Source organism: Flavobacterium sp. TSSA_36, assembly GCF_051547165.1.
Taxonomy (GTDB): Bacteria; Bacteroidota; Bacteroidia; order Flavobacteriales; family Flavobacteriaceae; genus Flavobacterium.
Window position 1 is genome coordinate 115,343 of sequence record NZ_JBPTTP010000003.1, and the last position, 57,671, is coordinate 173,013.

Consider the following 57,671-nt stretch of genomic DNA (forward strand, 5'->3'; position numbering starts at 1 on the left):
GTTCCAAAGTACTACATCGGCATCTTTGCCTACTTTTATACTTCCTACTTTATCGTCAATGTGTAATAATTTTGCAGGATTTAAAGTCACGAATTTCCAAGCTTCTTCTTCAGAAATATTACCATATTTTACTGCTTTTGCAGCTTCTTGGTTCAATCTTCTTGACATTTCGGCATCATCTGAATTGTAGGCTACTACTAATCCGTGGTTGTGCATGATTGGTCCATTTTGTGGAATAGCATCGTTTACTTCGAATTTATAAGCCCACCAGTCAGAGAAAGTGGAGGCTCCTACACCGTGTTCTTTCATTTTATCGGCCACTTTGTATCCTTCAAGAATGTGGGTATAGGTATTTACTTTGAATCCCATTTTGTCTGCGACATTTAGTAACATCAAGATTTCTGATTGTACATAAGAATGACAAGTTATGAATCGTTTGTTGTTCAAAATTTCAGCTAAAGTCTGTAATTCCAAATCGGTTCTTGGCGCTTTTGTTTTATCTTTTTTTCCACTTGTATTGTATGTTTTCCAAGCTAAGTCGTATTCTTTGGCTCTTTGAAAGTAATCCGTAAACACTTGTTCTACTCCCATACGAGTTTGAGGAAAACGTGTTGGATTTACATTGCCCCAATTGGATTGTTTTACGTTTTCACCTAAAGCAAATTTGATGAATTTGGGTTGGTTTTTGTATAACAATTCTTCTGGTTCCATTCCCCATTTCCATTTTACGATAGCCGAGCGACCACCAATAGGGTTGGCAGATCCGTGTAGTAATTGGGAAGTAGTCACTCCACCCGCTAAATCTCTATAAATATTAATGTCTTCGGAGTTCACTACATCTTCGATAGTTACCTCGGCACTAGAGTTGTGTCCGCCCTCGTTTACACCATTAGAAATAGCAATGTGAGAGTGTTCGTCAATGATACCGCTGGTTAAATGTTTTCCTTTGGCATCAATAATAGTAGCTCCACCGTCAGAAAGATTTTTCCCGATGGCAGCAATTTTTCCGTTTTTAACCAACACATCGGTTTGTTCTAAAATCCCTTCTTTTTCGTTGGTCCAAACGGTTGCATTTTTGAATAACAAAGTTTGCGCTTTTGGTACTTCAGTATTTCCGTAAGCGATGTTGGGATAAGTAACAGGCTGAACCGCGAATGGTTTTTCTACAGCGCTTGAGTCTTTTGCAATCTTGAATGGTGCTGTTTTCTTAGCATACCAAGTCACTTCTGATCCATTGTTTAAAATAGCTTTACCCGAGAGGTTTTCGGTAGTATCTACCAAACCATTCAATCTTGTAAAACTCGTTTTTACATCGTCATTAGGTTTGATTAGAAGAGTAACCCATTGATTAGCAAAAGTCAAATTCGATTTTACTTTCTTTTTATCAGCGGTTGTAATATCTGATTTTGGTTTGGCAACTTCTCCTTCAATTTTTAGTTTATAGGTTTCATTACTAACGGTCAAATCATAGTCTCCACGAATGTCTTTTACAGTCCAATCGTTAATCACATATTTATTCCCTTGTACCCAGTTTTCGAAAACGATGGTTTTTTCGTCAAAAATAGCTCCTGAAGTAATGATGAAATTGGCATAGCTACCTGTTTTTAAGGTTCCAATTTCATTACTTTTTCCGAGTAAAGCAGCGGGAGTAGTAGTCAAAGCTTCTAGCGCTTTGATCGGATCAAAACCAAATTGAATGGCTTTTAATAAATTTCCTCTAAAGTCTTCTACCTTTTTTAATTTATCGGTAGTTAAGGCGAAAGTAACGCCGTTTTCAGATAGTACTTTTAAGTTGCTTGGCGCTTGATTCCAAAAACGCAAATCAGCCAATTCCATTTGGTTAGCATTGAATGGATTTGAAACATCGTAAGCTTCCGGGAAGTTAATCGGAATGATAAAACTAGCATTCGTTTTTTTGATTTCTTGAATGCGTTCAAATTCGTTTCCAGCTCCTTTAAGGATATAATTCAATCCAAATTCTTTTGCAATTTTGGAGGCTCTTAAACTATTCAATTTGTCCTCTGCAGTAAAAATTTGAACTAGTTTTTCGTTGGTCATCAGAGCTTCTAACGATAAGTCTTTGTTTGTGGCGTTGCCATTTTTGTACCATTCCTTGTCGTGATACATTTGACGAATCAAAGCCATCATTCCCATCAGCGAAGAAGGGTAGGATTGATTGGTGGTCACGCTACGAGTAAAGCCAAAGTGTTGAGTGGCTTTGTTGCTCAAAATTCGATTCGTTTTGTCGCTATTGTTCAATGCTACGATAGCCCCAGTTCCTCGGGCAATTCCGTCTTGAATGTGAGTACCTACTACACCAAATCCAGCTTTTAGTAATTCTTCGGCCTTGGTTTCGTCGTAAGCGAAAGTTTCGTAAGCATTGATTTCTGAGCGAATATTTTCGTTCCAATAATAACCTACGCGTTTGGTGTCATAAGAAGAACCTCTTTCGCCAGATGCCGTTCTTTTTGGTTTTTCGGCACCAAAACTAGTATACATATCGATGAATGAAGGATAAATTGATTTCCCTTCGGCGTCAATGATCATTGCATTTTTTGGGATTGCTACTGTGGTTCCTGATGCTACAACTTTACCATTTTGAATGAGTAATGTTCCTTTTTCAATGATTTGAGTAGGGGTAACATAGATTTTTGCGTTGGTAAAAGCAGTATAATAATTGTTTTTGTTTGGAATACTTTCGTTATTTGGAAAGTACTCTTGTGCTTGTGTTTTTGCTATAAAAACACCAAAAAAGAGTAGGATTATAAGTTTTTTCATAATGGGTTAGTTAATTTTTTTAAAAATACTAAAATAAGTTGTACGAATTAGAATCATGACAGCTTTAACTATTTTTTTATGAATGACTTTATTTTTATCCTAAATATTTATTTTTTTACCTCTTTTTTTTAATAAGATGTAAATATTTTTTTTAATTTAACAAGTTGATTACTGTTATTGTTTCAAAATTTATTTTACTTTTAATCAAAAGAATATTGCTATGCTTGTTAAAGTTTTTGGAAGTGCAGTCTTTGGGGTAGAAGCTACCACAATTATCGTAGAGGTTAATATTGATAAAGGAGTTGGATATCATTTGGTAGGTTTACCAGATAATGCTATAAAAGAAAGTAGTTATCGTATTGCGGCCGCTCTCAAAAATAATGGTTATACTTTACCAGTAAAAAAAATCACAATCAACATGGCGCCTGCCGATTTACGAAAAGAAGGCTCTGCATACGATTTGACATTAGCCATTGGAATTTTGGTAGCTTCTTCACAGATTACTACTACTGTTTTAGAGGAATATATTATTATGGGAGAATTATCATTGGATGGCAGCTTACAGCCAATTAGAGGCGCATTACCCATAGCAATAAAAGCCAAAGAAGAGGGGTTTAAAGGATTTTTTCTCCCGAAACAAAACGTAAAAGAAGCCGCCATAGTTGCTGGATTAGATGTTTACGGCGTTGAAAATGTGCAAGAAGTCATTGATTTCTTAGAAGGAAAAAAAACTCTTGAACCCACACGAATTGATACAAGAGCGGAATTTTACAAAACGTTAGATTTTCCTGAATTTGATTTTTCTGATGTAAAAGGTCAAGAAAGCATAAAGCGTTGTATGGAAATTGCTGCGGCTGGCGGTCATAATATTATTTTGATTGGACCTCCCGGTGCAGGAAAAACGATGCTAGCCAAACGCCTGCCTAGTATCTTACCTCCAATGACCTTACGTGAAGCACTTGAAACCACCAAAATTCATAGTGTTGCCGGGAAATTAAAAGAAGTAGGACTGATGAATCAGCGCCCTTTTCGGAGTCCACATCATACTATTTCGAATGTAGCCTTAGTTGGCGGGGGGAGTTACCCTCAGCCGGGTGAAATTTCAATGGCGCATAATGGGGTGCTGTTTTTGGATGAGTTGCCCGAGTTTAAACGCGATGTTTTGGAAGTAATGCGTCAGCCTTTAGAAGATAGAGAGGTAACGATTTCTAGAGCCAAATTTACGGTGACTTATCCTTCCTCGTTTATGTTGGTGGCAAGTATGAACCCGAGTCCGAGTGGTTTTTTTAATGATCCTAGCGCTCCTCAAACGTCTTCTCCTCATGAAATGCAACGGTATTTGAGTAAAATTTCTGGACCGCTTTTGGATAGAATTGATATTCATATTGAAGTAACTCCGGTTCCTTTTGAAAAATTATCAGATGATAGAAAAGCAGAAAGCAGTGCCGCTATTCGAGAGCGCGTCACAGCTGCACGCGAATTACAAAGCAAACGATTCGATCTATTGGAAGCGATTCATTATAATGCTCAAATGAGTACGAAACATATTCGTGAATTTTGCGCATTGGATGCTACTTCAAAAGAGCTACTCAAAACCGCTATGGAGCGCTTAAATCTTTCAGCAAGAGCTTATGATCGAATTTTGAAAGTCGCCCGAACCATTGCTGATCTTGAAGCGTCTTCCGATGTAATGGCTTCGCATATAGCCGAAGCAATACAATACCGAAGCTTGGATAGAGAAGGCTGGCTGGGTTAAAATTAGAGAAAGAAAAAAACACCCGTAGGTGCTTTTTATATGATAGAGCTATTACACGATTATCGCTTTTCCTTTAGCGATATTCTGTTGATTTGAATCAAAATAAAAATCAATTCTACCTAAGTGCAAACCGTAACATCCCACTTGATTTACCAAAACGTCCTTTCCGACAAGATTTTTCATTATCGTGGGCTTATCCAAAAATGTATGGGTATGACCGCCAATTATTAAATCAATATCTTGTGTTTTTTGAGCCAATTTTAAATCTGAAATTTTAGTAGAATCGCTTCCTTTTGTATAGTCATAACCAAGATGAGATAAGCAGATTACCAAGTCACATTTTTCATTGGTTTTCAAGGCACGTGCCATCTCTTGGGCAATTTCAACGGGGTCAAGATACACGGTTTCTTTGTAGTTTTTTTTATCAACTAAACCTTGGAGTTCTATTCCTAAACCAAAAACACCAATTTTAATTCCGTCCTTGATAAAAATTTTATAGGGTTTAATATGAGTGTCTAAAATTGTATTTTTAAAATCATAATTGGCAGAAATAAAATCAAATTTAGCATGATGCATTTGAGCATAAAAACCTTCAAGTCCATTATCAAAATCATGATTTCCTAAGGTAGCCAAATCATATTGCATCATACTCATTAACTTCAATTCTAATTCACCACCATAATAATTAAAATAAGGAGTACCCTGAAATACATCCCCAGCATCTAACAATAAGACATTGGCATTTTCTTTCCGAATGGTATCGATTAAGGCTGCTCTTCTAGAAACACCTCCCATATTGGCATTTCTGGGATCATCAGCTGGAAAGGGATCAATATGACTATGCACATCATTAGTATGGAGTATCGTGATTTTTTTTATATCAGTCTTTGAAAAACTCATTAGAGGCAAGCTAGGCAAAGCTAATAAAGCAGAACTCGCAGCTGTTTTTTGAATAAAATCTCTTCTTTTCATAAGTTTGTTTTTTTTGAATACAACAGTTGTTATTCTTCCGTAATTCTAGCTTCTTTTAAAACAGGTATTGTTTTTATTTCTTTGAAATAATCAATCAAGACATTGCGTAGTTTATAATCTAAATCATAGGTTTTAATTCCTTTTTTAAAAAAACTCATATCATCACCTCCGCTAGCAAGATAATCGTTTGTGGCTACCTGATATTCTTTAGAAATATCAAATGCTACACCTTTTATCTTAATATCTTTAGGCTGATCGTTTTTATCAATGGTAAAAGTTAAACCTGAAAGAGGTTGTGGTTTTTTAGTTTTGATAAAATAAGTAATCAATTCCATCACCGTTTCTCCTTTTAAAGTAATCACTACTAAACTATTTTCAAATGGCATAATTTGAAAAGCAGTTCTCGTGGTAACCTCTCCTTTTGGTAAGATAGAGCGAATACCTCCATGATTCAATAAGCAGATATCAATTTGCTTGTTCTCACGGGCTTTTAAAATCACATTTCCGCGCTCTAAACAAGCATCGGCCATCAAATTACCAATGGTAGTTTGCCATTTACCACTACTTTTGTCTAAGGTTTCAGGAGAATAGGCTAAAACTGTATTCAAATCCTTGTCTATGTTATCTCGATACGGCTTAAGATAGACATCGATTTTTTCTGTGGAAGTTAGTGTATTATTAACAGAAACCCTTTTCCCTTCAATTTTGGTAAGCTGATACGCTTTAGGTGCGCAAGAAAAAATGGAAGAAAATGTTAAGAATATAACAAAAAGTTTAAAAATTTGAATATACTTTTTTAGTTTTACCATGTATAATAAGACTTTAATTAATTAGTTTTGTACCTCAGTAAAAGTAGTATGTTTTTCAATTATTTTAAAGATTTTTTCCTAAAAAAGAAGTTAAAAAACATCTTGTTAAATACGAGAAAAATATCGCTATCTAATGAGGTGCAAAGTATTGGTTTACTTGTAGATGAAGTTACTTTTAACCAAACAAACGCACTAACAAAAGCGCTAATAGCAAACGGTTTTCATGAACAAAACATCACAGTTTTAGCATTTAAAGAAGCAAAACACCTAAATCAACCATGTGAATATTCCGTTTTTAGCTGGAAAAGCTTGAGTTTAGACCTGCAAATTCAAGATCCAAAGGTTTTGGATTTTATACGATTTCCGTTTGATGTTTTATTGAGCTATTATGACACTCAAAATAGTTTTTTAGAATGGATTACACATCAGTCATTGGCAAAATTTAAAGTAGGTTTTTTCACGATAGATCATCGTTTGAATGATTTATTGATCAATACACAAACAATAAATTACAATCAATTCGCACAAGAATTTATGCGAGTTTTACAATCAATTAAAAAAAATTAATTCTATTTATTTCCATTATGCAAGCATTATTAGGTACAGGTGTTGCTTTAGTGACCCCATTCAAGTCAAATTTTTCAGTAGATACAGAAGCGTTAACAAACATCGTAAATTACGCTATTGAGAATGGAATAGAATATTTAGTGGTTATGGGAACCACTGCTGAAAATGCAACGCTCAGCCCTCAAGAAAAAGAACTAGTAATCAATACAGTTATCGAGACAAACAAAGGCAGACTGCCTTTAGTTTTAGGCGTAGGAGGCAATAACACCTCCCAAATTGTAGAAGAACTAAAAACAAGAGATTTTACTGATTTTCAGGCTATATTATCAGTATCACCCTATTACAACAAACCTACACAAGAGGGAATTTATCAACATTTTAAAGCAATCGCAGAAGCATCTCCATTGCCTGTATTACTCTATAATGTTCCGGGTAGAACTTCAAGTAATATGTTACCATCCACAGTTCTTAGATTAGCAAATGACTTTCCCAATATTATAGGTATAAAAGAAGCTGCTGGTGATTTGGCTCAAGCGATGAAAATCATTCAATATAAACCTAAGGATTTTATGGTAATTTCTGGAGATGACATGATTGCTTTACCTGTAGTTTTGGCTGGTGGTGCAGGTGTAATCTCCGTCATTGGTCAAGGATTTCCAAAAGAATTTTCAGAAATGATTCGTTTAGGACTCAATAAAAAAGTGGAAGCCGCTTTTGAAATTCAATACAAACTTGCCGAAAGCATCGACATGATTTTTGAACAAGGAAACCCAGCAGGGATAAAAGAAGTTTTCAAAGCATTGGGGATGGCTGAAAATGTAGTACGACTTCCTTTGGTTTCAGTGGATAAATCCCTTTCCATAAGGATCCATGAGTTTGTGAAAAATTTTAAATAATTATTTAAAAAAAAGTAAGCTTTTTTTTAAATAAAAATATATTTTGTAATCGCTAAATTAATACCTAAATTTGCCAGCCAAAGTTGTGTTTGATTTTTAACTATTTGGTGTTAAATTGTAATAAAAAAAATTAAATGAAGAAAATAGTTGCATTGTTAATTCTTGCTCTCGTTTTGGGTTCTTGTGGAGAATATCAAAAAGCTTTAAAAACTGAAGATGTTGGAGTAAAATATGAATTGGCTGAAAAGCTATATGATGCAGGTAAATATTCAAAAGCCATACGCCTTTTTGAACAAATAGCGCCGGCATACAGAGGAAAACCTCAGGCAGAGAAAATGTTTTATATGTACTCTCAAGCTTATTACAAAACCAAACAGTATGTGCTAGCAGGATATCAGTTTGAAAGCTTTGCTTCTAATTATCCAAGAAGTGAAAAAGTGCAAGAAGCCGCCTATTTAGGAGCTAAATGTTACTCAATGCTTTCCCCGGTATATAGTCTGGATCAAGTAGACACTTTTAAAGCCATTGAAAAACTTCAAAATTTTATTGATAACTATCCTAATTCTGAATATCTAAAGGAAGCCAATGAAACAATGCGCACTTTGAATCAAAAAATTGAGAAAAAAGTGTATGAAAATGCTATTGGTTACAATAAAATCATGGATTATAAATCAGCATTAATCTCGTTAGATAATTTTATTGCAGATTATCCGGGTACTTCTTTAAAAGAAAATGCCTTGTATTTTAAACTAGATTCGGCTTATAATCTAGCCATCAATAGTATTCCTCAAAAAATGGAAGAAAGATTACAAATAGCAAAAGTAGCACACACTACCTTACTACGCTATAAATCTGACACTAAGTATAAAGAAAAAGCTGACGACATGTTAGCAAGAATTGAAAACGAGTTACAAAAATTTACTAAATAAATAAAGTCATGGATTTAAAGAAGACGAATGCTCCAGTAAATACAATTACCTATAACAAAACTGTAATTGAAGAACCTACTGGTAATGTATATGAAGCAATAACCATTATGGCTAAAAGAGCAAATCAAATCAATTCTGAAATTAAAAAAGAATTGACCGAAAAACTAGAAGAGTTTGCTACCTATAATGATAGTCTTGAAGAAGTTTTTGAAAATAAAGAACAAATTGAGGTTTCTAAATTTTACGAAAAATTACCAAAACCACATGCATTAGCCGTTCAAGAATGGTTAGATGGTAAAATTTATCATAGAGATACAAACAAATAATAGTACTTATGTCTGTTTTAAAAGGCAAAAAAGTTTTACTAGGAATTTCTGGTGGAATTGCGGCCTATAAAACCGCTTCATTAGTGCGACTTTTCATAAAAGCAGGTGCTCAAGTCCAAGTAGTCATGACACCTGCTTCTAAGGATTTTGTAACGCCATTAACCTTATCGGCTTTATCCAAAAATCCAGTATATTCTACATTTTACGACAAAGAAATTGCCGATACAATCGTCCCAAACCCTGATGCAAAAGAGCTTTGGAACAATCATGTTGAGTTAGGACTTTGGGCTGATCTCATGATCATAGCCCCTGCTACTGCGAACACGTTATCAAAAATGGCTAACGGTAGCTGCGACAATCTATTAATGGCCGTCTACTTATCATCCAAATGCCCTGTATATTTCGCTCCTGCTATGGATTTAGATATGTACAAACATCCTTCAACACTAGAAAGTTTTCAGAAATTACAATCGTTTGGTAATATAATGATTCCTGCGGAAAGCGGAGAATTAGCTAGCGGACTTTCAGGCGAAGGAAGAATGGCTGAGCCTGAAAATATAATCACTTTTATAACGCTTGATCTTGAAGCAAAATTACCTTTAAAAGGAAAAACAATCTTAGTTACAGCTGGACCAACATACGAAGCAATAGACCCCGTGCGTTTTATCGGGAATCATTCGTCAGGTCAAATGGGCTTTGATATTGCAAATCGAGCAGCAGCATTAGGAGCTCAGGTTTTTTTGGTGACAGGCCCTACTTTCTGCAAACCACTTTATCCTACAATTACTGTTTATCCAGTAATTTCTGCAGAACAAATGTATAATCAATGTCATGAATGCTTTCCAAAAGTGGATGTTGCCATTGCAGCGGCGGCTGTAGCTGATTATCGACCTAAACATATAGCCTCGCAAAAAATTAAAAAAGCAGCCGAAAATTTCAGCATTGAATTAGAGAAAACCAAAGATATCTTAGCCTCGTTGGGCGCATCAAAAAAACATCAATATTTAATTGGCTTTGCTTTAGAAACAGAAAATGAAATTGAAAATGCCAAATTGAAACTTCAAAAAAAGAATTTAGACTTAATTGTTTTGAATTCTTTACAAGATGAGGGCGCCGGTTTTGGTAAATCAACCAATAAGATTACCTTTATCGACAAGAATTTTAGAATTGAGGCGATGGATTTAAAAGCGAAAACCGCTGTTGCCATAGATATTATGGATAAAGTTTGTGCACATTTTATGACCATTTAATCCTTTTGTTTTACAATACTTTTTTTATTCAATAGCCGTTTTCAATCAATAAATGTTTTGATTATGTACAGATTTATAGCTGTCTTTTTCTTAGTGATTGCTTGCTTTTCAAGAACTAGCGCCCAACAACTCAATTGTTCGGTTATTGTCAATGCTCAAAAAGTAACGAATACCAACCAACAATTAATTAAAAATTTAGAATTAGCCTTAAATGAATTCGTAAATAAAACCGATTGGACAGGGCAAGCACTTAAGCAAAATGAGAAGATAAAATGCTCCATGTTTATCACCTTATCTTCTATTTCCTCAGATCAATTTTCTGGAACAATTCAAGTACAATCGTCAAGATTGATTTATAATTCTACTTATAGCACACCTGTTTTGAATTATAATGACAAAGATTTTAATTTTAGATATGTCGAATTCGAAAATCTAATTTTTAATCCCTCTGTTTTTGAATCCAATTTGGTCTCCGTTTTAGCCTATTATAGTTATTTGATTTTGGGATTAAATATGGATACTTTTCAGCCTTTTGGAGGAAACTCCTATTTAGAAACCGCTCAGAATATCTTAAATGTTGCCCAACAAGGCGGCTACAAAGGATGGAGCCAAGCGGATGGCGTACAAAATCGCTTCTTTCTAACCAATGATTTATTATCGCCTACTTTTTCAGCCTATCGACAAACTTTAACAGAGTATCATCAAGGCTTGGATATAATGAGTTCAGATTTAAAAATGGCTAAAGAAAAAATCAAAAACTCGATTATAAACCTTTCAAAACTGCATCAAACACGTCCTAATGCTTTTTTAACACGCGTTTTTTTTGATGCAAAATCAGATGAAATTACCGCTATTTTTTCTGGTGGACCAAGTATCACAATCACTGATCTACAAGAGGTCTTAACTAAAATTTCACCCATGAATTCTAGTAAATGGAATCAAATTAAGTATTAATATCTCCTTTCACTTCTCGGGTGTTAGAACATGTATTCAAAATAAAATAAATGATAACCTCACTTTCCATAAAAAACTTTGCTTTAATTGATCAATTGACTATTGATTTTACTTCTGGTTTATCTATCATCACCGGTGAAACGGGCGCAGGTAAGTCTATCATTCTAGGGGCCTTAGGATTAGTTTTAGGAAAAAGAGCTGACTTGTCCTCTTTAAAAAATGCAGAAGAAAAATGTGTAATCGAAGCCCATTTTGAAATTTCAAAATATAATTTGAAAGGATTTTTTGAAGCGCATGATTTAGATTACGAAGAAGAAACAATTATTCGAAGAGAGATTTTGCCTTCAGGAAAGTCACGTGCTTTTATCAATGATAGTCCCGCAAATCTTCAAGAATTACAAGAATTGAGTTTGTATTTGATTGATATCCATTCGCAGCAACAAACACAAGAATTATCAGAAGAAGAAGTGCAATTTAAAATCATTGATGCTATTGCTGCTAACTCATTTGAACTTGGCAAATATCAAGAAGTTTTAAAGCACTTTAAGTCCGAAAAAACAACATTGAATGCTTTATTAAAGAAGCAAGGAGAAGCTATAAAAGAACAAGAATACAATTCTTTTTTATTAGAAGAATTGCTAGCTGCAAAACTTTCTGATGGAGAACAAGAACAATTAGAAGAAGATTTTGAACGTCTTAATAATGTAGAAACGATCAAGGAAGCAATTGAAAAATCTATCTTAATTGCCAATGAAGATGAAATAGGTGCTTTACATCATTTAAAAGAAATCAAAACAACTTTACAGCGAATTGCGCCTTTCGGAACCAAATATCAAGAGCTCTTAGAAAGAATCAATAGCGTGCTAATTGAATTTGACGATATCAGTTTGGAATTGAATCAACAGGCGGAAATGTTACTCAATGACCCTGAAAAGCTCGAGTATACCAATCAAAAATTGCAATTAATTTATACTTTACAGAAAAAACATCAAGTCAAAACGGTGGCTGAATTATTAAGTATTCAAGAGCAATTAGATCAATCTTTAGTCTCGATAGGGAACTTAGAAACAGAGATTGAAAACCTACAAGAAAGTATTTCAAATCATGAAAGTGAATTAAACGCTTTGGCAGCAATTATTCATAATAAACGAGAAGCTGCACTCCCTGCATTGACCGAAAAACTTACGGTTATCTTGGAAAAACTAGGCATGCCTAATGTTCGTTTTCAGATTACATTGACCCTAGGAACTACTTATTTTAATAACGGAAAAGACGCATTGCAATTTTTATTTTCAGCTAATAAAGGAGGAGATTTTGGATTACTCAAAAAAGTAGCTTCAGGAGGCGAAATGTCTAGAATAATGCTAGCTGTAAAGGCAATATTAGCACAGTATTCTAAATTACCTACCTTGATTTTTGATGAAATTGATACAGGAGTTTCTGGTGAAATTGCAATTCGTATGGGAGAAATTATGAAGCAAATGAGCGCAACTATGCAAGTATTTGCCATTACACACTTACCACAAATTGCAGCCAAAGGTGACTCCCATTTTAAAGTAGCCAAAACGACTTTGGGAGAAACGACTTCTTCTGAATTACGCTTATTGAGCGTTGATGAAAGAGTGTTAGAAATTGCACAAATGTTGTCAGGTACAGCCGTTTCAGAATCTGCCTTAAATCACGCTAAAGCCTTGCTCAACTAAAAAAATGGGCTATATTTGCTCCATTAATTAACCAACCATTTTACTTTTCATGAAGCATTTTTTTTTTATATTTTTTGGAGGTCTACTCCCCTCTTTATTGACGGCTCAGAATAATATAGAGTCTCAAAACTTTAAATTTTTAAATTCCGAATACCCCGAAGGTATTTATTTGAGTTATGAAGATTTTGTAGAAAAAAAAAGCATTGATTATGGACCCTTTTTAATTAGAAAGCCTATGGCTGGATTTAAGGAGATGGAAAGAAATTTCGAAGCAGACCAAGTTTTCTTTTTTAATAAAAAAAATAATTCCAAAATAACCAATGCTTTTGCTATTTCATATAACGGAAGTGTATACATTCAACAACGGCAAATTCATAATTTAGCCTCAAAAGATGATAGAAATCAAGAAGGAGATAATCCAAATTCTTATCATAGAGTTACCAAAGACGGTAATTTTTTATATTTAGAAGTCTCTTTTGCAAATGCTTGGTCAAAAGGATTCGCCTATGGTGTTGGTGGTGCAGCAGCTGGTGCTTATGCAGCAACTTTAAATAAGTTAAAAGGGGTTGTATTTGATTTTAATACAAAGGAATTTAACTTAATTAGGGATTGTCAGGATTTAAATACTTTGCTATCGAAGTATAATAAGGAGACACTTTCTTGTGAAGAAAAGAAGATAGATATACTTAAAACAAGAGAAATAATTGATAAAATTATAAGATAAAGTATTTTACGTAATAATGAAAACCCAATATTATGATTATTGAACCAAGAATGAGAGGATTTATTTGTTTGACATCTCACCCTGACGGATGCGAGCAAAATGTAAAAAATCAAATTGAATATATTAAATCTAAAGGACCAATCGCAGGAGCCAAAAAAGTATTGGTGGTCGGTGCTTCAACCGGATTTGGATTAGCCTCAAGAATTACAAGTGCTTTTGGATCTGATGCAGCGACGATTGGCGTTTTTTTTGAAAAACCTGCAGCGACAGGAAAAGCAGCTTCGCCAGGATGGTACAATTCTGCTGCTTTTGAAAAAGAAGCTCATAAAGCGGGTTTGTACGCCAAAAGTATTAATGGAGATGCGTTTTCTAATGAAGTAAAACGACAAACACTGGATTTAATCAAACAAGATTTAGGTCAAGTTGATTTAGTGATTTACAGCTTAGCTTCACCAGTACGTCAACATCCTGTAACGGGAGTGTTACATCGATCCACTTTGAAACCAATTGGAGGTGTTTATGAAAATAAAACTGTCGATTTTCATTCGGGAAAAGTCTCTGAAATAGCAATTCAACCTTGTGAAGGCGATGATATTGAAAACACTATTGCCGTTATGGGCGGTGAAGATTGGGCGATGTGGATGGAAGCCTTACAAGCAGAAAACCTATTAGCCGAAGGAGCTATGACAGTTGCTTATTCTTACATTGGACCTTCCCTAACCGAAGCCGTATATAGAAAAGGGACTATTGGGCGTGCCAAAGATCACTTAGAAGCAACAGCCTTTACCATTTCAGATAGTTTGAAAGCCATTAATGGAAAAGCTTATGTTTCGGTAAATAAAGCCTTGGTAACTCAAGCTAGTTCAGCAATACCCGTTATTCCATTGTATATTTCTTTATTGTATAAAATCATGAAAGAAAAAGGAATTCATGAAGGTTGTATCGAACAAATGCAACGTTTGTATAGTGAACGCTTGTACAGTAAAGAAGGAATTACAACAGACGAGCAAGGCCGTATTCGTGTGGATGACTGGGAAATGAGAGCGGATGTGCAAGAATTAGTAGCGCAATTATGGCCTCAGGCAACTACTGAAAATCTAGCTGAAATAGGTGATTTATCAGGATATCGTCATGATTTTTATAATCTTTTTGGTTTTGAATTTGATGGAGTAGATTATAAAAGTGAAACCAACGAGCTAGTAAATGTACCAAGTATAGTATAAAACAATAGCAGCCATAAACACCTTATTTTTGTTTTATTTGTAATAAAATTTAAGATAAGGTGTTTTTTTATGGCTATAAAAGAAACCAATATGTATAATTTATTAAAAGGAAAAAGAGGAATTATTTTTGGAGCGCTAGACGAAAATTCTATTGCTTGGAAAACTGCTGAGCGTGTTCATGAAGAGGGAGGTGTTTTCGTTTTGACCAACACCCCTGCTTCCATGAGATTAGGAAATATCGAGGATTTAGCCACGAAAACGGGATCAATAGTCATTCCTGCTGATGCGACTTCAATCCCTGACTTAGAAAATCTTGTAGAGCAAGCAATACATATCTTGGGAGGAAAAATTGATTTTGTTTTACATGCCATCGGAATGTCTGTAAATGTGCGTAAAGGCAATCATTATACGAATCAAAACTATGATTTTACAGCAAAAGGCTGGAATGTTTCAGCCCTTTCATTTCATAAAGTACTTCAGGTTTTGTATCAAAAAGACGCAATGAATGAATGGGGAAGCATTGTTGCTCTCTCGTATATGGCCGCACAGCGTGTATTTCCGGATTACAATGATATGGCAGATAATAAAGCTTTTCTAGAATCGATAGCTAGAAGTTTTGGGTGTTTTTTTGGAAAAAAATCAAAAGTTAGGGTAAATACCATTTCTCAATCACCAACAGCAACGAAGGCCGGTCATGGTGTCAAAGGTTTTAATGGTTTTATCAATTATTCTGAAAAGATGGCGCCACTTGGCAATGCCTCGGCTTTAGATTGTGCTAATTATACCCTTACGCTATTTTCTGATTTAACTAAGAAGGTCACGCTTCAAAATTTAATGCACGATGGTGGTTTTTCATCGATGGGTGTGAGTCAAGAAATAATGGAAATGTTTGAATAAATAGTATCTTTGCAAACTTTTAAACAGTTGCAATAAATTTAATACCACCTAGACTTTATGTTTTTTTCGTTAATAATCCCCGTTTATAACCGTCCAGATGAAATAGATGAACTATTAATGAGTTTGACTCAAATGAGCTATTCGGATGTTTATGAAATTGTAATTGTGGAGGACGGTTCTACCATTCGATGTCAGGAAGTACTGGAGAAATATGCTACATCATTAAATATTTCTTATTATTTCAAACCCAATTCAGGACCAGGTGATTCGAGAAATTTTGGAATGCAAAAGGCACGAGGCAATTATTTTATCATATTTGATTCGGATTGTATTATTCCACCAAATTATTTAAAAGAAGTAGAAACGTCTTTGAATTCTCATTATGTAGATTGTTTTGGTGGCCCAGATAAGGCTTTAGATAGCTTTTCAGATATTCAAAAAGCGATTAATTTTGCGATGACTTCCTTTTTAACAACAGGTGGCATTCGTGGAGGTTCTGAAAAAATAGGTAAATTTCAACCCCGTAGCTTTAACATGGGTTTATCTAGAAAAGCTTTTGAAGTATCAAAAGGTTTTGGGAATATTCATCCGGGTGAAGATCCTGATTTGTCAATTAGATTATGGGAATTAGGATTTGAAACTAAGTTAATACAGGAAGCTTTTGTATACCACAAACGCAGAATTGATTGGGAAAAATTCACCATTCAAGTCCATAAATTTGGCAAAGCTCGACCAATTCTAAATAGTTGGTATCCTAAATATAACAAACTCACCTTCTTTTTCCCTAGTGTCTTTATATTGGGTTTTGGATTATCTATTATCCTGTATTTATTCAGTCAGCATTTTGATTTTATGCTTCAATTGTACTTTTTTTACTTTGGGTTATTGTTTGTTGCTTCTTCTATTCAAAATAAAAATCTCAAAATAGGGTACTTATCTTTAATTGCGGTTTGGAAGCAATTTTGGGGATATGGTACAGGATTTATCGTGTCATATTTAAAAGTAATTGTTTTAAAACAACAACCACAGGAGGCATTTCCTGAATTATTTTTCAAAGTGTAAATGACAAAAATAATTGGGTTAACAGGTGGTATTGGAAGTGGGAAAACGACAGTGGCGACCATTTTTAAATCGCATGGCATTCCCGTTTACATTGCAGACGATGCAGGTAAAGAAGTGATGCAATCGCCACAGATTATATCCAAAATACAAGACATATTTGGCACTACCCTATTTGAAAACGGGGTTTTAGACCGCAAAAAACTTGCTGCCATTGTTTTTAACGACCCCGAAAAACTCAATCAATTAAATGCCATTGTGCATCCAGCTGTAGCCGAACACTTCAAATTATGGGTAGCTGCCCATCAACAATCTGAATTCATCATTTATGAATCAGCCATTTTATTTGAAAGCGGAGGTGATAAAAAATGTTACAAAATTATTAGCGTATACACTCCGGAAAACACTAGAATTCAACGAGTTATAAAAAGAGATTCCACTTCTAAGGAACAAATTCTACAACGCATACAAGCCCAATGGACTGACGAACAACGGCTTGAAAAAAGCGATTTTGTGATTAATAATGACTCCCTTGTTAATACTCAAGACCAAGTTGTTAAAATTCTTAAATTATTATTGAAATAACAATTTGAGGATTAATTGTTAATATTTGGTTAATGCATTATTTATTATATTGTTAAAATGTTAATTTTGTGGCATGAATAGAATGTTTTTTAGATTATTAGTATTGTTAATGAGTTTATCCCTCATTGGTATCATTCTTGTACAAGTGTATTGGTTCAATTCTTCCTTTAACAATAATGATGAGCAATTTAGGTTTCATGTCAAACAAGTCATTGGAAATGTTGCTGAAAAACTTGAAAAACAAGAAGCATATAATTTTTACAACAATATCAATAAATTAAAAGATAGTACTGGTAGAATTCCTCAACGTGAAGACATTATGGAATTTACACTGGTTCAAAAAAATAAAAAAACAAATAAAACAATTGTTTATTCCAATAGTATCATATCTGAGGATTACAATATTAATCCAACTTTTGCTACTAGAAGTAAAGATGATTTAAAATATAAAAGTTTTAACGCTAAGAGAAAAACAGAAATATATAATAACAATAGTATTGATAATTCCGATTTTCAAAACAGTCTAATACCAGATGTTAAAATTGAAAAATCAGGAAGTTTAGAAATTTTAGATCAAGCTCAGTTAGAAATATCATATAAAGATTTTGCTGCAGCATTACCCATACATGAAAGGGTTTCCAATGACGTTCTTACCAAGTTGATTAAAAAAGAATTAGAAGAAAACGGGGTTGATACCCATTTTGAATTTGGAGTGTATAGCAATGGTTTAGCTACTAAAATTCGATCTGAAAATTTCAGTTTCGAAAAAAACGCGACCTATACTACTCCAATTTTTACGGATAATGAAGGTACAGAGAAATACAAGTTACTTGTAACTTTTCCCAACAAAAAGAAATTTTTATTATCCGAGTTAGTAAGTATCACAGTCTTGTCAATTATCTTTACGTTGATTATTCTCATAGCCTATACCTCTGCTTTGAATCAATTAATTCGTCAGCGTCAGATTTCAGAAATCAAGACTGATTTTATCAATAACATGACCCATGAATTCAAAACGCCTATTGCAACCATAAATTTGGCTTTAGATGCCATTCGTAATCCTAAAATCATTGAAGATAAAGAAAAAGTTTTCAAGTATTTAACCATGATTCGAGAGGAAAACAAACGTATGCATGCACAGGTTGAAAATGTATTGAGAATTTCGAAGTTAGAAAAAAAGGAATTAGATATCATCAAAGAGTCCCAAAATGCAGAGGAAGTAATAGAAGACGCAATAGAACACGTGAATTTAATACTTGAAGACAGAGAAGGCAGCGTAACATTACATTTCGAAGCTTCAAGAACAACCGTTTTATTAAACGACTTTCATTTTACGAATGTCATTGTAAATATTTTAGAGAATGCCATAAAATACACTCCCGGAGTTCCTAAAATTGACGTGTATACCGAGAACATTAAAGACATGCTTTTGATAAAAATAAAAGATAATGGATTAGGAATGAGTAAGGTAGCCCAAAAGAGAGTGTTTGAAAAATTTTATAGAGAACATACCGGAGATTTACACAATGTGAAAGGTCACGGTCTAGGTTTGGCTTATGTAAAACAAATAGTTGAAGACCATAATGGTCAAGTTTATGTAGAAAGCGAAAAAGGTAAAGGAAGTACCTTTATTATTAAAATACCACTAATAAATTAGCAAATGGAAAATGTAAATAAAAAAATTCTACTTGTAGAAGACGATTTGAATTTTGGAGCTGTTTTAAAAGATTATTTAATGCTAAATGACTTTGAAGTTGTTTTAGCTAAAAATGGAATGGAAGGGTTTGAAAAATTCAAAAAAGACAATTACGATCTTTGTATATTAGATGTAATGATGCCTTACAAAGATGGCTATACTCTTGCCAAGGAAATTCGTGAAAAAAACAGTGAAGTGCCAATTATATTCTTAACCGCGAAGACGATGAAAGAAGATGTCATGAAAGGCTACAAAGCAGGCGCTGATGATTATTTGAACAAACCTTTTGATTCTGAGGTATTATTGATGAAAATTAAAGCCATTATTCAAAGAAAATCTTCAGAAGTAAAAACGGATCAGGTACAGTTTGAGTTCAATATTGGTAAATTTCACTTGAATTCAAAATTGAGATTTTTGACTTTCCAAGAAGAAGAGCCAATCAAATTATCTCCGAAAGAAAATGAATTATTAAAAATGCTAATTCTGCACGAAAATGATTTGATGCCAAGAGAATTAGCCCTGACAAAAATTTGGAGAGATGACAACTACTTTACTTCAAGAAGTATGGATGTTTACATCGCAAAATTAAGAAAATACCTAAAACCAGATGAAGATGTTGAAATCTTAAATATTCATGGTGAAGGATTTAGACTAGTTGTTAAAAGTCAAACAACTACGTAAAACTCAAAAAAAAGCTTCGAAAATTTCGAAGCTTTTTTGTTGTTGCTTTAAAAATTACAATATGTAATCTGTATTGATAAAATTAGACTCTTTGCTATTTAGTAAGTCCTGTAAAATAGCATTATTGTAAGCATTATCTTTTGAGGCTACAAAAGTTCTGATAGAGAAGGATCTCAAGGCATCATGAATACTCAAGGTGGCTACAGCTGAATCTTTTCGCCCTGTAAACGGAAAAACATCAGGACCTCTTTGACAAGAGCTATTCAAATTCACTCTACACACCAAATTCACCAAAGCATCGATTAAAGGTGCAATGGTTTTGATATCTTTCCCAAACAAACTTACTTGTTGTCCGTAATTAGATTCCGCCATATCTTGTAATGGCTCTTGTATATCTTTGAAAGTCAAAATAGGAACAATCGGTCCAAATTGCTCTTCATGATACACTCGCATGTCTTTATTTACTGGAAAAACAACCGCTGGAAAAATTGAATTTTCGGTTTTTTGTCCACCTTTCGCATTGATCACTTTTGCACCTTTGACAATAGCATCGTTAATTAATTCTTGAATATAATTTGGTTTTTCAACTTCTGGAAGCGGTGTAAGCATCACGCCTTTTTCCCATGGATTTCCATATTTTAATTCATCAACTTTTGCGGCAAAACGCGTATTAAATTCATTGGCAATCGATTCGTGAACATACAATACTTTCAAGGCAGTACAACGTTGTCCATTGAACGAAAGTGAACCAGTGATACATTCTTGAATTGCCAAATCCAAATCGGCATCAGGTAAAATGATGGCTGGATTTTTGGCTTCTAATCCTAAAATCAAACGCAAACGGTTTTTATTCGGGTGTTGGTCTTGCAAAGCAATGGCCGATTTACTGTTGCCGATCAAGGCCAATAAATCTACTTTTCCAGATTGCATTACTGGAGTTGCCACCTCTCTTCCACGTCCATATAAAATATTGATGGCTCCTTTTGGAAAACTACTTCTAAAAGCTTCTAATAAATGAGAAATCAACAATACACCGTGTTTAGCTGGCTTAAAAATTACTGGATTTCCCATAATCAAAGCGGGAATCAGCAATGAAAAGGTTTCATTTAAAGGATAATTATAAGGTCCTAAACAAAGTACAACCCCTAATGGACCACGACGTACCATGGCATGAATTCCTTGTACTTTTGAAAAATGAGCACTACGACTGTTTAATTCTTTCAAACTTTCAATCGTATCGTAAATATACTCTACCGTTCTATCAAATTCTTTTTCGGAATCGCCTAAAGTTTTTCCGATTTCCCACATCAACAATTTGACCACTTCCGTTCGTGTCACCTTCATTTGAGAAACGAAGTTTTCCATACATTTGATTCGATCCGCTACTTTCATAGTGGGCCACAAACCTTGTCCATTATTATAAGCTGTGTGTGCTGCTTCGACCGCTTCAATTGCTTGGGCTTCTTCCATAAAAGGGATTGACCCCAACAAAGTCGGTTCATAATTTGGAGTAGACGAAATAGTTGAATAGACTGGCGTAGTTTTTCCAATCCATTTTTTTAATTCTCCATCCACTAAATAGGTATCTTGATGCAGTAAATTTTTTATTTGAAATTCTTCAGGAATGATATTCATTGATAGGGTTTTAATTATTTTTGAATTCCAATTAGTTAATCTGGCGCAACAACTTCTCCATTCCATGCTAAAATTCCTCCAAGCAGGTTAAAAGCATTGATAATACCTAATTCATTCATAATTTCGCATGCTTTGGCGCTTCTTGCTCCAGAACGGCAATAAACAAAATAATTCTTGGTTTTATCCAGCGCTTCAATGGCTGAAATAAATGCTGGGCCTTGATGAATATCGATATTTATGGCAGACGCAATAATGCCATCATTGTATTCATCTTCTGTTCTTACATCTAGTATAACTGCGTTGGAATCAGCCTCTAATTGAGCTATCCAATCTTCTTGTGATAAATTCATAGTTGTCTTTTTGGTAAAAATACAATGTTTTAGAGAAACAAAAAGAATTGAAATTGTTAAATGGATAATTATTCATTGAAAACGATATCGCAAATTAATTACATCAATAAAAATGAATTATCACTAGTTATTTAATAAAAAAATAATGTTTTTCTCAAATAAAAACAAAATAAAACACACGTTACATTACATAAACCACATTTATTCAATAAAAAACACCCCCTAACGAAAAGTTTAAATTGTAGTATATTTGTAAATACGACAATGATTAGCCCCTTCCCTATGAGCCCTTCAATACAACAAACCTTTCCTTCTTTCTCAAAACCTTTGATAGCAGCCATTGAACAAAACGCTGTGGAACAATTTGTTACTGCAGGCACAACCATCATGAGAACGGGTCAATACATTAAAAGCACAATGCTAATCATTAGCGGTAAAATCAAAATTTATCGCGAAGATGAAGAGGGAGGGGAATTTTTCATGTATTATTTACAGCCCGGTCAGGCATGTGCCCTTTCAATGGTTTGTGCTACGAAGAGTGAAAAAAGCCAAATTATGGCCAAAGTTGTTGAAGATGCCGAACTCATTTCGATTCCATTATCATTGATGGATACATGGATGATGGAGCATCGCTCTTGGTATGAATTTGTAATCGCTACCTATCGCAATCGTTTTGAAGAAGTGCTTGAAGTACTAGACAGCGTGGCCTTTAGAGCTATGGATGAGCGTTTAGAATTTTACCTTAAGCGACAAGTGGCTTCCTGCAACTGCCAAGATTTAAAATTATCACATCAAGAAATAGGGATGGATTTAAATACTTCAAGAGAAGTTATTTCTAGATTATTAAAAAAAATGGAACAAAGAGGCTTAGTAAAATTGCATCGTAATCATATTGAAATTTTGACTAAGTAACTTTAAAAGATCCTCATCTTACTATTCCAATTAAAAAAAATTGTGATTAAAAATTCGAATGTGACTAAAATTACTAAAGTCTAAAAAGGAAAGTAACATCTTTGCGTCACAAAAAAAGAAACATGGAATACATTGGCTATTTTGCATCTATTATCATTGGGTTGTCACTGGGATTAATTGGCGGAGGAGGCTCCATCTTAACTATTCCTATTTTGGTTTATTTGTTTAAAATAGATCCAGAATTAGCGACTAGCTATTCCTTATTTATCGTTGGATTGTCCGCTTTATTTGGCTGTTATAGCCATTACAAAATGGGAAATCTAAAAATCAAAGCTGCTTTATATTTCGCTATCCCCTCTGTTTTTTCTATCCTAATCATACGAGAAGTTATCTTTCCTCAAATTGCTTCCACTTTATTTTCAATTGCAAGTTTTCAGGTCTCAAAAAACTTTTTGATAATGGTGATATTTTCCGTTTTGATGATAGTGGCCGCTCTTTCTATGATTCGAAAAGAATTACCGGAGATCACTACTACGACTACAAATTATACACAATTAGGCATTATTGGTTTTGTAGTGGGAATAATCACTGGCTTTTTGGGTGCTGGCGGCGGTTTTTTAATCATTCCTGCCCTACTATTTTTTGCGAATTTGCCTATGAAACAAGCCGTTGGCACTTCGCTTTTAATCATTTTCATCAATTCGGCTATTGGTTTTGGAGGTGATTTATACATCGGAACCCCCATCGATTATACTTTTTTACTCACTATAGCCGCTATGGCTTTTATCGGAATTCTAATTGGGATTCAGCTTTCTAAAAAAATAGACGGAGCCAAACTCAAACCTCTTTTTGGTTGGTTTATTTTGGTGATGGGCATTTACATCATTACCAAAGAAGTCTTTTTTTAGTCCATAAATATGTAACATTTATCACTTTTTCTATAAAAAATCAATAGTACCTTTGTGTACTCAATAAAACAAAATACCATGCAAATAGAACAAATATATACAGGTTGTTTGGCTCAAGGTGCCTACTACATCACTTCAAACGGAGAAGCGGCTATCATTGACCCTTTGAGAGAAGTACAGCCGTATTTAGACCGTTTGGAACGAGATAACGTTCGTTTAAAATATATTTTTGAAACGCATTTCCATGCTGATTTCGTTTCGGGTCACTTGGATTTGAGCAAAGCTACTAATGCTCCAATTGTATATGGCCCAACAGCAAAACCTGAATTTGAAGCTATTGTAGCTACAGACAATCAGATTTTTAAAATTGGAAACATCAAAATTAAAGTATTGCACACTCCAGGGCACACTATGGAAAGCACTACCTATTTGTTGATTGACGAAACGGGTAAAGAATACGCTATATTCTCTGGTGACACCTTATTTATTGGAGATGTGGGACGTCCTGATTTAGCACAAAAAGCCGCTGGAATGACACAAGAGCAATTGGCAGGCATTTTATTTCACTCGTTAAGAAATAAGATTATGACTCTAGCTGATGAAGTGATTGTTTATCCTGCGCACGGTGCTGGAAGTGCTTGCGGTAAGAACATGAGTAAAGAAACGGTTTCTACAATTGGACAACAAAAAGCTACCAATTACGCTTTAAGAGCCAATATGACCGAAGCTGAATTTATAAAAGAAGTAACCGATGGTTTACTTCCTCCTCCAGCCTATTTTGGAATGAATGTAGCGATGAATAAAAAAGGCTACGAAAGTTTTGAAAAAGTTTTGCATAACGGTATGCAAGCACTTTCTGCTACAGATTTTGAAAGAATAGCTGATGAAACAGGCGCTTTAGTTTTAGATACGCGCAATAGTGGTGATTTTCACAAAGCATTTATACCACAATCTATTAATATTGGGATTAATGGCGATTTTGCCCCTTGGGTAGGCGCTATGATTGCAGATGTGCAACAACCGCTTCTTTTGGTCACTGAGAAAGGACGTGAAGAAGAAACCGTAACCCGATTGAGTCGCGTAGGATTTGACCATATTTTAGGACATCTTGAAGGTGGTTTTGAGTCATGGACAAAAGCCAATAAAGAAATTGACACCATCCATAGAATTTCATCAGCTGAATTTGAGCAAAAGGTAGATATTACAAAAGACGTTGTTATTGATATCAGAAAAGAAAGTGAATACAGCGCAGAACATGTAGCTGAAGCATATAACAAACCCTTATCCGCCATTAATGACTGGATAACTACTATCGACCCGAAACAACATTTTTTTATGCATTGTGCAGGTGGATATCGTAGTATGATTGCGGCTTCTATTTTGCAAGCGAGGGGGGTTAGAAATTTCACTGAAATTGAAGGCGGTTTTGGCGCTATAGCAAAAACAACCGTTCCTAAAACCGATTTTGTTTGCCAAAGCAAAGTGTTGAAGTAAGTTAGAAGGCAGAAACACTATACCTTACTACAACTGCAGCTTATCAATCCAATCTAGAACTATCAAGCTACTCTGGTAAGTCAATGGGACTTTGCGTTCTTTGCGTAATCCTTTGTGGACCTTGCAGTTAAAAAACAAGATAGAATTAGCTTTTTTTGCCTGAAATATACTCCATTTGAAATTACAACTTGTAAAAAAAATTTAAATGAAAGAATTGAATTGTTGTGTAAAGAGTTGCGAGAAACCATTAGACCAATCCTATTGGGATTTACAATACCAATCTGAAACAACAGGTTGGGATTTGGGAACGATTTCTCCACCAATCAAAGCGTATGTTGACCAGTTGACGGACACTACAATTTCGGTATTGATTCCGGGTTGTGGGAATACTTATGAAGCGGAATACCTTTTAGAAAAAGGGTTTACCAACATTACAGTGATTGATATTGCTCCTACTCTGGTTGAAAAATTAAATGAAAAATTCAAAAATACTAATGCTATTCGTATCATTCAGGGGGATTTTTTTGAACATATGGGTAGTTATGATTTGATTTTGGAACAAACTTTCTTTTGTGCTTTGCCTCCGCAAATGCGTCAAAAATACGTTTGGAAAATGCATCAATTGTTATCCAAAAATGGAAAAATTGCGGGACTACTTTTTAATCGCAGTTTTGAGGTAAGTCCGCCTTTTGGTGGAAATACAACCGAGTACGAACAGTTATTTTCTGAAGCTTTTCAATTTAAAATTCTGGAAACATCCTATAACTCGGTTACGCCAAGAGCGCAATCGGAATTGTTTTTTGTCTTTGAGAAAAAATCGGAAGTGATGGTGCAATGTTTCGCTTTGAGTGGCATCACTTGTTCGAATTGTACGAGAACGGTACTTCAGAAAATAGGAGCAATTACTGGAGTAATTAATGCACAAATCAATAGTACGTTTAGTGATTTGATTGTTATGAGTACCAACGAAATTTCTCTGGAACAATTAAGAGACGTACTTGCTTATGAACCAGAGTACAGCATTGCGCTTGTTGATTAAACTTTCACCGTTGTATATTTAGAAGATGAATTTTTAAAAGTCAAAAGCTTAAAAAACAATACCTACACGCTTTTGAAAATCTTGCAGGAAATTGAACTCGGGTTTACAATATAAAGAATAGCAACAATGAAACCAAAGAAGCAAATTGCTGCTCCTTAACCCCGATAGCAGCGGCATCCTTTGCTTTTTTTCTTTAAAAAAGCAAAGATATAGCGGATAGCGGGACGATGTTTCCTGAAAAGCCCATTTGTTGCTGTTCCTAAAAAATATAAATCAAAAATATAGACACGAAAATGAAAACACTTTTATTTACCAACTGGCATTTGATGCGCTGGATTCGATTGGCTTTTGCCCTATTCTTATTTGGAGAGGCTTATGCTACTCGAGAATGGTTTTTTATTGTTTTTGGTTTGTTTTTCTTGCTTCAAGCTTTGTTTAACTGGGGTTGCGGGGCAAATGGTTGCGCTATTCCTAAAAAATAAATAGACTATGAATGCTTTTCAACAATTGATACAGAAAGACCAACCTGTTTTGGTTGATTTTTTCGCTACTTGGTGTGGTCCTTGCCAAATGCTCGCTCCTATTCTAAAACAAGTAAAGGAAAGTCTTGGTGATCGTATTACAATTATCAAAATTGATGTGGACAAAAATCAAGCGATTGCAGCTCAGTATCAAGTTCGCGGGGTGCCTACAATGCTTTTGTTTCAAAACGGGAAGCAATTGTGGAGACAATCTGGGGTGGTGAGCAAAGATGAATTGATCAAAATCATAGTAGAAAAAAGCAACGCATGAGCTAACATGAGGACGTTTTTCTACTCGATTAAACATCAACTTTAGTAAAAAAAAAAAAAAATCAAAAGACCTGAGCATTTGCATTTAGTAAAAAGTAGCAAGGTATCGCACAAAAAACAGGTATTGTATTTTTTTTTATTCTTAAATCAAAGATAAAATTAGTAGTGATTAATGTAATTCGTAGCTAATACTTAAAAAAATGAACACCTTGTCAGAAAGCCCACTTTTCAATCGTTTTCTTAAATTTTTCATATCAAAAACTAAAAAATAATGTTTTTTTTTGTTTTCTGAATTATATTTGTGTGTATAAAAAACACAAAAAATGGACGTAGAAATTCTTGCTCGAATCCAATTTGCCTTTACTATTGCTTTTCACTATATCTATCCCCCACTAAGTATTGGACTTGGACTACTTATCGTGCTTTTTGAAAGTATTTACATCAAAACAGGGAACAAAGAATATGAAATGCTAACCCGTTTTTGGATTAAAATTTTCGCACTAACATTTGGAATTGGCGTTGCGACTGGTATCATTATGGAATTTGAATTTGGTACTAATTGGGCCGTTTATTCTAGATATGTTGGCGATATTTTTGGTAGTGCATTAGCTGCTGAAGGATTATTTGCTTTTGGGTTAGAAAGTACTTTTTTAGGGATTTTACTTTTTGGTTGGAATCGGGTAAAACCTTGGGTGCATTTGGTTTCTACCATAGGTGTTTTCTTGGGTTCGATGTTTTCTGCGGTTTGGATTGTTGTGGCTAATTCTTGGCAACAAACCCCTGCAGGCTATCATATTGTTGGCGAAGGCTTGCATGCTCGAGCTGAAGTAACTGACTTTTGGGCGATGGTTTTCAATCCCTCAAGTGTAGACCGATTGATCCATACTTGGCAGGGTTCTTTTTTGGCAGGTGCTTTCTTAGTATTGAGTGTTCATGCTTATTATCTGAGAAAAGGTAAGTTTATTTCCATTTCTAAAAAAGCTTTCCCCATCGCCTTGGCAGTTGCTACAATTGTTTCGTTTTCACAGTTACTTTCGGGTCACAGCTCTGCCGATGGCGTAGCGGTGAATCAGCCCGCTAAATTAGCCGCGATGGAAGGTCATTTTGAAAAAAATGCCCCAGCAGATTTGTATCTTATGGGTTGGGTGAATAAAAAAGACCAAACCGTAACAGGCATAGGTATTCCGGGTGGCTTATCGTTCTTGGTTCATCAGGATTTTAAAGCGCCTATCAAAGGATTGAATGATTTTCCTGAAGCAGACCGTCCGAGCCAAGTTAATGCGGTGTTTCAATTTTATCATATTATGGTGGCTATTGGGTTATTCTTGATTGCTTTGACTTTGTATGCTAGTTTTTTGTATTTCAAAGGAAACTTGTACGATACCAAATGGCTCTTGGGCGTTTTTTCCTATGCTGTTTTATTGCCACAAATTGCGAATCAAGTGGGCTGGTTTGCGGCAGAAATGGGTAGGCAACCATGGGTAGTCTATGGTCATTTGAGAACAAGTGAGGCATTTTCTCAAGAAGTTTCCTCGCAACAGATTTTATTTTCGCTTATTTTATTCACTTTGGTTTATACGCTATTATTGATTTTATTTATTTATTCCGTGAATAAAAAAATAAAACATGGTCCCAATGAGCCTGCACTTTAAACTTCTCATTATTATTTTAAACGAAAAAGATGGAGTATTTTTTAGGTATTGATTATCCTACACTTTGGTATTTAGTAATTGGCCTTTTGTTTTCGGGCTATGCCATTTTAGAAGGATTTGATTTTGGTGCTGGTGCTTGGCACTTGTTTTTTCGAAAAGATATAAGCCGACGAATTGCTATTAACGCTATTGGCCCTGTTTGGGATGCCAATCAGGTTTGGTTAGTGATTGGTGGTGGAGCGCTATTTGCTGGATTCCCAGTGATGTATGCTACCATGCTTTCGGCGATGTACGTTCCTTTTATGTTGTTTCTATTTTTTAATATTCTTAGAGCTGCAGCCATTAAATTCAGAAGTGCCGAAGAAATGTTGTGGTGGAGAAAAACATGGGATTATATTTATTGTATTTCAAGCAGCATGATTGCTTTTTTGCTAGGAGTGGTTTTAGGAAACATTTTACAGGGTTTAGCTTTAGGTCCTAATTTCACCTACCAAGGCGGGATTTTTTTATCATTTCTAAATCCCTACGCCATTATGGTAGGACTCACTACTTTATCCTTGTTCATGACACAAGGCGCTATTTATTTGCTTTTAAAAACTGAGGGGACTTTGCACCAACGTTTGACTTTTTTATTGAGAAAAGGAATGATTTTTTTTATTGTAAGTTTTGGTATCACTTCCTTGTACACCCTTGTTTTTATTCCGGGTGTGACCGAAAATTTCAGGGAGAATCCGGTGTATTTTGCAGTTCCTGTCATTTCATTTTTAGCTGTGGCCAATGTACCGCGTTTGGTTTCAAAAAAACAATACATGCGTGCTTTGATTTTTTCATCATTGACCATGTCGTTATTGCTTATTTTAGTAGCCTTACACCTTTACCCTACTTTGTTGTTATCCACTGTTGATTCCAAGTATAGTGTTACCATTTACAATGCCGCTTCTTCACAGAAATCATTGGGAATCATGTTAACTATTGTTGCAATTGGCGCACCGTTATTGGGAGCTTATTTTTTCTTTTTGTACAAAACATTTAACGGAAAAGTAAAATTGGACGATACTAGTTATTAACTTTGATTCATACCTTTTTGTAAAAATAAGAGACAGTTTGCTGCATTGCCGCCAAAAACTTATTTTTTAATCCTGAAGTTTAATGACCCATTTTTGTATCATCATTTTTAGATCACTCGCTAAAATCGGTTTTGGTAAAAAATCATTCATACCAAACTCAAAACATTTCTCACGCTCACCATTTAAAATCCCTGCGGTCAAAGCAATAATGGGCACGTTTTGATATTTTAAATTTTTTCTGATTTCAACAGTAGCTTCGTAACCGTTTACAATGGGCATCTGAATATCCATTAAAATCATGTCAAAAATTTGGTTATTGGCAAACTCGATCGCCTCTTCACCATTTTGTGCTTCCACAATTTTGGCATTAGGAATGATTCTCTTAATCAAAGTAACTGCTAAAAATCGGTTTACTGTATTATCTTCAACGATTAAAAAATTCAATTTTTCCCAATTTATTTCTTTATGTTCCTCCACATCAATCGTATTTTTCATCATTTTAGTTTTTGGCGCATTGGTTTTTTCAAAGGTAATAGAAAAAAAGAAATCACTTCCTTCTCCAGGTTGACTTTTCAATTCTAAACGACTTCCCATTAAGCCAAGTAATTGATTAGAGATAGTCAACCCTAATCCTGTTCCTCCAAATTGTCTTGACGTAGTCGCGTCTTCTTGAACGAAAGATTGGAATATTTTTGCTTGATTTTTTTGTTTTATTCCAATGCCTGTATCTTTTACTGAAAAGTGAATTGTATGCCATTGATTTTTAATCTCGATAACTTTTAAATCCAAATGAATTTGCCCAAAAGAAGTGAATTTAATGGCATTGTTAATCAAATTCACTAATACTTGTTTCAGTCTTAAGGAGTCCGTAAGCACATATTGTGGGACAGCTTCAGCAATGTTTAAAACTAAATCAATTTGTTTTTGTTTAGCTTGAAACTTAAATAAATAAATGGTTTTCTTGAGTAAATGATATAAATCAACCACTTCGATATTCAAATCTAATTTACCAGCTTCAATTTTTGAAAAATCTAGAATATTATTGATGATTCCTAATAAAGATGTAGCTGATTCATTAATAATACTCATGTATTCCATTTGATTGTTATCTAAATTAGTAGCCGATAATAAATCTGAAAAGCCAATTATACCGTTTAATGGAGTACGAATTTCATGACTCATATTCGCTAAAAAGTCGCTTTTGGCTTTATTGGCTACCTCAGCCTTCTCTTTCGACAGAATCAATTCTAATTCTAAGCCTTTGACATCAGTGATGTCTTGAATAGTTCCTACCATAATTAAGGGAACTCCGTTGGCATCCAATTTTAATTTTCCTCTACCATGTAGCCATCTAATTTTTCCGTCGATAGGTCGTATAATTTTATACTCTTTATCAAAAGGCTTCTTAGTTAAATAAACAACCTCTTTTACATAATTAATCATTTCCTCTTTCGAATCGGGATGTAATAAATCACTCCAAGAAAATGAATCGAATACTGCCTGGTCCTCAATTCCAAAAATACTATTCAACAATTCTGAAGTTTGCCAAATATTCGTACTAAAATCAATGGTAAAAGTTCCAATTTTTGCAATTTGTTGTGTTTCCGCTAAAAATTTTTGACTCTCAAGAATTAAATCTTCAGCTGCTTTTCGTTCGGATATATCTCTAAATATAGTCATTATAGTACCATCATATAACAACTTTGAGCTCAATTCTACAAAAATATTTTTTCCGTTTTTCAGCTTAACTTTTCTATTGGAATAAACAGAATTTCCTCTTTTTAAGCTATCAATTTGAAAAGGGTATGCTATAATTTCCTCAGTATAAAAAAAATCATTGACAGACATCGATAGTAGCTCTTCCTCTGAGCAGTCAGTAATTTTACAGGCGTTTTCATTAACGCTTAAAATTTTTCCTTCAAGGGAAGAAACAACAATCGCGTCTAACATTTGCTGTACTAGCGCACGGTACCTAACTTCGCTTTCAATGATTTCTTTTTCGATTTTTTTTCGGTCTGTGATATCTTTGACAAAACCCAAAAAAGTATGCTCGGATAGTTTTAAAGCATCTATTGACCACCATCTTATGCTTTTATTTTTATGAATAAATCTCAAATCTTTCTTTAAACAGCCATTAATTTTCATTTCTAATGTAGCTTCATAATAAGCATCAATGGTCTCGGGATCAATAAAATCTGCTGTCCCCATTTTTAATAATTCTTCTTTGGTGTAACCCGTAATTTTTGTAGCAGCCGGGTTTACCTCGAGTAATTTCCCTCTTTCATTTGTCACTATCACACCGTCAGGGGCATTTTCTATGTAATTTCGAAATTTATGATTACTATTTTCCTCTAAAGTTTTGACCCAATTGTCTTTTACTATGGTCGATCTATCATTTAGAATTAACTCTAATTCCTTATTTTTAGTACTATCGCATACAATTCCTCTTAAACCAATCACCTTATTTTCTAAATTAAAAATAGGCATTGCCGTACCAAAAATCCATTTTCTTGATTTACCAATACCTTGAATTTCATTTTCGAAATCAAACGATTTTTGGTCAACAAGCAAACGATTCGTTTTGGCCTTTAAGCACCTAAAATCTGAGGTTGAAATACGAGACAAATACAGTGAATACAAATCAGTTACTTGTATGTCGATTTCAAAAATAGCATATAATGCTTTTGACCAAATCAATTGATTATGCTCGAAATAAAAAATCCAGCTAGCACTATTACTTGAGATCACACACGCTGAATGACGAAATTCACCGTTTCCCATTTTTTGCCTCGTCACTTCAAAATCATTCCGATCAAAGGCACAAGCATGAAATAATCTTGAAGTTGTATCATACCAAAAACGCCACTGATAATAATAAAGATTGGAAGAAAAATCTAAAACACTGTTCACAATTGTAGTAGCAACGCCAGACTCTTTTGCTGTTTGAAAACTTTCAATAGTAATTTCGCTATCCGAAGGAGTAATAATTTCCATAAAAGAACTCCCTTCTAAATCACTGCTTTTGTATCCTAAAGTTTGAAAGTTATCACTAGCTAATACTATGGTCCAATTATGACTAAAAGTACAGAATAAATCAGCGTTTTTTTTAACAAAGGAGCCATAAGTGTCATAAAAAAGAAGCTCCTTCTTTAATCGCTCTATTTCTTCCTCTAGTTGCGTAGAATGAAAACTCATACTTCATTTGTTTTGAGCATTGTTATCGAAATTGTATGAATCTATTTTAAAACTTAAAGTAAATAAAATTACATTTTTTTTTCTAAAAAAACATTAAAAACACACCAATATTCACAAAAAAATAGCAATTAAATAAATAAATGCTTCCGTAGCAAAAAACAAAATCCTTTTTCTTATTAAATATACCTTAATAATTACACCAAACAAAAGCAAAAACACAAAACACTTACAATCAATTACTTATAACTAAATCATTGAATTACAAAAAACAAAATATTAATTTTTACAACATTTGTATATACATCTAAAAATTATGTTACATTTGTATCGACAAATAAAGTAATTACAAACATGAAAATAGAACAAATTTTAAAAAGCACTATCGATTACAATGAATCGACCCGAGCGATTTTAAATATCATGTATACGGATACCGTAATTACAGAGAGTTTCAATGATATAATAAAACCTTATGACATTTCAGGGGAACAATACAACGTACTTCGAATTCTAAGAGGCCAAAAAGGTAGTCCAGCAAACATGTGCGTTATCCAAGAACGGATGCTGGCTAAAACTAGTAATACTACGCGATTAGTTGACAAACTGCTACTAAAAAAATTAGTAACTCGTAATGTTTGTCCCGATAACAGAAGAAAAATAGAAGTCCTAATAACAGAAAAGGGCTTATTACTTTTAAAAGAATTAGAACCTCAATTAAAAGTCCACGAAGAATGTTTTGCCTCCAATTTAACTGCGGAAGAACTACAACAATTGAATCACTTATTAGAAAAATACCGAATTAAATAAATACAAATATGAACACCTTTTTAGACAATCAGAAATGGAGATATGCTACCAAAAAATTTGATAGTAGTAAAAAAATCTCAAATGCGGATTTAGATACTTTAAAAGAAGCTATTCGATTAAGTTCTTCCTCCTACGGATTACAATTATACAAAGTTATTGTAGTTGATAATCCAGAAATTAGAGCCCAATTACAACCCGCTGCCTGGGGACAAAGTCAAATTACAGAAGCATCACATCTGTTTGTATTCGCGAATCAAACCACTGTAGGTTCTGAGGATATTGAAGGCTATTTAAAAAATGCAGAGCAAACTCGAAACTTACCTGAAGGTGCCATGAATGCTTATGGCGATTTCATGAAAGGTGGCCTTCTAAATTTAACAGATGATGCTAAAAAAATATGGACTGCCAAACAAACCTATTTAGCACTAGCGAACTTATTAAATGCGGCTGCAGAACTACAAATTGACACCACCCCTATGGAAGGTTTTGATCCTACTCAATTTAATACCATATTAGGCTTAGACAAATTAAACTTAAATGCAGCTGTAGTTGCTGCCGTAGGGTACCGCCACGAGGAAGATGCTACACAACACTATACAAAAGTTAGAAAATCTAACGAAGATTTGTTTATAACTTTATAATTTTACCACTCAAATAATAATCTAAAACCCAATTTAACATGAAAAATTTAAAAACAATTGCCTTAGCTTTCTTAGCATTCGCTTCAGTATCCTTAACTGCACAAACCAAGAAAATTGATCTTACAGGAAGTAGCATTGAATGGTTAGCAAAAAAAGTAACAGGGCAACACAATGGAACCGTTAATTTCAAAGAAGGTGCTTTAGTATTCAAAGGAAAAGCATTAAAAGGAGGTTCTTTTACTGTAGATATGAACTCTTTAACTGCTACTGACTTAAAAGGAGAATACCAAGGAAAATTGAATGGACACTTAAAAGCAGATGACTTTTTTGGAACTGATAAATTCCCAACCGCAACTTTAGTATTCAAAAATATTGGATCAAAAGCTAAAGATGTGTATTCAGTTACTGCTGATTTAACAATCAAAGGAATTACTAAACCCGTTACTTTTGATATTACTGTAAACGGAAATACTGCTACTACAACATTCAAAGTAGATAGAACTAAATATGATATCAAATACGGTTCAAAATCATTCTTTGATAGCATTGGTGACAAAGCCATCAATGATGAATTCGAATTGAAAGTAACATTGAAATTCTAATTTAAAACACTTTTTTATCCAAAAACCACTTCGTCAGCGAGGTGGTTTTTTTTTAGCAGACCAATATTATCGACAAAAAGAAAATAATATCGATTAAAAACATAAAAATAACACAACCATCCCTCAGTTAATGTTTTAATAATACTAAATACCAAATTCCATAACCTGTTCCTTCTACTTTTGAATTGTTCAATTACCATAAAAAAAAATATAAAAAAGTACGGTTATGAAATCTATCAGAATTTTAACTATAATAGGGTGCGGTTTTTCAATACTACTTCAGGCGCAACAAGTTAAAGGAATATACGGAGACACCAATTGGCTGTCCAATTGGACCAATTTTAAACCTAGCACTACAGAATATCCAGAATCAAACGCTATTTTATCAGGAATAATCGACAAAGATACTCGTTTAAACAGCGATTACACCTATCGAATGGAAGGCATCGTATATGTGACCAACAACGCAACACTAACCATTGATCCTGGCACGGTCATCAGAGGTGATGAAATGACTTGTGGTACTTTGGTGATCACTAGAGGTGCAAAAATAAAAGCAGAAGGAACGGAAAAAAATCCTATCATTTTCACCTCAAATAAAATGACTTCCGTTCGAAAACCAGGAGACTGGGGAGGCATTGTAATTTTAAGTGACGCTCCAATTAATAAAGCTGGAATTAACGGACAAGCTTTACTAGATTTCAACTTTGATCCCTCAAAAAGCACTTACGGTGGCACGAATTCAGATGCTAATTCAGGCTCATTAAAGTACGTTCGTATAGAATATGCTGGAAGAAAACTTAACGCTTTAAAAGAACTTAACGGACTCTCTTTAGCGGGAGTTGGAAGACAAACAACATTGAATCATATCCAAATTAGTTATTCAAACGATGACTCTGTAGAATGTTATGGTGGAGAGGTGAAATTAGAAAACTTAATTTCCTACAGAACAACGGATGATGACTTTGATTTTACTCAAGGTGTGCAAGCAAACATCAATAATAGCATCGCCATTCGCCACCCGTTTTCATCAGATGCCTCAGGATCTAGATGCTTTGAAATTGACTCTTATGATAAAATTGAAAACTACGATACCGATAAAAAGCTAACAGCCATTCAAGCCAATAACATCACATTAGTCAATTTAGAGGAAAACAATCAAGGATTAGTAAAAGAAGCCATTCATATCAAAGAAAAATGCAACTTTAGTCTAAAAAATAGTGTAGTTTCTGGTTTTGCTCCTTTCTTATTAATGGATGGAAAAATAGGACTATTCCCAGAAAATTTAGCCAAAATTGCCCTCAACAACATTTTAATCAACAATTGCAACGGCGCCATACAAAGCGAAGAACAAAGTCATAATTCAAAATTAAAATACTGGCCTGATCCAGCAGCTATGGGTATCGAATTTACAACGATCCCAATCGCTGATTTGTTTCTTGCTTCTCAAGTAAAGAATAATCCAGATTTTAGAAAAAAAGAGACAAAAACAATCGTTAGTACCAATTAGTATTTCGAAAAGCTACCATTTCGAAAATTTAAAAAAAAGCAAAGAACCAATACGCACGAGTAGTTCTTTGCTTTTTTAATTATTATTTACCTCTTTTAGTGGATAATAATAGTTTTTTTTGATTCTAATGCTACATTATCAATTACAAATTGTTAAGTTTTTGTTAATTTATGTATGGTTAATTAAGGGAGATTTATTATGTTTACCGAATATTAAGCCCCAAAAACCTAAACATGAAAGTCAACAACCTAACTCTAATTTGCTTAGCGATAAGCATGTCTTTATCGGCCCAAACAAAAAAAGGGATTATCGGTGATACCAATTGGATGACTAATTGGACTAATTTTAAACCCGGAACGGCTGAGTATGCGGAACCTAATGAAGTTCTAACAGGACCTATAACCAAAGACACCAAATTAGTCAGCACCAAAACCTACTTATTAGACAGTAGGGTGTATGTGACCAATAATGCTACATTAACAATTGAACCTGGTACAGTCATTAGAGGCGGAATCGGTGACATTGATTATTGTGGAACACTAATCATTACTAAAGGTGCTAAATTAATCGCCGAAGGAACTGCCAAAGCGCCTATCATTTTCACCTCTGAAAAACCCGCCTCCGTGAGAAAACCCGGAAATTGGGGAGGAATTGTTATAATGGGAAATGCTCCCATAAACAAAATCAAGAAAATCAAACCCGTTTTAAGAGATTTTAATCTAGATTCCACCTATGCCACCTACGGAGGAGACAAAATAGACGATAACTCTGGTATTTTAAAATACATTCGTATTGAATACACTGGAAAAAAAATCAACGGCTCTAAAGAAATCAATGCACTAACTCTTGCAGGAGTTGGAAAAAACACGGTAATCAATAACGTTCAAGTGAGTTATTCTAATGCTGATGCTTTTCAATTCATAGGAGGAGAAATCAACACAAACAATCTAATTTCTTACCGATCTGATGATGATGACTTTGATTTTTCTGAAGGTGTACAAGCAACTATTGATAATAGTATTGCTATTCGTCACCCCTTTTCGTCCGGTTCAGGAAATTCAAGATGTTTCGAAATTGACTCATACGAAAAAACAGAAAATGCCGACTTAACTAAAAAACTTACAAACGTTAAAGCTAACAATGTCACTTTTGTAAACATTGAAGAAAATAATCAAGGCTTGGTTCGAGAAGCCATCTACCTAAAAGAAAATGCTAATTTATCTTTTACAAATAGTGTCGTTTCTGGATTCTCCACCATGGCATTATTGGGAGAAAAAATCACCTTGACTCCTGAAAATTTCTCTAAAATTGCATTTAAAAACATAACAATTAACAGATGTAAAGAAAATTTAATCAGTGAAGAAATTGGATTCAACGGCAAACTTAAATACTGGCCTGATCCAGCAGCTATGGAATTTGAAATTACCACGGTTCCTATTGCAGAATTTTTCAATTCTATTGATATTAAAAATATTCCAGATTTTAGAGTGAAACAAAATCCAATGGTAGCCAATAAATAAGCAAGCAAGGATGCAACCTATTGAAATTTAACATTTTTGTAAAAAAATAATATAAAATTTTCAAAAATAGAACTTGTTTTTTAAATTTTGATTTATATATTTGCTCAACAAAAAAAATATGAGAACAATAACAAACAATACTTGGTGGTGGAATACTTTACGTCAAACGTCGTGAACAAAGCTCCTATAGTATTAGTTGAACTATTATAAATAAAAAGGCTTGTCATCACGACAAGCCTTTTTTTATTGCCTTGTTTTCTGTAAAAAACCAACAACTAAAAGTCTTAATTAAAAAGATATGAACGCCTATTTATTAAATACCCATTACAAGCAAATCCTTGCCGACACCATTACACCGGTTAGTGTTTATTTAAAAATTAGGGATAAATTCCCTAACAGTTTATTGTTGGAAAGTAGTGATTATCATGGTAACGACAACAGTTTCTCCTACATTTGTTGCAACCCCATTGCTTCTTTTAAAATAGAAAACGAAATCATCACTAAGAATTATCCTGATGGAACTTTGGAAACTATTAATATAGATGCTACCACCAAAATACCAGAGGTAATTCAGAACTTTTCGAGTCAATTTAAATCCAAGAAAAATGATTTCAAATTCATAAATAATGGTTTATTTGGCTACATTGCTTATGATGCGGTACGTTATTTTGAAAAAGTAACTATTGCTAAAAAAGAAAACAGTAATTCCATTCCAGATGTGTATTATGCCGTGTACCAAAACATCATCGCTATCAATCATTTCAAGAATGAAGCCTATATTTTTTGTCATAGTTTGGATGAAAAAAATAACATCTCCGAAATCGAACAACTCTTGCAATCTCGAAACATTGCTTCGTATACATTCTCAAAAGAAGGCGAAGGTTTTTCGAACCTTACAGATGAAGAATTTAAGCACAATGTGGCATTAGCCAAAAAACATTGTTTCCGCGGCGATGTTTTTCAATTGGTTTTATCACGACGTTTTACACAAGGTTTCAAAGGCGATGAATTCAATGTGTATCGTGCTTTGCGAAGCATTAACCCTTCCCCTTATTTATTCTTCTTTGACTATGGTGATTTCAAATTATTCGGTTCTTCTCCCGAAGCACAAATTATTGTAAAAAACAGGAAAGCCGAAATTCATCCCATTGCAGGAACATTCAAACGAACTGGCGATGACGAGAAGGATGCTGTTTTAGCCAAAGCTCTTTCTGAAGATAAAAAAGAGAATAGCGAACATGTCATGTTAGTCGATTTAGCCAGAAATGATTTGAGCCGCAACGGACATGACGTTCAAGTAGAAAAATACCGAGAAGTTCAGTTTTTCTCACATGTCATTCATTTAGTATCTAAAGTAACAGGCCATTTACACGAAAAAGCTCTAACATTACAAGTGGTCGCAGACACCTTCCCTGCAGGAACGTTGAGTGGTGCTCCAAAACATAGAGCGATGCAATTGATTGAAGATTATGAAAAAACCAATCGTGCTTTTTATGGAGGTGCCATCGGTTTTATGGATTTTGAAGGCAATTTTAATCACGCAATTATGATTCGAACTTTCTTGAGCAAAAACCATCAATTGCATTCACAAGCAGGTGCAGGAATCGTAGCCAACTCTGATGAAGAAAGCGAAATGCAAGAAGTGTATAACAAATTAAGAGCCTTAAATACGGCATTGGATCTAGCCGAAACCATATAATGTAAGGACAAGTCACGACTTGTCATAATGTAAGGACAAGTCGCGACTTGTCCCTAAAACTAAAACAAAATGAAAAAAATACTAGTCATAGACAATTACGATAGCTTCACTTACAACTTAGTGCATTACTTAGAAGATTTAGATTGTGAAGTAACGGTGTACCGAAACGATGAATTTGATTTGGATGAAATCGCTCATTTCGACAAAATTTTGTTATCACCAGGACCTGGTATCCCTGACGAAGCGGGTTTACTCAAACCAGTGATTCAAAAATACGGTCCCACCAAAAGCATTTTTGGGGTATGTCTTGGACAACAAGCCATTGGAGAAGTCTACGGCGGTACTTTGTCCAATTTAGATAAAGTATACCACGGAGTAGCCACAACGGTAAAAACGATTGTAAATGACGAACTCCTTTTTGATGGATTGGAACCAACGTTCGAAGTGGGGCGCTACCATTCTTGGGTGGTCGATGCAGATTTACCAGAAATTTTAGAAGCCACCTCTATAGACGAAAATGGGCAAATCATGTCGTTACGCCACAAAACCTATGATGTTCGCGGCGTACAATTTCACCCCGAAAGTGTATTGACTCCTGACGGAAAAAAAATGTTAGAGAATTGGGTGAAAAATTAGTGCTAAGTTTTCAGTATTTAGTAGGCAGTCCTACTTAAAACCAAAAAGAAGAATCTTAGTTATTTACAAACTTAGTATTTCATAAAAATGAAAAACATATTAAACAGACTTATCAATCACGAAATGCTTTCGAAAGAAGAAGCAAAAAATGTATTGATTAATATATCCAACGGAAGTTATAATCCTAGTCAAATTGCCTCTTTTTTGACTGTTTATATGATGCGTAGCATTAGTATAGATGAATTAGCTGGCTTTAGAGAAGCGCTATTGGATTTGTGTATCAAAGTAGATTTATCCGCCTACAATGCCATTGATTTATGTGGTACAGGTGGCGATGGAAAAGACACCTTTAACATCTCCACTTTAGCTTCCTTTGTTGCAGCGGGAGCTGGAATAAAAGTAGCCAAACACGGTAATTACGGAGTATCTTCTATTTCTGGTTCCAGTAATGTCCTTGAAAAAATGGGAGTACAATTTAGTAACGACGCCTCATTTTTAGAAAAATGTATTGACCAAGCGGGTATTTGTGTGTTGCACGCACCTCTTTTTCATCCTGCTATGAAAAATGTAGGACCAATACGAAAAGAATTGGCAGTCAAAACCTTTTTCAATATGCTAGGTCCGATGGTTAATCCTTCTTTTCCTAAAAATCAATTGGTAGGGGTTTTCAATTTGGAATTGGCGAGAATGTATGGCTATTTGTATCAAAACACCGAAGTGAATTTTACTATCCTTCACGCACTCGATGGCTACGACGAGATTTCATTGACGTGTCCAACCAAAACAATTACCAAAACAATGGAAGGTATGTTGCATCCAACTGATTTTGGTGTGTCCCTTTTGTCTCAAAACGAAATCGAGGGCGGAAAAACCATTGAAGAATCAGCTGCTATGTTCCATACTATTCTTTCAGGAAAAGGAACGGAAGCCCAAAATAATGTGGTTTGTGCCAATGCTGCTATGGCCATTGCAACTGTTACCCAATGCACTCCTTTAGAAGGATTTCAAATAGCGAAAGAAAGTTTGCTATCTGGCAAAGGCTTGGTAGCTTTGAACAAACTAAAAGAGTTAAGCAGATAACAATTAAAAAATTGAATGATTTAAAAATTTAAAAAATATGACAAAATCGTTTGAAGAATTTGAGGTGTATCAAAAAGGGATCTTATTAGCAAAACTAGTTTTTCAAATAGCAAACAAAAAAGAATTTGAAAAAGAATTTGGTTTTAAAGATCAAATAAAAAGAGCAGTTATTTCAATAACCAACAATATTGCTGAAGGTTCTGAATACAACAATAATAAACAACTTATTAGATATTTAAAAATTTCCAAAGGAAGTTGTGCAGAAGTAAGAAGTATGCTAGTGTTATCTCGGGAACTTGGCTTTTGTTCCCAAACGGAAATTGAAGAAAGCTATAAAATAAGCGTAGAAATATCGCAAAACTTGTCAAACTTCATAAAATATTTAAGTACTAAAATCAAAGACTAATTATTATTCAGATTAAAATCTTTAATCATTCAATCTTTAAATTTATAATTAATGAACATCCTAGATAAAATCATCATCGATAAAAAACGAGAAGTCCTTCTCAAGAAATCCATCATTCCCATTTCGCAATTGGAAGCTTCTGTATTTTTTGAAAAACAAACCATTTCTCTTAGCCAAAAATTAAAAGAAAGTCCTTCTGGAATTATTGCCGAACACAAACGTCGTTCCCCTTCCAAATCCATCATCAACAACAATTTTACAGTTGAAGAAGTAGTAAAAGGCTACGAAAATGCAGGTGCTTGCGGCATTTCAGTACTAACCGACGGTAAATATTTCGGGGGTTCGCTAGACGATTTACTCTTGGCTAGAGCCTCGGTAACTATTCCTTTGTTACGAAAAGAATTCATTGTAGACGAATACCAAATCCTAGAAGCCAAAGCCCACGGAGCCGATTTAATCCTACTCATTGCAGCAGTTTTAACGCGTGAAGAAATTCAATCGTTATCCCAATTTGCTAAAAGTTTAGGACTAGAAGTTTTGCTTGAAGTGCATAATTTAGAAGAATTAGAAAAATCGATTATGCCCACACTGGATATGATTGGAGTAAACAATCGCAACCTCAAAACCTTCGAAGTGAGTTTGGATTTTAGCAAAGAATTAGCCTCCAAAATTCCAAATGATTTTGTCAAAGTATCCGAAAGTGGCATTTCGACTGTTGAGGCGATTCAAGAATTAAAACCCTACGGATACCAAGGCTTTTTGATTGGAGAAAACTTTATGAAAACAGATAACGCTGGCGAAGCTGCCACTGATTTTATAAAGAAAATTAAATAAACACAGATTTCACAAATTTTCACAGATTAGAATTTTAGGAAATTAAGACTTAAAATGAAAATAGAAACAAACAAACAAGATATTTCAACTACTTCCACTTCAGGAAAAAATCAGGTACGGCTTAAAATCTGCGGTATGAAATACCCTGATAACATACTCGAAGTTGCGGCTCTCCTACCCCACTATATGGGATTTATCTTTTGGGAAAAGTCGGCTCGTTATTTTGAAGGACCGTTGCCTGAGTTACCCAAATCCATCAAAAAAGTGGGGGTTTTTGTCAACGAAAAAAGTGACATCATCCTAGACAAAGTAGCTCAATATGATTTACAAGCCGTACAGTTGCACGGACAAGAATCGGTAGCTTTTTGTTTGGAATTGAAAAATAAATTAGGGACTAGTGTCGAAATCATCAAAGTATTCTCAGCAGATGAAACTTTTGATTTTAGCGTATTGAAACCCTACGAAACTGCTTGTGATTTCTTTCTTTTTGACACCAAAGGCAAATTACCCGGAGGCAACGGAACCACTTTCGATTGGACCATTTTACAAAAGTATACTTCCTCCAAACCTTTTTTCCTTAGTGGAGGTATCGGAATCGACGAAATAACAGCAGTAAACGAAATTTTGAACACCCATTTACCCCTTTACGCCATAGACGTAAATAGTAAATTTGAAATAGAACCTGGATTAAAAAACATCAATCTGGTAGGGACAATTCGCGAATTGTCCTTACGCGAATTGTCCTTACGCGAATTGTCCTTACGCGAATTGTCCCTACACCAAAAAAATAAAAAAATGTCATACAACGTAAACGAAAAAGGCTATTATGGTCAGTTTGGAGGAGCTTACATCCCAGAAATGTTATATCCTAATGTAGAAGAATTGCGCCAAAACTATTTGGACATTACCGCTACACCCGATTTTAAAGAAGAATTCAACCAACTTTTAAAAGATTATGTGGGGCGTCCAAGCCCATTGTATTTTGCGAAGCGATTGTCTGAAAAATACAATACCAAAGTCTACTTAAAAAGAGAAGACCTAAACCATACAGGCGCTCACAAAATCAACAACACGATTGGCCAAATTCTAGTCGCCAAAAAATTAGGCAAAAAACGCATCATCGCCGAAACAGGTGCGGGTCAGCACGGCGTGGCCACCGCTACCGTTTGCGCCTTAATGGGATTAGAATGCATCGTTTATATGGGCGAAATCGACATTGCTCGTCAAGCACCTAATGTGGCTCGAATGAAAATGTTGGGCGCTACCGTACGCCCTGCCTTATCGGGTTCACGCACCCTCAAAGACGCTACTAACGAAGCCATCCGCGATTGGATTAACAATCCCGTAGACACACATTACATCATTGGCTCTGCCATCGGACCACATCCTTATCCTGATATGGTTACCCGCTTTCAGAGTGTTATTTCCGAAGAAATCAAATGGCAATTAAACGAAAAAGAAGGTCGCGAAAATCCAGACTATGTCGTAGCTTGTATTGGTGGCGGAAGTAATGCTGCTGGGACATTTTACCATTTCTTAGACCAAGAAGAAGTGGGTATTATTGCCGTAGAAGCTGCTGGAAAAGGCGTCGATTCTGGACATAGTGCTGCTACGAGTAAACTAGGAAAAATGGGAATCATTCACGGTTGCAAAACCCTGTTGATGCAAACCCCTGATGGACAAATTACGGAGCCCTACTCTATCTCGGCTGGACTAGACTATCCGGGTGTGGGACCTATGCACGCGCATTTGGCAGAATCCGGTCGTGCCGAATTCTATTCCGTTACTGATGATGATGCGATGGAATTTGGACTCGAATTGTGTAAATTAGAAGGCATCATTCCCGCCATCGAAACCTCGCACGCCTTGGCTATTTTCAAACAAAAACAATTCAAACCCTCAGATATTGTCGTGATTAGCCTTTCAGGACGAGGAGATAAAGATTTAAATACGTATATTGACTACTTTAAATTGTAGTAGGGCGTTACCACAAGGGTCGGGCTGTACGCTATATCTCTAGGGGCGAACCCCGCCCCTAGAGGATGCCGCTCCCATCCCTAACGCAAACCCTGCATCACCAGAAATGAAGTAGTCATCAACACTAAAGTACTATGCAGAAATTATTTACATACGGAACCTTACAACATGAGGATGTACAAGAAGATCTTTTTGGGCGAATTTTAGAAGGAACTCCAGAAACATTAAAAGGCTATATCGTCAATAAAATCCAAATTGAAGAAGAATTTGGTATGATTGATTATCCCATCATTGTCGAAACCGACAATCTAGAAGATTCCATTCAAGGCATTGTATATGAAGTAACAAGCAATGACCTACGCCAAGCCGACCTCTATGAAGGAAAGCATTATAAATGTGTAGAAGTAGTTTTGCAATCCCACCAAAAAGCTTGGGCTTATAGTTTGGTGATGTAGAAAAAAACAACCGCAAATTCGCAAATTTTAAGGTATTTACTTTTAATATATCCGCCACAAATTACACGGATAAACACTAATTCAGAATTTCTTTTATTCCACGAATCCTTAAGAACTGTATAATTAGTGTAATTCAATTTCAAAATTGATGATTTAGTGCCAATTTGTGTTTTTCGTGGCTAACATTTTAAAATGCCAATTTGCAGTAATAACAGTTTTGAACTAAACTAAAAAATCTCATTTACATTAGATTTGAGACCATAAATATAGAATTTCAGATAGAAAGAATAAACTATGAACCGAATCAAACACAAATTACAAGAAGATAAAAAAATATTGTCCATCTATTTTTCTGCGGGCTATCCTAATCTAAACGATACCGTACAAATCATTCAAGATTTAGAAAAAAATGGCGTCGATATGATCGAAATCGGATTGCCTTTTAGCGATCCTTTGGCCGATGGTCCCACCATTCAGGCAAGCTCTACTCAAGCCTTGCACAACGGTATGACCACACAAGTTTTGTTCGACCAACTAAAAGATATTCGAAAAACAGTCAACATTCCTTTAGTGATTATGGGGTATTTTAATCCGATGCTACAGTATGGTGTGGAAAAGTTCTGTGCTACGTGCGCCGAAATAGGAATCGATGGATTGATTATTCCTGATTTACCTGTAGATGTATATGCTGACGAATACAAAACTATTTTCGAAAAATACGGATTAAAAAACATCTTTTTGATTACGCCACAAACTTCAGACAAACGCATTCATTTTATAGACAGCGTTTCGGATGGATTTATTTATATGGTGAGCTCGGCTAGTGTTACAGGTTCGAGTGCAGGATTTGGAAACACACAAGAAGCCTATTTCCAACGCATCGCTCAAATGAATTTAAGAAATCCTCAAGTTATTGGCTTCGGAATCAACAATGCCGAAACGTTCCAACAAGCTACACGATTTGCCAAGGGAGCCATCATAGGAAGTGCCTTCATAACTTATTTAAAAGAAAATGGTAGCGCTGATATTTCAAACTTTATTCACTCCATACGATAGTTTAAAATTGTTAAAAATAAGTTAAATAAAAACTAAACAATTGTTTAAATTAAACAGTTGTTTAGTTTTGTCTTAACAAATATAACCTGAGTGAAAACGGACTTTACCGAAAAGCAAATCCAAATACTCGAAGTAGCCGAAACCTTATTTGCTGAGAAAGGTTTTGATGGTACTTCAATTCGAGATATCTCTAAAATAGCAAAAATTAATATTGCTATGATCTCCTATTACTTTGGATCAAAAGAGCGCTTACTACAGTCGTTAATTGTTTTCAAAACAACAGACCTCAAAAGTCAACTAGAAAATTTACTGCTAGAAGATTTAGATCCTATTGAAAAGGTGAATAAGTTGATTGAAATTTACATTAATCGAATCAACAACAACAAAGGAATTTATAGGATTCTACATTTTGAATTCAATTCAAAAAAAAGAGAACAAAACCTATTGGCTTTCAATGAATTCCGAAAAGGCAATTTGAAGTACTTAGAAACCATCATTCATGAAGGACAACAAAAAGGAATTTTCCGAAAAGATGTGATGATTCCTTTAATCACGCCAACCATTTTGGGTACTTTTTTTCATTTTCATATGAATAAAACCTATTTCAAAGACTTATTGAACCTAACCACAGAAAACTTGTACAACCAGTACATCAAGACCAGTTTGACCAAGCACATACAACAAACCATTAAAGCCCTTTTAATATATGAAAATTAGCCCATTATTTGTCCTTGGGATTATGTGTTGGGGAACTTCGACGGTGACCGCTCAAGAAAAAACACATCTTAAGCTAGAAGATGCTGTACAATTAGCATGGACCAAGAGTAACGAAATATCCCTTGCTACTTCAAAAGTAGCTACCAAAAAATATGAACTTCAAGCCAGCAAGAACAATCAATATCCTGATGTAAAACTTTCTGGTCAATACCAACGGCTTACCAATGCCAATATTGATTTGGTGGCCAATACGGCCAATGGTGGCCTACCTACTGGTCCAGTGGATCGCTTAATGTTGGGGCAACTTACGGCTAGCGTACCTGTCTTTGCAGGTTTTAGAATTCAAAACAATATTGATTTACACGACAACTTGTACCAAGCCGAAACAGCTCAAGCGTTCCAATCAAAAGAAGAGATTGCTTTAAAAGTGGTCAACTATTACGCCAGTTTGTATAAAGCCCAAAAAACAATCGAAATCTTAAAAGAAAATCAAAAACGCGCCAAACAACGCGTAGTCGATTTTATCGATTTAGAGAAAAACGGTATTATTCCTCGCAATGATTTGTTGAAAGCACAATTACAAGTTTCTAAAATACAATTGGCCATTGACGAGGCGAGTAATAATTGGAACATCGTTAACTTTTATTTGGTGAATCTCTTACAACTTGCTCCTGCAACTCAAATTGAGATCATCGAAAAGGATTTTGTTAATTTTCAAATGACCAATATCCCCATCGACGAACAACCAGCTTTACAAAACAGAAAAGATTTAGAAGCCCTTCGTTTACAAGGGAAGGCCAGCGAATCCTATATTAAAATAGCCCGTAGCGCCTACTTCCCCACTATTGCTATTTTGGGAGGCTACACGGCACTAGATTTACACAACATAATTACGGTGCAAAATGCCATGAATATTGGTGTAGGAATTTCGTACGATTTTACTAGTCTTCTTAAAAATGATGCCTTGGTCAAAGTGGCCGAAAGCAAAGCTTCTGAAGTACACAACACCGAAGCGCTTTTAACGGACTACATCAAAGTTCAAGTACAAAAAGCGATTGAAGATTATCAATTGGCCATAAAGCAAGATGTCGTGTATGCCGAAGCGATAGACCAAGCTTCTGAGAATTATCGGATTGTAAAAGACAAATACGATAATGGCCTTTCCAACACCAACGATTTATTAGAGGCTGACGTGGATCAACTTACGGCCAAAATTAACAAAGCCTTGAGCAAAGCCAATATCATTCAAAAATATTACGAATTACGCTCCGTTACCGGACAACTAAGCCAAACCTTCAATCCATCAAAATTATAAGTAACCTTACCATGGAACAGAAAAAAACAAATATAAAATTCCTCATTATTACCGTTTCATTGCTAGTACTTGGCAGTATTTATGGTATTTACAAATACAACCATGCACAATCCCACGAAGAAACCGATGATGCGCAAATTGAAAAAAACATGGCCCCCATCATTCCACGTGTGGCGGGTTACATCAGTAAAGTATATGTAGAAGACAATGATTTTGTTAAAAAAGGAGATACTTTATTCACTATTGATAAAAAGGATTTCCTAGTAAAAATTGAAGAAGCCAAAGCCGCATTGATTGGTGCTGAAGGTGGTTTTGAAGTAGCCAAAGCGGATATTGGAAGTGCTCTAGCGAGTATTTCAGTTTCTGAAGCGAATGTACTTTCGGCTGGTGGTAACATTGAATCGGCAAAAATTAGACTCGGAAGAGCTACTAGTGATTTTGCTCGTTATGAAAATTTATATAAAAACCATACGATTACCAAACAACAATACGAACAAGCGTTGGCGACGAAACAAGAAGCTGAAAGTCAATTGAGAGTGTTACAACAACAACAACGCGCTAGTACTTTTCAAAAATCTGTCATTGAAGCCAAATCCAAAGTTTCTGACAAACAAACTGAAGTCGCTGCCGCCAACATCAAAAGAGCTCAAGCGGTTTTAGATGCTGCACAACTGAACTTAACTTATACTGTAGTGACCGCAGCTATTGATGGTCAGGTATCCAAAATTGACATCCAACCGGGGCAATTAGTCCAAGCAGGCCAATCGTTATTTTATATCATCAACAACGATCAAGCATGGGTTGTGGCAAATTTTAAAGAAACACAATTGAACAAAATGATTATTGGTCAAAAAGTGACTCTGAAGGTAGACGCATATCCTGATTATGAATTTATGGGAGTTGTAACTTCTTTTTCTCCAGCAACCGGTTCAAGATTTTCATTGTTACCTCCAGATAATGCTACTGGAAATTTTGTAAAAACCATTCAACGTTTGCCAGTAAAGATTAGTTTAAACAAAAACAATGACGCTACCAAAATCAAATTATTACGTCCAGGAATGAATGTTGAGGTGGACGTTCATTTGAAATAATTTAGTGATTAGTGCTGAGTAATTAGTCCTTAGTCGTTAGCTTCTTGCTCTTGGCTATTCGAAGACTAATCCCTTGGATTAAGGTTCAGATAAAAATTAATTTTTACTAGTCAACCTTGCAGAGAATAAGGACTAAGCTAAGTATTGAGTATTAAGTATTGAGACTATTCACTATTCACTAATTACTAAAAAAACTAAGAACTAAAAAAATGGTGCAAACAGAAGCAGACGATTTAATTGAATATGGCTTTAGGCGAGTAATAATTACGATTACCTGCGTCCTTTGTGCTATGCTTGAAGTAGTGGATACTACTATTGTCAATGTAGCCCTCAACAATATGAGGGGTAGCTTGGGAGCCACATTGACCGATGTAGCTTGGGTAATTACCGCTTATGCCATTGCCAATGTCATTATCATTCCAATGACAAGTTGGTTAGCCCAACAATTTGGCCGAAGAAACTATTTTGCAGTTTCGATCATGATATTTACCCTTTCCTCTTTTTTATGTGGTAATGCTACAAACATATGGGAATTGGTAGCTTTTCGTTTCATTCAAGGATTAGGTGGTGGCGCCCTTTTGGTTACTGCTCAAACAATAGTTACCGAAAGCTATCCCTTAGCCAAGCGAGGTATGGCACAAGCAATTTATGGAATGGGAGTAATTGTAGGCCCTACCTTAGGTCCCCCTTTAGGAGGCTATATCGTGGACCGATTTTCATGGCCTTTTATTTTTTATATCAATATTCCTATTGGTATCATAGCCACTTTATTGACCCTATCGTTTATTAAAAGTCCAAAATATGGCGTCAAATTAAAAGCGAATCAAGTTGATTGGTGGGGAATTATTTTTCTCACGGCCTTTATTGGCTCTTTGCAATTTGTATTAGAACACGGGCAACAAGACGATTGGTTCAATAATTCCATAATCGTGACCTTGAGTGTGGTGTCCTTTTTTGGATTACTTTTTTTCATTTGGCGCGAACTCACTTACGAACACCCTATTGTCAATTTGAGAGTACTCAAAGACGCTAACTTAAGAATTGGAACTGTGATGTGTTTTATTCTTGGATTTGGGTTGTACGGTTCTACTTTTATCATTCCTATTTATACCCAATCGGTTTTAGGATGGAGTGCTACTGATGCGGGACTATTATTAATTCCAAGTTCAATTACAACAGGAGTGATGATGCCCTTTATTGGTAAAATGATTCAAAAAGGTGTCCCACAGGCTTATTTAGTAGCGGCTGGTTTTTTTATCTTTTTTGTGTTCACTTATTGGATGCATTTGGTCATCACACCTGATTCTGGTGCAGAACATTTGTTTTGGCCTCTTATTTTAAGAGGAGTAGGTTTAGGTCTTTTATTCGTACCTATCACTACCCTATCTTTGTCAACTTTGTCTGGAAAACAAATTGGCGAAGGAGCCGCGTTTACTGGTATGATGCGTCAATTGGGTGGTTCTTTTGGAATCGCCATCATCACGACTTATATCGCTCGTATTAATCAGGAACATCGGGTGAACATGATTGGTTATTTGGATAGAACTTCCTTTGAAGTACAACAAAGAATACATCAATTACAAATGGGATTTGTGTCTAAAGGATATACCATCAACGAAGCCTTATCCAAAGCTTATAAAACCTTAGAAATGATGGTTACCCAACAAGCCGCAGTCCTAACTTTTACGGATATTTTCCTCTATTTAGGCTATTTGTTTTTACTATGTATCCCCTTTATACTTTTAGTCAAAAAAGGAAAAAACAAAATCAATCCCGCCGATGCGATGCATTAACGAAAAAGCCGATTTCTAGTACAGAAATCGGCTTTTTTGTTTTGTAACCCTATAGCTTTATCACTTTTTTATTCACTTTTTACTCTTGTGGAGTGCAACATATCAAACTTCCAACCTTTGTCGGTTAAAATGGCTGTGGCGCTTTCTAGCCAATGCGCTTTTCTAATGACTTTATCATCAATAGAAATGATTGCATAGTTGTGATAAGCCACCCAAGCTGTTTTATTGGTGACTTTGATAGCAATAATTTCAATTTTGTTTACACGTTTTGGAATGGGCAATTTGAGTTTGGCTTTATTCAAATAGGTTGCGATGGTATCGTTATTCCAAACTTCTCCGTGTTCCAAAAGCAAGAAATCTTTGGCATAGTATTTTTCAATGTTTTTAGCTTCTAATTTTGACCAAATTTCGTCAAACGATTCTTGTACTAAATTTTGAAACTGTTTTTTGTGGGTTTCCATTACACCTTGAGCGAAGGCTATCGTAGTAAAAAATAGCATCAAAAGTAGAGTGTTGCGTTTTTTCATTATTGTTGAGATTAGAGTATTGCGTTTATTTTTACTGGGTTTATATACATTAGGAACTGCTGTTATAGCCAGTTTTTATTTATTATGATTCATGTTGTCCTACTTTATAAACCTTGCCATTCTTAAAATAGATATCCAAAACATCAGGGTCGATTTTAAATAATCCTGGTACAAATCCTAAGCCATATGCAATGTGATTGTCGTCATATTTATAAAAATCATTACCCATAAGAGAAATAACCTCGTCCTTTGTTTTCCCAATCAATAAGTTGCTTTCCATAATATCATTTGACATCTTGTATCGTTCCTGTTTATTTGATGCCCATTCTTGTTTATTAAAATCAGTTTTGGGATAATATGAAACAGAAAAAATCCATAGTAGTATTATACCTCCAAAAAGTATCGCACTTAATATTATCGCCGGGATAATGGCTAAAAATTTTCTATTTTTTTCATTCCCAAGTTTGAACTTTTTCAAAAACCATATAGATAAAAAGTAAACTGGAATGGCAAGAATCAAAATAAATAAGGGGACTTCATAGCTCATAGTAATAAGTTTCATTTTAAATTAATTGTCATTTCGTCAAGACCTTTTTGCGTTGCGCCAAACTGATGTCTGATGTCTGACGTCAGTCTATGAAAAAAACTTCCGTTTGGTTCAAATCTACATAATTCATAATAATATTTTTCGTGTTTTTGTTTAACTGACCGCCAACTAGCATATAGGCCTAACCAAATTCAGACTTTATTCTTCTACCAAATATATTCTTTTCCTTACTAAAAAAATAAAAATTTACTAAAATATTCTTTACGAATTTGATATCTTAAACTCCTGTGATTGCCCGCGTGAGGGATAGGAATAAACTACCGAAGTAGTATGGATAGCCCGACCGCAGCCAGACAAAGGGGCGCATAACACGTTTGCTATTCGCCCCTTTGGGTGGATGGGGTCACGCCCGAATCATTTTAAAACTGATTATGAAACGCATTGTAATGCTGGATTTAAATCCAGCCCTACACAATCAGTCGAGTCTACGACTCTTTTTTTCAGCAGTTGGAATTCCATCGGAATGGATTGATTTTGAAGCAACGGATTTCAATCCGTTGATGGGATAAAATTACGAGCTATTTATTTACATCTGTGTAATGCTGGATTGAAATCCAGCCCTACACTATCAGTCGAGTCTACGACTCTTTTTTTCAGTAATTGAAATTCCATCGGAATGGATTGATTTTGTAGCAACGGATTTCAATCCGTTGATGGGATAAAATTACGAGCTATTTATTTACAACCGTGTAATGCTGGATTGAAATCCAGCCCTACACTATCAGTCGAGTCTACGACTCTTTTTTACAGCAGTTGGAATTCCATCGGAATGAATTGATTTTGTAGCAACGGATTTCAATCCGTTGATGGGATAAGATTATGAGCTATTTATTTACATCTGTGTAATGCTGGATTGAGATCCAGCCCTACACTATTAGTCGAGTCTACGACTCTTTTTTACAGCAGTTGGAATTCCATTGGAATGGATTGATTTTGTAGCAACGGATTTCAATCCGTTGATGGGATAAAATTACGAGCTATTTATTTATATCTGTGTAATGCTGGATTGAAATCCAGCCCTACACAATCAGTCGAGTCTACGACTCTTTTTTTCAGCAATTGAAATTCCATCGGAACGGATTGATTTTGTAGCAACGGATTTCAATCCGTTGACGGGATAAGATTATGAGCTATTTATTTACATCTGTGTAGAACTGGATTGAAATCCAGCCCTAACTATCAGTCGAGTCTACGACTCTTTTTTACAGCAGTTGGAGTTCCATCGGAACGGATTGATTTTTTAGCAACGGATTTCAATCCGTTGATGGGATAAGAATATGAGTTATTTATTTACATCTGTGTAGAGCTGGATTGAAATACAGCCCTACACTATCAGTCGAGTCTACGACTCTTTTTTTCAGCAATTGAAATTCCATCGGAACGGATTGATTTTGTAGCAACGGATTTCAATCCGTTGACGGGATAAGATTATGAGCTATTTATTTACATCTGTGTAGAACTGGATTGAAATCCAGCCCGACACTATCAGTCGAGTCTACGACTCTTTTTTACTGCAGTTGTAGTTCCATCGGAACGGATTGATTTTCTAGCAACGGATTTCAATCCGTTGATGGGATAAAATTACGAGCTATTTATTTACAACTGTGTTTAGCGATGTTTTTATCGGGTAAAAACGAGTTGGTTGCCTTTGGATAAGTTGGCATCAAAGGCATAGCCGTCATAGTTGAAGCCTTTTAGATCGTCGAGGGTTTCGGCTTGGGTGTCGAGGATGTAACGCACCATCATTCCGCGGGCTTTTTTGGCAAAAAAACTAATCATTTTTAGTTTTCCGTCTTTGTAGTCTTTGAACTCGGGTGTGATTACGGGCACTTTGAGCGCCTTGGCATCTACGGCAGAGAAATATTCGTTGCTCGCCAAATTGACAAACAGTTCGCCTTTTTTGAGCTCCTTGTTTAACGCTTGGGTTAAGGTAGTTTTCCAGAATTGGTATAAATTTTGGCTCTCGCCTACGGGCATTTTGGTTCCCATTTCTAAGCGATACGGCTGCATTAAATCTAAAGGTTTGAGCAATCCATACAAACCCGAAAGGATGCGCAAGCGGTCTTGCAACAAGGGTAATTGGTCTTCGGAGAGCGTGTAAGCATCTAAACCAGTGTAGACATCGCCGTCGAAAGCGTACACCGCAGGACGGGCGTTGCTGGGTTTGAATGGGGTTTTCCAATCTTTGTTGCGTTGCCAATTCAAGTCGGCCAATTTATCCGAAATCGACATCAGGCTAGCTAATTCTTTGGGTGTTTTGAGTTGTAATTCGGCGTGCACGATTTTGGATTGCTTTAAAAAAGCAGGTTGCGTAAAGGTGGCAACGGGTAATTCTTTCTCGAAATTTAAGGACTTGGCTGGCGATATAACAATTTTCATAGATGACTTTTCTTTGTTTTCAAAAATACAATTTGAATTTTAGATTTCCGAACGCACAAATTGTTTTGTTTAATAGTGGCATCACTAATGATTATCGGTATGCTAAAATTTGTACATTTGAGGCTCGATTAAATTTAGATATGGAATACATCCTTATTTGCATTGTAGCCCTTTTAGGTTCCGGTTTGACCTTGTTTTCTGGTTTTGGTCTAGGAACCTTATTGATTCCAATTTTCGGTTTTTTCTTTCCCATTGAAATTGCGATATTTCTAACAGCTATTGTCCATTTTTTAAACAATATTTTCAAGCTTATTTTGCTAGGTAAAAATGCAAATAAGCAAATTTTAATTTATTTTGGGATCCCTGCCATTGTATTTGCGATGCTTGGCGCTTATACTCTTTCACTTATTACCGATCTTTCTCCCCTTGGTAGTTATGTTCTTGGTGGGAAAACATTTTACATAGTCCCTATTAAACTAGGAATCGGTTTGATTTTATTATTTTTTTCTTTGTTCGAAGTTATACCCTCTTGGTCAGAAATTACTTTTGACAAAAAATTCATGCCATTAGGTGGCGCTTTGAGTGGCTTTTTTGGCGGTTTGTCAGGATTACAAGGCGCTTTGCGATCAGCTTTCTTACTCCGCGCAGGGTTGACAAAAGAAGCATTTATAAGTACAGGAATAGTTATTGCCTGTGTTATTGACGTCTTAAGAATGTCTGTTTATACACAACACATCGCTTCAGAAGCAATAAAAATTGATTATACGTTAATCATGTGCGCCACTTTATCCGCTTTTATTGGCGCTTTTTGGGGCAATCGATTACTAGGAAAAGTAACTTTAAAAACGATCCAAATGCTAATAGCATTTTTGTTAATGCTTTTTGCTGTTTTTTTAATTTTTGGTATTTTATAGTTGAAAGCAAGAAAAAACTATTGTTTTTTACCTATTTTTGCACCCCAAATCGACTAAATCTAAAAAGTATGAATAAATTTTCGCTCTTTTTACTTCTTTTAAGTACTGCATTTGGAACGGCTCAATCTCACGAGTCTTATTTTGAAACCATCCGAAATAACGAAGCCCAACTTACGGCTTTCTTTTCTCAAATGCCCAAAGGAGGCGATTTGCACCACCACTATTCTGGCTCTGTTTATGCTGAACCACTGATAGCTTACGCCATTAAAAACAATTTTTACCTCAATTTAGAGACATTAGAAGTACAACCCCAACGAGGCACCGATGGAATTTGGGAATCTTTTGAAATGATTCAGAAAAATGGAGCATTACCCTTGTACCAACAAAAAATCATCGAAAAATGGTCGATCAAAGACTTCAACGGCATAAGTCACCCTTCTGACAAACAGTTTTTTGAATCTTTCGGAAAATTTGAAGCTACTATAAAAGGCACTTTTGAACAAGGACTCTTGGAGCTGAAAAATCGCGCCATTAAAGAACAAGTAAGTTATATCGAAACGCAATTATCAACGATTCCGTGTGATATGAATACCGAGGATTTGACTTCTTATAACGAAGAACTCCGTAGCTTGGTCGCGAAAAAAGACGAAAAAGCTGTATTCAAAGCATTGGATCAATTGTTTGCCACTTTCAACAAAAGAGAAGCCACAAAATATGCTACAAATTTCAATACAAACTTTGTTGCCAAAATGCATAACGACCTAAAGATTGATGATGCTCAATTCACCATGCGCTATCAAAATTTTGTGTTGCGCTTTATGGAACCGCTAGATTTGTTTAAAAATTTAGTAATTGCATTTATTTCTGCTGATAGCAGTCCATTAATCGATGGCGTGAATATCGTTTCGCCAGAGGATGGCGCTACAGCAATGAAAGATTATGAATTGCATATGTTGCTCTATAAATACTGCCATACCAAATTTCCAAAGGTAAAATACAGTATGCACGCGGGCGAATTGACCCTTGGATTGGTGCAACCCGAAGAACTAACTTGGCACATCAACTCCGCTGTCTACACTGCGGGCGCGAACAGAATTGGACACGGCGTAGATTTGGCTTACGAAAAAAACAACTACGATTTATTGCGCTATATGGCGAAAAACAAAATCGCTATCGAAATCAATTTGACTAGTAACGAGTTTATCCTGAAAGTGAAAGAGAACCGCCATCCGTTTAGTTTGTATAAAGAATTCGGTGTTCCTATCGTCATTAGTACGGACGATGCTGGTATTTTGCGTACCAACCTCACCGAACAATATGTGCTTTTGGCCAAAAGATACCCACAAGTAAGCTACAAAGACATCAAGGAATATGTGTACAACAGCATCCGTTTTAGTTTTATCGAAGAGTCTAAAGTAAAAGATCAACTACTAGACGATTTGGATCGCCGATTCAAAAAATTCGAAGCGCAATTTAAGTAAAATTGATTTTCTCTCCTCAAAAAAGAGCAATCCCTGAATAACATCGGTAATGTAAGGCTTCATAAATCAAGCCGTTTCTGAAAAGAAGCGGCTTTTTTTATTCCCAAAAAATGCTAAGCAAAATTATTTTTTACCACATAGAAGCATAGAATTTGTAGCTTTTAAATAGAAAGAAATAGACGTTTTACTATTCACATAGATGAAATATGTGAAAAATAGTGCAATTTCTATTTATTCTATGTTGATTTACTTGAGTACCCGTTGGATGAAATTATTTTTTACCACATATAGAAGCATAGAATTTGTAGATTCTAAATAGAAAAAAATAGACGTTTTACTATTCACATAGACATTCTATGTGTAAAATAGTAGTATTTCTATATATTCTTTACTTGTTTGCTATTAATCTATGGCTCTATGTGGTTAATTTTTTTTTATCAAAATTCTTCCAATCAAATTATAGGGCTGATTTAAGTACTATAGTTTTAGCCTGTACTCAGCTATCAAATTGTCATAAAAAAAACAATTACCATAAAAATTCATAAATACTACAAATTAAGACGATTCCCTTTCAAATTATCATCGAATTCACGGCTACTTTCTCGCTTAAATTTTATAGTTTTATAAAAACAAAAAACAAAGCTTTTTTACTTCTCTAAAAATCTTCGTATGAAATGAGCATAACCGTTAATTAGTCGTTAATGAAGTTAAAGAGATATGCGAATTACATATTCCTTTAAAAAACAAATAAAATCTTCGTATGAAAATAGCCCTTT

General features: G+C 35.0%; 53 protein-coding genes and 1 pseudogene (2 of these 54 running past the window's edge). 45 read left to right on the forward strand and 9 right to left on the reverse strand.

Annotated features, from left to right (window positions below; all coding sequences use genetic code 11):
* Positions 1 to 2,778, reverse strand: partial view of an amidohydrolase family protein gene (locus ACSVH7_RS07110; RefSeq protein WP_438066023.1) — the 5' portion only. It extends 222 nt beyond the left edge of the window; only the first 2,778 of its 3,000 coding nucleotides appear in the window; the start codon lies at positions 2,776 to 2,778; its stop codon lies beyond the left edge, outside the window.
* Between the two features lie 220 nt (positions 2,779 to 2,998).
* On the opposite strand from ACSVH7_RS07110, the gene ACSVH7_RS07115 reads away from it, so the two are divergent.
* Positions 2,999 to 4,534 carry a YifB family Mg chelatase-like AAA ATPase gene (locus tag ACSVH7_RS07115; RefSeq protein ID WP_438066024.1) on the forward strand — a complete coding sequence of 512 codons (1,536 nt, stop codon included), beginning with the start codon at positions 2,999 to 3,001 and terminating at the stop codon, positions 4,532 to 4,534.
* Positions 4,535 to 4,585: 51 nt separating this feature from the next.
* Here the strand turns inward: ACSVH7_RS07115 and ACSVH7_RS07120 are convergent, their stop codons facing one another.
* Positions 4,586 to 5,506: a bifunctional metallophosphatase/5'-nucleotidase gene (locus ACSVH7_RS07120; protein WP_438066025.1), complete on the reverse strand. Its 921-nt coding sequence runs from the start codon at positions 5,504 to 5,506 to the stop codon at positions 4,586 to 4,588.
* A 29-nt stretch (positions 5,507 to 5,535) separates the two neighbouring features.
* Positions 5,536 to 6,315, reverse strand: coding sequence for a 5'-nucleotidase C-terminal domain-containing protein (locus ACSVH7_RS07125; protein ID WP_438066026.1), 780 nt, complete (start codon positions 6,313 to 6,315; stop codon positions 5,536 to 5,538).
* Between the two features lie 48 nt (positions 6,316 to 6,363).
* Here ACSVH7_RS07125 and ACSVH7_RS07130 point away from each other — a divergent pair, with 48 nt between their 5' ends.
* The 14 genes from ACSVH7_RS07130 to ACSVH7_RS07195 all read left to right on the forward strand — a co-directional run bounded on the left by ACSVH7_RS07130 (position 6,364) and on the right by ACSVH7_RS07195 (position 19,805).
* Positions 6,364 to 6,882 carry a DUF6913 domain-containing protein gene (locus ACSVH7_RS07130; protein WP_438066027.1) on the forward strand — a complete coding sequence of 173 codons (519 nt, stop codon included), beginning with the start codon at positions 6,364 to 6,366 and terminating at the stop codon, positions 6,880 to 6,882.
* Between the two features lie 17 nt (positions 6,883 to 6,899).
* Entirely contained in the window at positions 6,900 to 7,778 is an 879-nt protein-coding gene (dapA, locus tag ACSVH7_RS07135; protein ID WP_438066028.1) for a 4-hydroxy-tetrahydrodipicolinate synthase, read from the forward strand.
* A 134-nt stretch (positions 7,779 to 7,912) separates the two neighbouring features.
* On the forward strand, positions 7,913 to 8,707 hold the full coding sequence (locus ACSVH7_RS07140; protein WP_438066029.1) for an outer membrane protein assembly factor BamD: 795 nt from the start codon (positions 7,913 to 7,915) through the stop codon (positions 8,705 to 8,707).
* Positions 8,708 to 8,715: 8 nt separating this feature from the next.
* Positions 8,716 to 9,033 (forward strand): DNA-directed RNA polymerase subunit omega, encoded by a 318-nt coding sequence (locus ACSVH7_RS07145; RefSeq protein WP_024980826.1) that lies wholly within the window; start codon positions 8,716 to 8,718, stop codon positions 9,031 to 9,033.
* 8 nt (positions 9,034 to 9,041) lie between these two features.
* A complete protein-coding gene (gene coaBC / locus ACSVH7_RS07150; protein WP_438066030.1) occupies positions 9,042 to 10,283 on the forward strand; it encodes a bifunctional phosphopantothenoylcysteine decarboxylase/phosphopantothenate--cysteine ligase CoaBC in 1,242 nt (413 codons plus the stop codon).
* Positions 10,284 to 10,346: 63 nt separating this feature from the next.
* Positions 10,347 to 11,237 carry a DUF4835 family protein gene (locus ACSVH7_RS07155; RefSeq protein WP_438066031.1) on the forward strand — a complete coding sequence of 297 codons (891 nt, stop codon included), beginning with the start codon at positions 10,347 to 10,349 and terminating at the stop codon, positions 11,235 to 11,237.
* Between the two features lie 50 nt (positions 11,238 to 11,287).
* Positions 11,288 to 12,940, forward strand: a complete 1,653-nt coding sequence (gene recN, locus ACSVH7_RS07160) for a DNA repair protein RecN (RefSeq protein ID WP_438066032.1) — start codon at positions 11,288 to 11,290, stop codon at positions 12,938 to 12,940.
* Between the two features lie 49 nt (positions 12,941 to 12,989).
* On the forward strand, positions 12,990 to 13,664 hold the full coding sequence (locus tag ACSVH7_RS07165) for a hypothetical protein (protein WP_438066033.1): 675 nt from the start codon (positions 12,990 to 12,992) through the stop codon (positions 13,662 to 13,664).
* A gap of 32 nt (positions 13,665 to 13,696) precedes the next feature.
* A complete protein-coding gene (gene fabV / locus ACSVH7_RS07170) occupies positions 13,697 to 14,887 on the forward strand; it encodes an enoyl-ACP reductase FabV (protein ID WP_438066034.1) in 1,191 nt (396 codons plus the stop codon).
* Positions 14,888 to 14,977: 90 nt separating this feature from the next.
* Positions 14,978 to 15,784: an enoyl-ACP reductase FabI gene (locus ACSVH7_RS07175; protein WP_438066035.1), complete on the forward strand. Its 807-nt coding sequence runs from the start codon at positions 14,978 to 14,980 to the stop codon at positions 15,782 to 15,784.
* Between the two features lie 57 nt (positions 15,785 to 15,841).
* Entirely contained in the window at positions 15,842 to 16,846 is a 1,005-nt protein-coding gene (locus ACSVH7_RS07180) for a glycosyltransferase (protein ID WP_438066036.1), read from the forward strand.
* On the forward strand, positions 16,847 to 17,428 hold the full coding sequence (coaE, locus tag ACSVH7_RS07185; RefSeq protein ID WP_438066037.1) for a dephospho-CoA kinase: 582 nt from the start codon (positions 16,847 to 16,849) through the stop codon (positions 17,426 to 17,428).
* A 73-nt stretch (positions 17,429 to 17,501) separates the two neighbouring features.
* On the forward strand, positions 17,502 to 19,085 hold the full coding sequence (locus ACSVH7_RS07190; protein WP_438066038.1) for a sensor histidine kinase: 1,584 nt from the start codon (positions 17,502 to 17,504) through the stop codon (positions 19,083 to 19,085).
* Between the two features lie 3 nt (positions 19,086 to 19,088).
* On the forward strand, positions 19,089 to 19,805 hold the full coding sequence (locus ACSVH7_RS07195; protein ID WP_438066039.1) for a response regulator transcription factor: 717 nt from the start codon (positions 19,089 to 19,091) through the stop codon (positions 19,803 to 19,805).
* A gap of 54 nt (positions 19,806 to 19,859) precedes the next feature.
* On the opposite strand, the gene ACSVH7_RS07200 is transcribed toward ACSVH7_RS07195, so the two are convergent.
* Positions 19,860 to 21,440: an NADP-dependent glyceraldehyde-3-phosphate dehydrogenase gene (locus tag ACSVH7_RS07200; RefSeq protein WP_438066040.1), complete on the reverse strand. Its 1,581-nt coding sequence runs from the start codon at positions 21,438 to 21,440 to the stop codon at positions 19,860 to 19,862.
* A 35-nt stretch (positions 21,441 to 21,475) separates the two neighbouring features.
* Complete coding sequence (locus ACSVH7_RS07205) at positions 21,476 to 21,790, reverse strand: rhodanese-like domain-containing protein (protein WP_438066041.1); 315 nt, start codon at positions 21,788 to 21,790, stop codon at positions 21,476 to 21,478.
* Positions 21,791 to 22,072: 282 nt separating this feature from the next.
* Between ACSVH7_RS07205 and ACSVH7_RS07210 the strand changes: the two genes are divergently transcribed.
* The 8 genes from ACSVH7_RS07210 (at position 22,073) to cydB (ending at position 29,653) form a co-directional block, all read left to right on the forward strand.
* Positions 22,073 to 22,702 (forward strand): Crp/Fnr family transcriptional regulator, encoded by a 630-nt coding sequence (locus ACSVH7_RS07210; RefSeq protein ID WP_438066042.1) that lies wholly within the window; start codon positions 22,073 to 22,075, stop codon positions 22,700 to 22,702.
* Positions 22,703 to 22,824: 122 nt separating this feature from the next.
* Positions 22,825 to 23,610 (forward strand): sulfite exporter TauE/SafE family protein, encoded by a 786-nt coding sequence (locus tag ACSVH7_RS07215; RefSeq protein WP_438066043.1) that lies wholly within the window; start codon positions 22,825 to 22,827, stop codon positions 23,608 to 23,610.
* Between the two features lie 78 nt (positions 23,611 to 23,688).
* Positions 23,689 to 25,104 carry an MBL fold metallo-hydrolase gene (locus ACSVH7_RS07220; RefSeq protein WP_438066044.1) on the forward strand — a complete coding sequence of 472 codons (1,416 nt, stop codon included), beginning with the start codon at positions 23,689 to 23,691 and terminating at the stop codon, positions 25,102 to 25,104.
* A 205-nt stretch (positions 25,105 to 25,309) separates the two neighbouring features.
* A complete protein-coding gene (locus ACSVH7_RS07225) occupies positions 25,310 to 26,143 on the forward strand; it encodes a methyltransferase domain-containing protein (RefSeq protein ID WP_438066045.1) in 834 nt (277 codons plus the stop codon).
* A gap of 293 nt (positions 26,144 to 26,436) precedes the next feature.
* Positions 26,437 to 26,625, forward strand: coding sequence for a hypothetical protein (locus ACSVH7_RS07230; protein WP_159684175.1), 189 nt, complete (start codon positions 26,437 to 26,439; stop codon positions 26,623 to 26,625).
* A 7-nt stretch (positions 26,626 to 26,632) separates the two neighbouring features.
* Positions 26,633 to 26,935, forward strand: coding sequence for a thioredoxin (gene trxA, locus ACSVH7_RS07235; RefSeq protein ID WP_438066046.1), 303 nt, complete (start codon positions 26,633 to 26,635; stop codon positions 26,933 to 26,935).
* Between the two features lie 322 nt (positions 26,936 to 27,257).
* Entirely contained in the window at positions 27,258 to 28,586 is a 1,329-nt protein-coding gene (locus ACSVH7_RS07240) for a cytochrome ubiquinol oxidase subunit I (RefSeq protein ID WP_438066047.1), read from the forward strand.
* 29 nt (positions 28,587 to 28,615) lie between these two features.
* Positions 28,616 to 29,653: a cytochrome d ubiquinol oxidase subunit II gene (gene cydB, locus ACSVH7_RS07245; protein ID WP_438066048.1), complete on the forward strand. Its 1,038-nt coding sequence runs from the start codon at positions 28,616 to 28,618 to the stop codon at positions 29,651 to 29,653.
* A gap of 66 nt (positions 29,654 to 29,719) precedes the next feature.
* Here cydB and ACSVH7_RS07250 read toward each other — a convergent pair whose 3' ends face one another.
* Positions 29,720 to 32,848, reverse strand: coding sequence for a PAS domain S-box protein (locus ACSVH7_RS07250; RefSeq protein WP_438066049.1), 3,129 nt, complete (start codon positions 32,846 to 32,848; stop codon positions 29,720 to 29,722).
* Between the two features lie 351 nt (positions 32,849 to 33,199).
* On the opposite strand from ACSVH7_RS07250, the gene ACSVH7_RS07255 reads away from it, so the two are divergent.
* From ACSVH7_RS07255 to ACSVH7_RS07340, 18 genes and pseudogenes are all read left to right on the forward strand, one after another.
* The gene (locus tag ACSVH7_RS07255) at positions 33,200 to 33,655 is read left to right on the forward strand and encodes a MarR family winged helix-turn-helix transcriptional regulator (RefSeq protein WP_438066050.1); all 456 of its coding nucleotides are present in this window, start codon (positions 33,200 to 33,202) and stop codon (positions 33,653 to 33,655) included.
* Positions 33,656 to 33,663: 8 nt separating this feature from the next.
* Positions 33,664 to 34,296, forward strand: coding sequence for an NAD(P)H-dependent oxidoreductase (locus ACSVH7_RS07260; protein ID WP_438066051.1), 633 nt, complete (start codon positions 33,664 to 33,666; stop codon positions 34,294 to 34,296).
* 38 nt (positions 34,297 to 34,334) lie between these two features.
* On the forward strand, positions 34,335 to 34,898 hold the full coding sequence (locus ACSVH7_RS07265) for a YceI family protein (protein ID WP_438066052.1): 564 nt from the start codon (positions 34,335 to 34,337) through the stop codon (positions 34,896 to 34,898).
* A gap of 226 nt (positions 34,899 to 35,124) precedes the next feature.
* On the forward strand, positions 35,125 to 36,408 hold the full coding sequence (locus ACSVH7_RS07270; RefSeq protein WP_438066053.1) for a hypothetical protein: 1,284 nt from the start codon (positions 35,125 to 35,127) through the stop codon (positions 36,406 to 36,408).
* A 233-nt stretch (positions 36,409 to 36,641) separates the two neighbouring features.
* A complete protein-coding gene (locus ACSVH7_RS07275; RefSeq protein WP_438066054.1) occupies positions 36,642 to 37,928 on the forward strand; it encodes a hypothetical protein in 1,287 nt (428 codons plus the stop codon).
* Positions 37,929 to 38,226: 298 nt separating this feature from the next.
* The gene (locus ACSVH7_RS07280; RefSeq protein ID WP_438066055.1) at positions 38,227 to 39,627 is read left to right on the forward strand and encodes an anthranilate synthase component I family protein; all 1,401 of its coding nucleotides are present in this window, start codon (positions 38,227 to 38,229) and stop codon (positions 39,625 to 39,627) included.
* Between the two features lie 69 nt (positions 39,628 to 39,696).
* Positions 39,697 to 40,263, forward strand: a complete 567-nt coding sequence (locus tag ACSVH7_RS07285) for an anthranilate synthase component II (RefSeq protein ID WP_438066056.1) — start codon at positions 39,697 to 39,699, stop codon at positions 40,261 to 40,263.
* 87 nt (positions 40,264 to 40,350) lie between these two features.
* Entirely contained in the window at positions 40,351 to 41,343 is a 993-nt protein-coding gene (gene trpD, locus ACSVH7_RS07290) for an anthranilate phosphoribosyltransferase (protein ID WP_438066057.1), read from the forward strand.
* 37 nt (positions 41,344 to 41,380) lie between these two features.
* Positions 41,381 to 41,749, forward strand: a complete 369-nt coding sequence (locus ACSVH7_RS07295) for a four helix bundle protein (RefSeq protein ID WP_438066058.1) — start codon at positions 41,381 to 41,383, stop codon at positions 41,747 to 41,749.
* A 51-nt stretch (positions 41,750 to 41,800) separates the two neighbouring features.
* The gene (trpC, locus tag ACSVH7_RS07300) at positions 41,801 to 42,583 is read left to right on the forward strand and encodes an indole-3-glycerol phosphate synthase TrpC (protein WP_438066059.1); all 783 of its coding nucleotides are present in this window, start codon (positions 41,801 to 41,803) and stop codon (positions 42,581 to 42,583) included.
* A 135-nt stretch (positions 42,584 to 42,718) separates the two neighbouring features.
* A pseudogene (locus tag ACSVH7_RS07305) lies at positions 42,719 to 43,282 on the forward strand (phosphoribosylanthranilate isomerase); the annotation flags it as partial.
* 96 nt (positions 43,283 to 43,378) lie between these two features.
* Entirely contained in the window at positions 43,379 to 44,560 is a 1,182-nt protein-coding gene (gene trpB / locus ACSVH7_RS07310) for a tryptophan synthase subunit beta (RefSeq protein ID WP_315173700.1), read from the forward strand.
* A 134-nt stretch (positions 44,561 to 44,694) separates the two neighbouring features.
* Positions 44,695 to 45,015: a gamma-glutamylcyclotransferase family protein gene (locus ACSVH7_RS07315; RefSeq protein WP_438066060.1), complete on the forward strand. Its 321-nt coding sequence runs from the start codon at positions 44,695 to 44,697 to the stop codon at positions 45,013 to 45,015.
* Positions 45,016 to 45,309: 294 nt separating this feature from the next.
* Positions 45,310 to 46,071: a tryptophan synthase subunit alpha gene (gene trpA, locus ACSVH7_RS07320; protein ID WP_438066061.1), complete on the forward strand. Its 762-nt coding sequence runs from the start codon at positions 45,310 to 45,312 to the stop codon at positions 46,069 to 46,071.
* A gap of 90 nt (positions 46,072 to 46,161) precedes the next feature.
* Positions 46,162 to 46,788, forward strand: coding sequence for a TetR/AcrR family transcriptional regulator (locus ACSVH7_RS07325; protein ID WP_438066062.1), 627 nt, complete (start codon positions 46,162 to 46,164; stop codon positions 46,786 to 46,788).
* Positions 46,778 to 48,103: a TolC family protein gene (locus ACSVH7_RS07330; protein WP_438066063.1), complete on the forward strand. Its 1,326-nt coding sequence runs from the start codon at positions 46,778 to 46,780 to the stop codon at positions 48,101 to 48,103. The genes ACSVH7_RS07325 and ACSVH7_RS07330 overlap by 11 nt, the downstream gene beginning before the upstream one ends.
* Positions 48,104 to 48,114: 11 nt before the next feature.
* Positions 48,115 to 49,194: an HlyD family secretion protein gene (locus ACSVH7_RS07335; protein WP_438066064.1), complete on the forward strand. Its 1,080-nt coding sequence runs from the start codon at positions 48,115 to 48,117 to the stop codon at positions 49,192 to 49,194.
* Between the two features lie 209 nt (positions 49,195 to 49,403).
* Entirely contained in the window at positions 49,404 to 50,987 is a 1,584-nt protein-coding gene (locus ACSVH7_RS07340) for a DHA2 family efflux MFS transporter permease subunit (RefSeq protein ID WP_438066065.1), read from the forward strand.
* Positions 50,988 to 51,055: 68 nt separating this feature from the next.
* On the opposite strand, the gene ACSVH7_RS07345 is transcribed toward ACSVH7_RS07340, so the two are convergent.
* Both ACSVH7_RS07345 and ACSVH7_RS07350 read right to left on the reverse strand, forming a co-directional pair.
* The gene (locus tag ACSVH7_RS07345) at positions 51,056 to 51,514 is read right to left on the reverse strand and encodes a DUF4440 domain-containing protein (protein ID WP_438066066.1); all 459 of its coding nucleotides are present in this window, start codon (positions 51,512 to 51,514) and stop codon (positions 51,056 to 51,058) included.
* A gap of 82 nt (positions 51,515 to 51,596) precedes the next feature.
* Positions 51,597 to 52,076, reverse strand: coding sequence for a hypothetical protein (locus tag ACSVH7_RS07350; protein ID WP_438066067.1), 480 nt, complete (start codon positions 52,074 to 52,076; stop codon positions 51,597 to 51,599).
* Positions 52,077 to 52,492: 416 nt separating this feature from the next.
* Here ACSVH7_RS07350 and ACSVH7_RS07355 point away from each other — a divergent pair, with 416 nt between their 5' ends.
* On the forward strand, positions 52,493 to 52,630 hold the full coding sequence (locus ACSVH7_RS07355) for a hypothetical protein (RefSeq protein ID WP_438066068.1): 138 nt from the start codon (positions 52,493 to 52,495) through the stop codon (positions 52,628 to 52,630).
* 1,111 nt (positions 52,631 to 53,741) lie between these two features.
* On the opposite strand, the gene yaaA is transcribed toward ACSVH7_RS07355, so the two are convergent.
* Entirely contained in the window at positions 53,742 to 54,500 is a 759-nt protein-coding gene (gene yaaA, locus ACSVH7_RS07360) for a peroxide stress protein YaaA (protein WP_438066069.1), read from the reverse strand.
* A 140-nt stretch (positions 54,501 to 54,640) separates the two neighbouring features.
* On the opposite strand from yaaA, the gene ACSVH7_RS07365 reads away from it, so the two are divergent.
* The 3 genes from ACSVH7_RS07365 to glgA all read left to right on the forward strand — a co-directional run.
* Positions 54,641 to 55,414, forward strand: coding sequence for a TSUP family transporter (locus tag ACSVH7_RS07365; protein WP_438066407.1), 774 nt, complete (start codon positions 54,641 to 54,643; stop codon positions 55,412 to 55,414).
* A 68-nt stretch (positions 55,415 to 55,482) separates the two neighbouring features.
* Positions 55,483 to 56,895: an adenosine deaminase gene (locus tag ACSVH7_RS07370; protein WP_438066070.1), complete on the forward strand. Its 1,413-nt coding sequence runs from the start codon at positions 55,483 to 55,485 to the stop codon at positions 56,893 to 56,895.
* Positions 56,896 to 57,655: 760 nt separating this feature from the next.
* A protein-coding gene (gene glgA, locus ACSVH7_RS07375; RefSeq protein ID WP_438066071.1) for a glycogen synthase crosses the window boundary here: on the forward strand, positions 57,656 to 57,671 show its beginning. Its footprint extends 1,211 nt past the window's final position; the window shows 16 of its 1,227 coding nt (coding positions 1-16); it begins with the start codon at positions 57,656 to 57,658; its stop codon lies off the right edge, out of view.

What these genes read in the sequence shown, in the direction of transcription:
- ACSVH7_RS07115 (WP_438066024.1), top strand. Translation starts at nt 2,999, where the DNA reads ATGCTTGTTAAAGTTTTTGGAAGTGCAGTCTTTGGGGTAGAAGCTACC.
- ACSVH7_RS07120 (WP_438066025.1), bottom strand. Translation starts at nt 5,506, where the DNA reads ATGAAAAGAAGAGATTTTATTCAAAAAACAGCTGCGAGTTCTGCTTTA.
- ACSVH7_RS07125 (WP_438066026.1), bottom strand. Translation starts at nt 6,315, where the DNA reads ATGGTAAAACTAAAAAAGTATATTCAAATTTTTAAACTTTTTGTTATA.
- ACSVH7_RS07130 (WP_438066027.1), top strand. Translation starts at nt 6,364, where the DNA reads ATGTTTTTCAATTATTTTAAAGATTTTTTCCTAAAAAAGAAGTTAAAA.
- dapA (WP_438066028.1), top strand. Translation starts at nt 6,900, where the DNA reads ATGCAAGCATTATTAGGTACAGGTGTTGCTTTAGTGACCCCATTCAAG.
- ACSVH7_RS07140 (WP_438066029.1), top strand. Translation starts at nt 7,913, where the DNA reads ATGAAGAAAATAGTTGCATTGTTAATTCTTGCTCTCGTTTTGGGTTCT.
- ACSVH7_RS07145 (WP_024980826.1), top strand. Translation starts at nt 8,716, where the DNA reads ATGGATTTAAAGAAGACGAATGCTCCAGTAAATACAATTACCTATAAC.
- coaBC (WP_438066030.1), top strand. Translation starts at nt 9,042, where the DNA reads ATGTCTGTTTTAAAAGGCAAAAAAGTTTTACTAGGAATTTCTGGTGGA.
- ACSVH7_RS07155 (WP_438066031.1), top strand. Translation starts at nt 10,347, where the DNA reads ATGTACAGATTTATAGCTGTCTTTTTCTTAGTGATTGCTTGCTTTTCA.
- recN (WP_438066032.1), top strand. Translation starts at nt 11,288, where the DNA reads ATGATAACCTCACTTTCCATAAAAAACTTTGCTTTAATTGATCAATTG.
- ACSVH7_RS07165 (WP_438066033.1), top strand. Translation starts at nt 12,990, where the DNA reads ATGAAGCATTTTTTTTTTATATTTTTTGGAGGTCTACTCCCCTCTTTA.
- fabV (WP_438066034.1), top strand. Translation starts at nt 13,697, where the DNA reads ATGATTATTGAACCAAGAATGAGAGGATTTATTTGTTTGACATCTCAC.
- ACSVH7_RS07175 (WP_438066035.1), top strand. Translation starts at nt 14,978, where the DNA reads ATGTATAATTTATTAAAAGGAAAAAGAGGAATTATTTTTGGAGCGCTA.
- ACSVH7_RS07180 (WP_438066036.1), top strand. Translation starts at nt 15,842, where the DNA reads ATGTTTTTTTCGTTAATAATCCCCGTTTATAACCGTCCAGATGAAATA.
- coaE (WP_438066037.1), top strand. Translation starts at nt 16,847, where the DNA reads ATGACAAAAATAATTGGGTTAACAGGTGGTATTGGAAGTGGGAAAACG.
- ACSVH7_RS07190 (WP_438066038.1), top strand. Translation starts at nt 17,502, where the DNA reads ATGAATAGAATGTTTTTTAGATTATTAGTATTGTTAATGAGTTTATCC.
- ACSVH7_RS07195 (WP_438066039.1), top strand. Translation starts at nt 19,089, where the DNA reads ATGGAAAATGTAAATAAAAAAATTCTACTTGTAGAAGACGATTTGAAT.
- ACSVH7_RS07200 (WP_438066040.1), bottom strand. Translation starts at nt 21,440, where the DNA reads ATGAATATCATTCCTGAAGAATTTCAAATAAAAAATTTACTGCATCAA.
- ACSVH7_RS07205 (WP_438066041.1), bottom strand. Translation starts at nt 21,790, where the DNA reads ATGAATTTATCACAAGAAGATTGGATAGCTCAATTAGAGGCTGATTCC.
- ACSVH7_RS07210 (WP_438066042.1), top strand. Translation starts at nt 22,073, where the DNA reads ATGAGCCCTTCAATACAACAAACCTTTCCTTCTTTCTCAAAACCTTTG.
- ACSVH7_RS07215 (WP_438066043.1), top strand. Translation starts at nt 22,825, where the DNA reads ATGGAATACATTGGCTATTTTGCATCTATTATCATTGGGTTGTCACTG.
- ACSVH7_RS07220 (WP_438066044.1), top strand. Translation starts at nt 23,689, where the DNA reads ATGCAAATAGAACAAATATATACAGGTTGTTTGGCTCAAGGTGCCTAC.
- ACSVH7_RS07225 (WP_438066045.1), top strand. Translation starts at nt 25,310, where the DNA reads ATGAAAGAATTGAATTGTTGTGTAAAGAGTTGCGAGAAACCATTAGAC.
- ACSVH7_RS07230 (WP_159684175.1), top strand. Translation starts at nt 26,437, where the DNA reads ATGAAAACACTTTTATTTACCAACTGGCATTTGATGCGCTGGATTCGA.
- trxA (WP_438066046.1), top strand. Translation starts at nt 26,633, where the DNA reads ATGAATGCTTTTCAACAATTGATACAGAAAGACCAACCTGTTTTGGTT.
- ACSVH7_RS07240 (WP_438066047.1), top strand. Translation starts at nt 27,258, where the DNA reads ATGGACGTAGAAATTCTTGCTCGAATCCAATTTGCCTTTACTATTGCT.
- cydB (WP_438066048.1), top strand. Translation starts at nt 28,616, where the DNA reads ATGGAGTATTTTTTAGGTATTGATTATCCTACACTTTGGTATTTAGTA.
- ACSVH7_RS07250 (WP_438066049.1), bottom strand. Translation starts at nt 32,848, where the DNA reads ATGAGTTTTCATTCTACGCAACTAGAGGAAGAAATAGAGCGATTAAAG.
- ACSVH7_RS07255 (WP_438066050.1), top strand. Translation starts at nt 33,200, where the DNA reads ATGAAAATAGAACAAATTTTAAAAAGCACTATCGATTACAATGAATCG.
- ACSVH7_RS07260 (WP_438066051.1), top strand. Translation starts at nt 33,664, where the DNA reads ATGAACACCTTTTTAGACAATCAGAAATGGAGATATGCTACCAAAAAA.
- ACSVH7_RS07265 (WP_438066052.1), top strand. Translation starts at nt 34,335, where the DNA reads ATGAAAAATTTAAAAACAATTGCCTTAGCTTTCTTAGCATTCGCTTCA.
- ACSVH7_RS07270 (WP_438066053.1), top strand. Translation starts at nt 35,125, where the DNA reads ATGAAATCTATCAGAATTTTAACTATAATAGGGTGCGGTTTTTCAATA.
- ACSVH7_RS07275 (WP_438066054.1), top strand. Translation starts at nt 36,642, where the DNA reads ATGAAAGTCAACAACCTAACTCTAATTTGCTTAGCGATAAGCATGTCT.
- ACSVH7_RS07280 (WP_438066055.1), top strand. Translation starts at nt 38,227, where the DNA reads ATGAACGCCTATTTATTAAATACCCATTACAAGCAAATCCTTGCCGAC.
- ACSVH7_RS07285 (WP_438066056.1), top strand. Translation starts at nt 39,697, where the DNA reads ATGAAAAAAATACTAGTCATAGACAATTACGATAGCTTCACTTACAAC.
- trpD (WP_438066057.1), top strand. Translation starts at nt 40,351, where the DNA reads ATGAAAAACATATTAAACAGACTTATCAATCACGAAATGCTTTCGAAA.
- ACSVH7_RS07295 (WP_438066058.1), top strand. Translation starts at nt 41,381, where the DNA reads ATGACAAAATCGTTTGAAGAATTTGAGGTGTATCAAAAAGGGATCTTA.
- trpC (WP_438066059.1), top strand. Translation starts at nt 41,801, where the DNA reads ATGAACATCCTAGATAAAATCATCATCGATAAAAAACGAGAAGTCCTT.
- trpB (WP_315173700.1), top strand. Translation starts at nt 43,379, where the DNA reads ATGTCATACAACGTAAACGAAAAAGGCTATTATGGTCAGTTTGGAGGA.
- ACSVH7_RS07315 (WP_438066060.1), top strand. Translation starts at nt 44,695, where the DNA reads ATGCAGAAATTATTTACATACGGAACCTTACAACATGAGGATGTACAA.
- trpA (WP_438066061.1), top strand. Translation starts at nt 45,310, where the DNA reads ATGAACCGAATCAAACACAAATTACAAGAAGATAAAAAAATATTGTCC.
- ACSVH7_RS07330 (WP_438066063.1), top strand. Translation starts at nt 46,778, where the DNA reads ATGAAAATTAGCCCATTATTTGTCCTTGGGATTATGTGTTGGGGAACT.
- ACSVH7_RS07335 (WP_438066064.1), top strand. Translation starts at nt 48,115, where the DNA reads ATGGAACAGAAAAAAACAAATATAAAATTCCTCATTATTACCGTTTCA.
- ACSVH7_RS07340 (WP_438066065.1), top strand. Translation starts at nt 49,404, where the DNA reads ATGGTGCAAACAGAAGCAGACGATTTAATTGAATATGGCTTTAGGCGA.
- ACSVH7_RS07345 (WP_438066066.1), bottom strand. Translation starts at nt 51,514, where the DNA reads ATGAAAAAACGCAACACTCTACTTTTGATGCTATTTTTTACTACGATA.
- ACSVH7_RS07350 (WP_438066067.1), bottom strand. Translation starts at nt 52,076, where the DNA reads ATGAAACTTATTACTATGAGCTATGAAGTCCCCTTATTTATTTTGATT.
- ACSVH7_RS07355 (WP_438066068.1), top strand. Translation starts at nt 52,493, where the DNA reads ATGAAACGCATTGTAATGCTGGATTTAAATCCAGCCCTACACAATCAG.
- yaaA (WP_438066069.1), bottom strand. Translation starts at nt 54,500, where the DNA reads ATGAAAATTGTTATATCGCCAGCCAAGTCCTTAAATTTCGAGAAAGAA.
- ACSVH7_RS07365 (WP_438066407.1), top strand. Translation starts at nt 54,641, where the DNA reads ATGGAATACATCCTTATTTGCATTGTAGCCCTTTTAGGTTCCGGTTTG.
- ACSVH7_RS07370 (WP_438066070.1), top strand. Translation starts at nt 55,483, where the DNA reads ATGAATAAATTTTCGCTCTTTTTACTTCTTTTAAGTACTGCATTTGGA.